Here is a 57,671-nt window from a genome sequence, read left to right as displayed (position 1 = left end):
AACATGAAGCAATCGGGGCGGTAATTACCGAATTTGGCTCAATTGATGAATTACTTGATGAGTTAGGTGTACAGCGGGAAATGCCACAAGCTACTTCAGAGAAAAAGATAGTCCTAGAAAATGAACAATCCCAAAATAGTTTAGATGAAGATTTCAATTTTGATGAAGAAGATTTTTCAAAAGCAGCTTGGCGTGCCAACCACGAAAATTCCGACCAACAAGATTGGGACACTTCAGATTATGCCAAAGAAGATTACGCCAAAAATTATGCCGAGCCAATCACCCTAGACGAAGCTGAAGATTACTGGCGCATGATTCGCCAGTTTGCCCTTTTCATTGCCAGCGGGGTCTTATTGTGTGTCGTAGCGCTCGCTTCACTGATTTTGTTAGCTAATAGAGGTGTAGAAGGTATAGGGTTAGCAAGTTTCTTCTTATTAGTGGCAGTAGCAGTCGGGATGTTTATCACTGCTGGGATGAAATTCACGCGTACCCATAAAGCTTTAGATGATCGACCAATTAAAGAAGAAGTCCGTGCCACCGGTAAAATGTACGCTCAACAATATCATCGTAGTTTTAGCTTGTCACTTGTAGTCGGAATTTTTCTTTGTATTGTTTCGTTTATGCCGATTTTCATTTTTCAATATGCCGAATATTTTGGCGTTGCCTTGTTTTTGATTATCGCCGGCTTAGGTGCTTTTCTAATTATTTATGGCAGTATCGTGCAAACTTATTACAAACGCTTTGATAATGGTTCGATTTTTATTTCCGATGAAGGAGAACCCGGACCAAATGCTCGCCAACATCTATATGGCAAAAATGCGCCCATTGTCGGAATGTTTTCAACCATTTACTGGCCGGTTGTCGTTGTGATTTATTTTATTTGGTCCTTTGTGTTTCATGGTTGGGGATATTCTTGGTTAATTTTTGTTATCGCTGGAATTTTTCAAGACAGCATTTTAAAATATTTCAAAAATAAACGGTAAGACCACTAAAAAGATGCCAAACTTTTAAACAATAAAAACTTTCTAGCAAATGGGTAATGTACTCTGGTTTGCTAGAAAGTTTTTTTGTTAAGATAATCCTCGTAAACAAAGAAATTGATAGAAAATTAGCCCGAATAAATTTGGTTAGATTGCATCATAAGCTTAACCTAAATTGAATTTAAATCTAAAATTCCTGTAAGATTTTCTCTAATACCTTCGCGGATATTATGAGTAACCATGATTAGGGTAATATCTTGATTACTCATAAGGTTACTTTCAATTTCTATGGCGTTATGCTTATCTAGACTTGAGGTTCCTTCATCGAGAAGAACTATTTTCTTACCTCTGATCAAACCGCGAGCTAATGCTAATCGTTGTTTTTGTCCTCCTGAAAGATTCCTCCCATCTTCACCGATATCCGTATTTAAGCCATCTGGTAATGACTTTACATATTCTTTTAAGCCTGCATCTTTTAGCGCAGTCCACAAATCCTCATCAAGAAAATGTTGACCCAATTCAATATTTTCTTGTATAGTCCCCTCAAACATATACGGTGTTTGATCTAAGTATATAATTTCATCTCTGATTTGTTTGTTATTTACGGTCTTCAATTCATTTCCATAAACAGTCACAGAACCAATATAATCTGAAAGTTTCCCATTTAAGATATTAAGTAGTGTTGTTTTTCCACTACCGCTAGCTCCTATTATGGCGTACTTACCGCCAGATTTAAAAATATAGGATAAATTTCGCCAAAGTAATGATTTTCCATAATTATAATTCAAATTTTCTATTTTTATTTCATCATTTTTTATTACAAAAGATTCTTTTGGATTATTATCTACAGTAAGTTGTTCAAATTTTTCAAATATAGGCTGTACCGTCTTCATCTCAACGATAATATTCGTAATATTCCCTAAACCATTAAAAATCTTATTACTTAACGATTCTGTAGCCGTTATTGACCCTATCGACACTACTCTTTGAAAAGCTAAAATACCCGTTAGGACAAGCACTCCTACTTGTCCTATTACATTTCCACTAGCTCCTAAAATCGCACTATACGTTAGTGATTTCATCTGCTTAATTTTTTTATCTGCTAAAGTATCTGATGCTTTTAAAACTTTTTGAGTTAAGACTGATAGTAAATTATAAGCAAATAATGTATCAAATCCCTTAATTACACTTGTAACTGAAATAACAAAATTTTCTTGTTCTTTTGATAATGCGCTCATAGCGATATTTACGTTTTTTTGTACCAACTTAGGTAAAAAAATCGTCACCACAGAAATGACAATAGAAAAAAGAATTATACTCCAATGAAAGAACATAAGTGCTATCGCTGCTAAGACCATCTCAATAATTAAAGTTAACAACGCGTATAGGTTAGTATAACCATTCTGCTCAATTGTTGAAATATCATTCGTCAACCATGAAACAAAGGTTCCGGCTTTATAATTATGATAATTTTGATACGTCATTTTTTCAAAAGATTTGGTAATGTCTTCACGTGTTTTTATTGACATCATTTGAATTACTTTTGCCTCATAGGGAATTCTTATTAATAATGATATGATATAAAAAGACAACAATGAAAATATAATTAACATCGATTGTAAAAAGTCTTCTAAATCCAATGATATTAGCGCGTTAAATGCCCGGGCATTCATAACTCCAGCTAATATTTGACTACACGCACCAAAAGTAATTATAAGAGTCAATATCAGATTTTGCTTCCAATATATTTTCAAATATTTACTCATCGTTTCCCTCCCAAGAAAGTTCTTCATTCAAAATTTTTTCAAAATAATACTGATTTCGTTCAAAAGATTGGAGATATTTCAATAAATAGAATGGCTTTTCGAAATGTATTTGCTGATTTAAAACCTTAACAAAACTATCTAAACGATACTTTGTCAAATCATTAAAATCAATTTGAAATCTTGGTAGGGTGTCCGTAATAACAGCTTTTTCATAGTGAGAAATTGCATAATTTTTAACAAATAAAATCATTTTTGTCTTCAAATAATATTTACATAACTCATGTGAAATCGTTCCTTTCACATTATTTACTTCAAAAAATCTTAGTTCCCATTCCATTACGAACCTTTCATGTTCATAAGGATCATTCGTTATATTCCAAAATACTATATGTAACAGTTCATGAATTTCTCCTATAATTCGTTCAAAGTCACTGCTGTATTGTGTATTAAATACTATCCATTGATCTCGAATAAATATCGTCTTATTTTGTTGCTTTCTATTCAAGCTTTGCTCCGTTATTATGCCGTTTTTATGAACTGAAGCCACACGATTATGTATATCTTCTCCAAAATTCTCTAATATAAATGAAAAGAATCTGTTTATGATTTTTTGCTCATTGTCTTCAGTAAGAGACAAGCTACTAATAACTAATTTTTCTTGTTTAAATTCTGCTATCTGGATAAAATCATTTCTACCTTTTCTTAATAAAAATTCTTTTTCAACCGCAGAGAGACTTGAAGTAACATCGTAGTTTGGATGAATGGAAAGTACATTTCTTTTATTAATTTTAGGAATCCAATGTTCAGTTTTGTTATTTACTTTGCGCTTATAATTCATATTATTTTGAATACTATCCGAAAAATCTTCATACATGATTTTTTCATATTTACCACCAACGAAATATCTATTTTGTAAAAAATCTCCAAATGCAATTTTAGTATCATTAATACTTAAAATTTTGTCAAAAATCAATTTTGATATGGAGAATGCACTGAATATAGAATTGAAAATTGAACCATTATTATCTACAATCCATCTTTTATTGCCAGAAGAAAATTCTTTCAAACTTCTTTGAATTTCCAAGGCTGACTCAATGTTGTCAATCATGTATATATTTTGATTTAATACTCCATATCCACCTTCAATTAAGATCCCGTTAAATTTTTGCTTGATTTTTGCTTCTATTAATCCTATCATCAATGAAATTTGATCTGCCCCATTAATAATATAATCATAGTCATTAAGCTCTACCAACAATTCCAATTCATATATAGACTGTACATATTGGGTAAATATCTTTAATTCCATGTGTCTTCCATATTTTTTTTCCAAACTTCTAACTTTATAATTTCCTATGTCATCATTAGAATAGTTTTGGGCCTCTAAGTTTCGCTTTTCAACTTGGTCACCATCAATTAATGTGAATTTTTTAATACCCAATTTTGAAAGTATTTCTAATACATAACTAGTAGCAGTACCCACTCCGATAATTAATATATTTGTCATTTCAATTTTTTCTTTATAATCTTGAAAGTTAACATTGGGAATAGAATTAATGAATGCTTCGGATCTGCCAATTGAGTGATCCTCCATCCAAATTGCATATTTATTTTTTTCTAAATATTCAATTATCTTCATTTTTTCTTCGTTACTTAATGAATTATAGCTAGCAATTTCCTCGTTAGTCCTTCCTTCTGAAATATACTCTAAAAAGTCAAATACCCCTTCGATATCATCTGTACATAGCTTTCTATTAAGCTCGTCATTTTTTCCGAAAAATTCAATATAATCTTCCTTTAGAATCCAATATAGTTCTGTTTTCAACCTAAATACATTCTTCATCTTATCACTCCTTATTTTAAAAAGAAAAAATAATATGTATAAATATTTGATATTTTCTTTTTTTAAGTATACAATATACACAGCAAATAGAAAAGGGGGGAATGTAATTATGTTAATAATTGAAGAAAAAGTATCTGTTGACGAACAGAACGGAGATACTTATGTAGCAGTCTCAGTATTTAAGTAATTCTTTTCTATTATAAGGAGGTGAGAGCTATGTCTATTATTGAAGAAAAAATTCTAGTTGAAGAGCAAAATGGCGATACTTACGTTGTAGTTTCTGTAGTTAAATAATTCTAAGTCATAAAGTTTATAGCAATAACCAGTTTTCAACTTATATCATACAGATATACATAACTAAATAATATTCATAACTTATTAGGATATATTTACGTTAGTTTTTGGTTGAACAAAAACTATAAACACACGAGCTTCACACGGTTAAATATTTATAGCAAGTGACTTTTTTGAGAACTATTTCCCAAATTAGAAATCACTTGATCAAAATATTTAAAATGGAGAACATAGACATTAGAAATTATAAGAAATGCATTCAAAAATAAGCTAGTAAAAAAACAGTTGCAAGGGTAGCTTCAATTTCTTCTTTTAACTAAAAGTCGAAAAAAGGAAACAGCCTAGCCTGCAACTGTTTTTATTTATAATTAGTGCTATGACAAAAACATTGCCATATTTTTTACATATAAACGGTATTTCTGAAGTATCTTCTTTTCAAATAAGTCAAAATTTCTTTAAACTGTCCCGTTTCTGTTACAACCTCTAATTGTGTTATCCATAACTTGACACTTATCTCACGATTTTTTACTACATGACGTTATTGTTTTGAATCACTTCTTGAATGGCGCAAAGATATTTTTCAGTGCTTTTTACGTGGGCAGCTTCATGCGCTTTGATTTCAGCCAAACGTTGATCGGTTTCTTCTAATTTCACCAATACTTGTTGTAATAACACTGTGATTTGCTCATTATTCATTTTTTAACCCCCAGATTCTAATCTTCCACCGGTAATTCCTCTTTTAGTGTGTCGGTAGTTTTGACCCGATAAAAAATGCCATATAAAATTGCACAAACAACCGGTAAAAAACCTGCCACTAAATAAATGCCTTGGAAAGATAACATGCTGCGTAATTCTCCTAAAATAAATGGTCCAATCCCAAGTCCTAAGTCAAGACCGATAAAATAAGTCGATAGCGCAATCCCAATGCGGTGGTCTTCACTGACTTTTAAACAAATGGCTTGGCCATTTGACATGAAAGTCCCATAGCCTAAACCAATTAAAGCCCCCGCTACTAGTAACATCCAGCTGGCATTGGTGATACTTAAAAGAAATAAACCGCCAGTTAAAAATAAATAACTTGGATACATTACGTAGTTTTCCCCACGTAAGTCAAAAATGCGTCCTGACATTGGCCGAGTGAAAGTAATAATAAGAGCGTAAACCACAAAGAATAGTGAACTAGCACTTACTAAATGAATTTCTTTGGCATAAGAAGATAAAAAAGCCAAGACACTTGAATAAGCTAACCCCATTAAAAAGCCAATAAATGAAATAAAGGCAACTTTCTTTTCCACAAAACTATCAAAAGTCCATTTGGATAATTGTGCGCGATGTTCTGGCGTTAAGACAATATTTTTGACCGGGAAGAAAAAACAAGCAATCGTTGTTAATAAAATTAAAACGATGGAGAAAATAATAATGAAATAGAAATTGGTGGTATTTAAAAGTACCATCCCGATTAACGGACCAATCGCAGCCGCTAAACTAGTTGATAACCCATAATAATTAATGCCCTCTCCGTATTTTGATTTGGGAATATAGGCGGTCACAATTGCATTAGTCGCGGTTGAAACCGTTCCATAAGCAAAACCGTTTAACAAGCGAATCAGATACATCATGCCAATAGTCGGCATGTAAAGATAGGCAATCATCGTGACCAAATAAAATAATGCACCGTAACGCAGTACCGCTTTACGGCCCCATAGTTCAAGAGTTTTCCCAATAATTAAACGGGCTAATAATGTTCCTAAGATATAAATACCTGTCGCTAATCCCGCTTGTCCTAACGTCGCATGGAGATTATCTTGGGCGATGACGGCCATAATTACCACTAACAAATAATAAACCAAATAAACAATAAAATTAATGAGGGTGATACTGATAAAGCCCTTATTGAATAATTTTTCTTCCTTGTGTTCCAACGAATTTCCTCCTAGAATTTTACAGTCTAGCTCTTCAAAAATAGAAAATGACTGTTTAAATGTTTCGGTGGCATAGTTTTAGTTGCCTACTTCCACCCTGCGTGAAAAAGATCTAATTCCTTTGGTTATTAAAAAACAATCTTCCTGTTTATATTGCTTTAAAACTAATTACGTAATGCGTTAAGCAAAAGATTCGGCTAAATTAGAAGTAAAGGCGACTTCTACTTGGTTGCCACTACGCAAATGTTCTAATTTTGCTTCTACTTCGCGGTAATTTGAAGGGTAGCGATCGACTAAAAGACTAATAAATAAATCCCGCACCGCCATAAACTCTTGCATAAAAGCAGTAAATTCTTGGCTTTCTTCTTTACTTACTTCCAGTTTCCAAAATAAAGCATCTTGATAGGCGTCATTTAAGAAAATTAACGCCTGATCTTTTTCAAATCGCGCTTGATATGCTGCATCCAAACGTTCAAAAATCATTTCTTGCCATTCTTTCATGAAAATTTCCTTCTTTCTTTTCCTTGTGGGACTTAGTATAGCCAGCAACAGCAAAGAAAAAATGCGATTTTGTGATAAAAAAAAGTTTAAAATAAAATATAAAAACAAAAAACATTAACATTTGTTATTGTTTTTCCTACTTTTATCAGTTTAAATAAAGCTAACTATGTTTTCTGAAAAAAAATGAAAAATTGCACAAAAGAGGGTAAGGAGCGTTTGCTTAGATGGATAATCGCGTGTTGGAGGAGTATTTGCAAGCTCATGATTTTCCGGTAGTGGTTAAGGAAAAGAAAAAATATTTAACTTATGAAGGATTACAAGATTCAAATGTCTACATTTTAAAAAGTGGCACAATTAAAACCAGCGTCATCTCCCGTGATGGCCGAGAGTTCAATCTGCGCTACATCAATAGTTTAGAAATTGTCTCATTATTAAAAGATGAATATTCCCAATTTATTGATGCTCCTTTTAACATTCGCGTTGAATCCTGCAAAGCAGAACTTTATCAAATTGATCGAGTCCAATTTTGGAAAGACATCAACCAAAATCTAGACTTGCAGCTTTTTGTCAAAGATTATTACCGAGTGCGGCTGCTTCACTCCATGAAACGCATGCAGCAAATGTTAATGAACGGCAAATTTGGTGCTGTTTGTACGCAAATATATGAACTATACGATACTTTTGGTGTCAAAACGTCAGATGGCTTACTGATCGATTTTGTCGTCACCAACGAAGAAATTGCTCACTTTTGTGGTATTGCTTCAGCTAGTAGCGTCAATCGCATGATGCAGCAGCTAAAAGATATGGGAGCAATCACTATTAAAAAACGCAAAATTCTTATTTTAGATCTTGAAATTATTAAAGATAATATTATTTTTTAGCCAAGCGCAAATTTTTTCAAGCAAATACTAAAAGATGTTGTGACAGAAGCGACTAGCATCACGAAATAAGACGGAATTTCTGAAAATTGTTTTTCAAATTTTAGGAAATTCCGTCTTATTTAAGAAGAAGCTGCTTTGAAGTGCGTCCCAAAAGTTAGATTTTCTGGTCTAACTTAGAGGGCGCACTTCACTTTTGTCACACAGTTTATTCAAAAAAAGAAGATGTAACAAGACTTTTGTCACATCCTCTGAGATATATTCGAACTTTCTTTCACTTCTCACTATAATCCAAAAAAATGAAAATAGAGGGAAGAATCAGTCGTCACTGACTCTTCCCTCTAATCTTAGTATGTTTATTTTGCCCTATTTTAATTCATGTTTTAAAACGGACAATTGCTATCTCTTAACGATCTTTTTCCAATTCTTTTGCGATTGCTGTTGTTGTCTCCTTTTTAGGTTCTGCGTTTTCAGCTACCCGCAAAGCTTCCAAGTGTTCCAATTTCACATGTAATTCTGCAATTCTATCCGTCAATTCTTGGTGCATATCTTCATGACGGCGCTGCATTTTATCCATCCGCGAACGGACCACCACACCATTTCCCGCTGCAATGGAAGCTCCTAAGGCACTTAACACATTCGTATAATTGCCCAAAATCAGTTGTACATTGTTATCTGGTGATAAAGTGTGAATTGCTGGTACTATCTTTGTAATAAAGGCAAAAATAACCAGATAAAAAAACAAAAATAAATAGATGAAGATTGAAATTTTACTCGCTAGTAGCGCCGGAATTTTTTGCAATATTTTTTCCATTAGACTCTCCTTTACCTACACTATTTTTAGTTTAGCAGAAAACTTTCCAATTGCTTTAGTTAATCCCTTCCTAAAAATGCGTTCTTCTTTCAAAAATAGTATACTAAAGGAGAACACCATGTTATCTTTTGTGTAATAATCAGCTAACACTATTAATTAGGAGGTATTTGGGATGCTTATGTTCGTATTAGGTCTTTTATTATTATTTTACCCTTTGGCACAAATTCCTAACATGATGAAACGTAAACAAAGTACAGGACGTTTTTTTTCTACCGACAATCGTATTCTTGTAGCCAAAAATGAAAATATGGGCAACAACTTGAACTCAAAAAATATTTATGGTTTTTTTATTAACCTTATTGTGTCGTTATTTTTAATCGGTTTTGGTCTTTATTTGACACTGCATTAATTTGTACTACTTATTTCAAAAGAAAAGAGGTCTTCCATGACAAAAATTAAATTAAAAAAAGTAATGCCTCCTAAAAGAGACAACGAGGCAAAAATTTATCAGTTGACCGACGAAACAATGCTAGGTCGTAAAGAAAAAGTCTTAGCCCAAATGCGGGCAGAAAAACTCGATAGCCTGATTATTTATTGCGATTTAGAGCACGGTGGAAACTTTGCTTACTTAACCGGTTTTGTGACACGTTTTGAAGAAAGCTTACTCATTTTGCACCAAGATGGTACCGCTTTTTTTGTGGCGGGCAATGAGAATTTAAAACTAAATCAACACAGCCGTATCTCAGCAACATTGCTGCATTATCCTCAATTTTCTTTACCTGACCAGCCAATGGCAGGTGAAAAAACACTGACAACTGTTTTACAGGAGGCAAAAATTTCTGATTCAAAAGCAAGCATTGGTATTGTTGGCTGGAAAATGTTTACCACTACCAATGAAAATAATCGCCAAATTTTTGATGTTCCTCACTTTATCGTCACAGCCGTCAAAAAAGCTGCTCCTAACAGTAAGATTGAAAACCGCAGTGACCTTTTCATTGATCCTCAAAAAGGCGTACGATCTATAAATAACGCTAACGAAATTGCCTATTATGAATTTGGCTCAAGTTTAGCTTCTGACTGCGTTTTAAATGCTCTGGATGCTGTTGCGATTGACAAAACTGAAATGGAAATCGGTACTCATTTGACCCGTTACGGACAAACACCAAATGTTATGCCCATCGCAGCTACCGGCGAGCGTTTTTCTCACGCCTTTATTTCGCCGACTGATAAAAAAGTACAATTGGGCGATAAGATGTCACTAACAACAGGCTTTAAAGGTGGATTAGCAAGTCGCAGTGGCTATGCTGTTCATAATGAGAACCAATTACCCCAAGATCAGACTGATTATTTAGAAAAAGTTGCCAAACCTTACTTTAATGCGGTGACAACTTGGCTCGAAAAAATCGAACTTGGCATGACCGGTGGGCAATTATATCAAATGATTGAAGCCGTTTTGCCTAAAGAAACTTACCATTGGCACTTAAACCCTGGACACTTAACTGCAGACGAAGAGTGGTTATCATCTCCTGTCAAAAAAAATTCACCGCATCCGCTAACCTCTGGTATGCTCTTGCAAATTGATATTATCCCATCTGTTTCGGGTTATGCCGGTGCTAGTTGTGAAAATGGGATTGCCTTAGCCGACAGCAAATTGCGCCAAGAATTAGCGGCAAATTATCCAACTGTCTGGCAACGCATAAAAGCTCGCCAAGAATACATTCGCCAAGAACTTAACATTGCCTTGCCTGATCACGTATTACCATTATCCAGTGGCGTGGCCTTTTATACGCCATTTTTCTTAGCCAAAGATCTGGCTTTTGTAAAAGAATAAGAAACATTCTTTATAACCAAAAATAACTCGCTCAAAACTATCCAACTAAGCTGGTTTTGCGCGGGTTATCTTTTTAAATTTATTTTTCTGTTATTTGGAGTGGATAGCTAATCTTCGCCTTAATTATACTAAAAACACGTAAGAAAGCTGAAATCATCGGCCCCAGAGCAAAAATTGCAAAAATAGTACCAATTCCTATTGATCCTCCTAATAAAAAACCTATTAAGACAATAGTAAAATCAATTAAGATTCGACTATACTTCAACGAGAATTGTAATTTATCACAAAGACAAAACATAATTCCTTCAACTGGGCCCGCTCCTAAATCTGCTCTTAAATAGATGGCTGTTCCTAGAGCCATTAAAGTGAAGCCTAAAAGTAAATAAATAAAATTTATTATTGCAGGACGACTGTTTTCAAATTGCACAAAATTAGCACAAAAAGAAATTGCTTCCCCAAATAAAAGAGTATTAATGAGACTGCCAACTCCTAATAACTCTTTTTTGTAAATAAAAGTACTCAGTAAAAACAAAAGACTTAATAGCTGACTCCAACGACCAAAAGGGATAGTCGTATGTTGTAATAAGCCTAAAATTAATGTGCTCACAGAATCAGAACCTAAGTTAGCCGTAACAATGAGTTGTACACCAAAACCTGCAATTACAGTTCCTAGGCATACAATTATGATTCGTTTCCAAATATTATTCATCCGCATCCACCAATACTTTTAATTTTAAAATGAATTCTGTAAAGTCATCGGTAGCTGCCAATTGTTTGACGTTAACTGGCTCAGAAACTATTTCAATAAACATTTCAAAGAATTCATTGAACTCTTTACTTTCTGCTTGCGCAATGGCAACCAGTGCTACCATTTCCACAGAATAATTGCACCAGCGTATATTTTCTTGTAATGTCATTACTGAAATCGCACTCTTTTGTGCGTTTTGTTCAATGGAATGTGGAACGGCAATCCCTGATGGAAAGCTTGTCGGCGACATTGCTTCTCTTTTTTCCATCGTTTTAGAAAATTCTGAGTCGACAAAACCTGACACAAACATTTTTTGAAACATTTTTTGTCGAATAGCTTCTGGTGTGCTATCACTAGGGTCAAACTGACCAATATAAAGTTCTTCTACCATGAAGCGATCAATATAACTGAACATTTTTTGACGCCAACAACTTTTTTTCTTCGCTGTGACTCGCTTTTGCACTTTCTCCAAATCTTTTCGAGTTAAGATGGGATGAACGTATACGGCCCCATTAACTTCTACTGCTTTTTCCCGATCTGAGGTTAAATAAACATCACAATTTTGTATATCATTTAATTGATTTTTTACATCTACAATGGTGATATCTTTTTCTAAAGCATTACGTAGATTTTTAATATTCGTTGTTTCAAAATCGTGATAATCATTTACATCAACTAATACTCTTAATTTAGGCCCGCTATCTTTTTTACTTTCTAAATAAGCACCAATATGCAAAGCGATAAAAGAAATTTCATCATCATTAAACCAAATCGCCAATTTTTCTTGTAATAACATCGAAATATAGACCGCAATATCGTAAGTTAAAGGGTAGGCTGTTTTAATATCTAATAAACTACTATTACGAGTAAAGCGTTCATATTGCGAGCGATCATATAAACTTTGCAAATGAATAGCGAGTTTATTAAAAAAAGCTTCATCTTGTAAATCAATAAGATAAGTTTCTTTTACGTCACTTAATACTTCTTGCAAAACTTTAATAAAACGCAATTCAACAAATTCTGATAATTTACTTTCTTTATGAGTTGTTAAGTATTCATTTTGTAGCCCTACAAATAGTAACGCTAATTGCTGAATTTCAGAATCTGAAAAATCAATTTGATAAAAATGGGCGAGAATATCTGTAATTTCTTTACTTATTTGGTATTCAGTAGAATGAATGTTTAACGGATAATCTTTAATAATTTTCAAGTTATTTCCTTGACAAATCCGTTCAATACTAATAGCAAAGTGTAAGACAATATTATTCATGGAATATTGATTTATTTTTATTTGGTTCAGTGCTAAAACATCTCGAATTCTTCGTTCTAAATCTGCTAAAGAGATTTCACCAATCATATCTTGAATGTGATACTTAAGCTTTTCTTGGTAGTCTCCTTCATCATAGAGTAATGAAATCATATATCGTCTTTTATCACGTTCAGAACCTGCTAAATAAATTCTATTATCACTGATGGTGACTTTTAAATTCTTTGTTTGCATTTCTTGTCGCAAGGCCTGAATATCATTTTTCAACGTGGATTCTGAAATATACAGTTTCTCAGCTAAATCATAAAGATCTATTCCGGCTGCTGTGCTTTTGAGTAGCAATAAAAATAATTGTGCCTTACGATCTTCTTTTGTATCATCCAAATCAGGTTTTAACAAACTCTTCTTATTTTCATCAATGCGATAACCTTGCGTACTAGAAAGAATTTGTTGCTCTTCTTCATTCAATTTAGCTACTTGATTGCGTATAGTCCGAGTAGTACAACCACAAAATTTTGCTAGTTCGCCTGCAGTCACCCAACGTTTTTGATTTTTTGTGAGATACGCAACAATATCTTTTTGTCTTTTGGTGGCCACTTTTTTCAACTCCTCTAGCATCTACTTTGCAGAAAATTTTGCTTTTTAATACTTTAAAAAGGTGGATACGCAAGTCTAAGACTCGTATCCCACCTATCAATTGCTTTAATTTATAGTTTTTCCCCATTAGATGAAATAACATCTTTATACCAGTAAAAACTATCTTTTTTGATCCGCTCGCCACTACCTTTTCCCTCGTTATCAAGGTCAACATAGATAAAACCATACCGCTTTTCCATTTGCGCAGATGAACAACTAATGATATCAATTGGACCCCACGCACAGTAAGCAATTACTGCTACACCGTCATACATAGCCCGTTTTATTTGATCAATATGGCTTGCTAAATATGAAATTCGGTAATCATCATGAATGTGGCCATCTTCTAGTTGGTCATACATGCCAAAGCCATTTTCTGCAATAATAATTTCTTTGCCATAACGATCCCAATATTGTGATAATGAATTATATAATCCCTTAGGATCCACTGCCCAGCCCCAAGGATTTGCTTTTAAGTTGGGATTTGGTGTCACAGATGCTGGATTCATATCATTTTTCTTTGCATCCACCATTTGAGAGTAATAATAAGAAATTGCAAGGTAGTCCATCGTATTTTCTTTTAATATTTCTTTATCTTCTGCAGTAATATCAATATGAATATTGTTTTCTGCAAAATAGTTCAAAGCATATTGTGGATATTCGCCTCGAAACTGTACATCTGTATAAAAATATTCCATGCGATTACGGCGTAAAGCCAAATTAACATCATCAGGATCACAAGAAAATGGATATGCCGTACAATCTGCGACCATTGTGCCAATTTGCATAGCTGGATTTACTTTTTTGCCGTATTCATAGATTTTGGCACTAGCAACAAATTGATTGTGGACCGCCTGATAACTTGCTTCTTCATAATTATCTACCGTATCATAAGGAATTGCAGTTGAATTGAAAGGTTCAAATTGGATCAAATTAATTTGATTGATTACAATCCAATATTTCACTTTATCTTTGTAGCGATCCAAAATTGTTTTGCCATATTTTACAAATAAGTCGATGACAGCACGATTATTCCACCCACCATATTTTAAAGTGATTTCCACGGGTGTTTCATAATGTAACATCGTAATAATTGGCTCCATACCTAATTCACGTATCTTATCAATCAACGCATCATAATAAGCCAGACCTGCTTCATTTGGCTCTGTTTCTTCACCGGTAGGAAAAATGCGTGTCCAATCAATCGATGTTCGAAACGTTTTAAAACCCATTTCTGCTAATAAAGCTAAATCTTCAGGATAGGTATGATAAAAATCGATTCCATGCCGTTTTGGATAATACCCTTTTTCATCTACCATATTTGCTTTAACTTGAGCCAATGACATTCCTTTATGTTGTTCGGCGGAAATTTCCTCATTTGTTTTATCTGGATAGTATAAATGTAAGTCAGCTAAGCTAACTCCTTTACCAGCTACCTTATAAGCACCTTCTGCTTGATTAGCCGCAATGGCTCCTCCCCATAAAAAATCTTTTGGAAATTTATATTCTGAAAACATTGAACATCCTCCTAATTCATTTTTTCTGCAAATTTTTTAAATAGGCGTACCATGTGTTCCCCAATTAAAATTTCACTTTGGGCTGTCATCAATGTATCTTGAGCATGACAAAATAATGTTGAGTAGCGAATTTGTTCGCCTGAAGCTTCCATCTGTAATGTATCTGTCTGTAGTCCGTGGGCAACCACAACTTCTTTACGCGCAGCTTTTACAAAATTTTCAGCTGCAGAAAAATCCATTTCTTCGAGTGCATTTAAGCCTTTAACTAAAAGCTCTCGTGCATTACCAGCATGAATTAGAATATTCATAGATAGTTCGTTCAAACTATCTGTTTCAACAAACTGTTGTGACATACAAATTCCTCCAATTATTGAACGATTGAAGCCTGCATCGTTTTTGCTGCTTCTTGTTCTTCAGCGATTTTTTCTTGTTTTACTAACGAATTGTCATAAGCTTTGAAAAATGGTAGGAATACAAACCAAGTAATTACAAAAATCAAAGCGCAGACGATAATGGCGCGGAAATCTTGTGTTGCTAAATAGGAAGTAAATGGATATGGCATGTACCAAAGTAAAAATGATTGGCTAGGAATATTGACTAATCCCATATTCATCACTACATATGAAATAGTTGGTACAATTAATGCATTAATCCACATTGGCACCATTAAATAAGGATTAAAAGCAATCGGTGCACCAAAAACCAGTGGTTCATTAATATTAAAGATAGAAGGTACAAACACTGCTTTACCAATTGCTTTTAACTGGGCAGACTTACTTAAAAGTAACATCATCACGGACAATGCTAAGGTAGTCCCAACACCACCCATCGATGAAAATGCATAACAAGTTTCTTGTGTTGCAATATTTACTGCTTGACCACCATTGGCAACTGCTTCTGCGTTAGCAGCTAATCCTGCCATATAGACCGGATAAATTGCTGGCATCATGACCCAACCAGAAATTCCGAAAGTATATAGGAAAACTGGAATAAATACTGATAGAACAAAGCCTGGATAAGACTGTACAATTTTAGCTAATGGACTAAAGGCCCAAATAACGACTTCAAAGAAATCAACATTCATTTGCACAGTAATAAACCAACCCACTAATAAAATGAATGTTATTGGCAATAAACTATTGAACCAGCCTACGACGAAATCAGGAATAGGTGTATCTTCATCGAATAAAGAATGTTTTGCCGCAAAATTCATAATACAAGAAACAAACAGCCCTGAAATAATCGCTAGAAACATTCCAGTAGCGCCAAATCTAGAAAGAATAAATGTTGCATTTCCTTCAGCTGTTACAGTGGGGAATAATAACATCATAAATAAAACCAAACCCGTTGCCCCAGAGATTAATTTTTGTCCACTGTTTCCCTTTTTCTCCATCAAATAATAAGGAATCAAAAATGAGACAACTAAGCCAAACATCCCAAAAGAAAAATTACTAATCATTGAAAAGTCGGGTAAACCACTAAAAATATTCTTTAATAATGAAACCACAGTCACCAATGAACCCACAAATACTAATGGTAATGCAGCCATAATCGAATCCTGAATAGCAGCAACCCAAGGATTTTTAACTACTTTATTCACTTTTGGAGCAAATTTATTCGTCATAAAGTCCATAATTTTATTCATCATTGTTTAACCCTCCATGCTTAGAATTAAATCCAATGCCTTATCTCCATTTAACGTGCCGTAAGTAGCTTGAGGAATCACAGCGACTTTAACGTCTTTTCCTTTGGTCTGTTCTTTTAATTCATCTAACATATAAGACAAATGCGGCCCAATTAAAAGATAATTAATTTCGTTAATGCGCTCGTCAAGTTGCGATTCACTTGCCGCTTTGACTGTCACTTCTTCCCCTCGCTTTTTAGCTGCCTTACGAATCGATGCAGCCATAAAACCACTTGAAGCCCCAGAGCCACAAATTAATAAAATATTTTTTGCCATTTTTATCATTCCCTTCTCTTTCTTACATGTTTAGTTTAGTTTTTTTAGTATCCGCTTTCAAACCGTTGTTTTTCCTAAGGTTAGGAAATTTACCAGATAAAAAAACTCTAACAAAATCATAAATTTTGTTAGAGTTTTAGTTGTTTTTTGATAAATATTTACAAACTATTATCCGTGATAGCTTTTCCCCGTAATCTTAGTTGCAGTCGCCTAGTATTTCGTGGGGATCAAAAGATATCACTATCTTTAAGACTACTTGAAAAAATTTTGCTGATTATGATTAAATTTTATCACGAAGTAACTCCAGTGTAACTTCCATTGTTCTTTCGTTATTTATTTTTTATAATAGAAATAGAATAATCAATATTAAGTCGTTTCAAAACATTATAAACTGTTATTTATTTCTATATAACAAAATTATATTTAGCTAAAATGAGAATGGAGGTGAGTTACGATGGAAAAAGTGAGTAGCGATATTATTGGTCAAAGTGATGGCACCACCGATATTTTGGTAGAAACACCCCATTATTTAGTTCCGATAATTGCTGTAGTGGTATTGTGTGTGGTAATAGGATTTGTAATATATAGACGGAAAAAGAAATAAGCTTCAGCTAAATTTTCTAGTGCCAAACTTGTGTAATATCAGCTTTTTAAACCAGCCTTTTGCTAGAAAAAAATATTATAATGTGAGCTAATTCTACAATCATGCCTGTTAACTCACTTAAAGTGTTAATAAATAGCGAACTAATCAGCTTGCCATACATAATCAATCCGTTACATTACAAATACTTTTTAAGTGTCATACGTTTTATTGTTATCGCTTTTCAATGTCAGTAAAAAACATCTTATCTTCTGAAGTGACCTCCAAAAGTTAGACTTTTTCGGAGTAGAAAATTCTACTCCGTTTTTTGCTATACTATTTCGCATAAATTGCCGCAAAACGCTGCAAAACAATTCCAATTGCCGCTTCCCAGTAATCCCAGTCATGATTGCCCGGACCTTCTTGGTATTCAAAGTTGTTGAAAGATTTTTTGGCTACTTGTAAAAAACGTTGGTTATCAACGTAAACAAAATCTTCAGTCCCACACATTTGTAAAAAAAACGTATCACAAGATTTTTCTACTAGCTCTTGTCTTTTCAGCAAGGTAAATAAATCATTTTGACTGTCTTTAAGTTTTTGTAAATCACCAAAAATAGCCGCAAGATGTTTTTGGCGTTCTGGTCTTTTGCGCCATATATTCACAACATCTAACGCTCCTGAAAGTGAAGCGGCGCCACTAAATTGTTCAGGATAGGTGAGTGCCCATTTAAATGCACCATATCCGCCCATAGAAAGTCCGGCAACAAACATTTTTTCTTTAACCGCCTCAATTTGAAACCAATGCTTCATTTTTTGAGGCAACTCTTGAGTCAAAAAGGTGAAATAATCACCGCCTGCGGCCATATCGGTATAATAACTTAAGCCCACTTGTGGCATCACAATAACAAAGGGATATTTTTGGGCTTGACGTGCCAAATTCGTCTGATTCAACCAAGCGTTGCAATCATCTGACCAGCCATGTAATAAATAAAGGACTGGCGCATCAGAAACTGCCACTGTGTCTGGCAAATAAATACTGACACTGGTACTTAAATCTAAAATTTGTGATTTAAAATTTAGCTGACAAATTGTCATCAAAAAGACTCCTTTATCCACGAACCAACGTGGTATTTACTAATAAAAAATCCAGTTCACAGCTGCTTAAAATTAATTAGTAGCAACCGCACACTGGAATTTATTTATTATCCTAATGAAGCACCGGGAACAAACGTGGTATAAATTGCTTCATCCTCCACCTTTTCGCCTTGTATTAGGCGAATAATCTTCTCAGCTGCCACCATACCCCAGCGATGTTTAGAGTATGCAATAGTCGCTAGTCGTGGTGTTAAAAATGAACTGATTTCAATATTATCAAAACCGACAATGCGAATATCTTGCCCAATTTTTTCTTTGCGTTTTGAAAAAAACTTATAAATCCCCACAGCCATTTCATCATTAAAAGAAAAAATATCAATGGGAAACGTTACCTGACCCTGATCTATTTTTTCGGCTATTTTTTCAGCTGCGGCATAGCCAGAAGGTTCGGTGAAATTACCGGTGATGATTTCATACGCAATACCAAAACGCGTTAATTCTTTGGTGCTGGCCTGTAAACGTTGCTCGTTATCGTAACCCATTGAGCCGGTTACTAAATAGACGTGCTGGGTTTTTGCTGCTAGCAGTCGCTCTACCGCTAAAGTAGCACCACCTTTATTATCAAGTAAAACGCGGGAGATGTTATCTTTTTTTATTTCTCGATCCAATACCACCATTTGATGACCCCGATCAGCTAACATTTCGATTTCTTTTGTCTTAAACGTCCAATCCAAAATAATCGCACCGTCTACCATGCGTTCAGGAATAAATAAATGCGATTTTTGACCACTACAAACAATCATCTCATAATCATAAGCTGCTAATCCACGTTTAATCCCGTCCAATAATTCACCATAAAAGCTACCAGCATAATCGGCTAAATAAACCCCAATAATATTGGTTTGTTGCCTTTTTAATGTACGGGCTGCCATATTGGGAACATAGTTTAACTCATCGGCAATGGCCATAATCCGCTGACGGGTTTGTTCTGTTACTTTGGTACTGCCGTTTAAAGCATAGGAAACTGTGGAAATTGATACCCCTGCGGCTTTTGCTATATCTTTAATACCAACCATGTGCCTTACGCTCCTATTCCAATTCATCACAATCTAGTTTGTTGCTATGTAAAATGCAACTTTTCTACCATAATTTTGATAATGTAACCAAAATTGGTCACATTATCAAAATCATTATTTATTAATACTACTGCCAATTAGCAATAAATTTCAATTTGATTGCCAGCTGCCAAGTAACCAACAAAATCTGTTTTACTTAAAACAAATCCACCATGACGATACGGGTTGGCTTCTAAGGGAGCTTCTATCACTTTACCATTGATTAACAATTTTTTCTTGCCGTCTTGCGCCTTGTGGAAAGTAATAACAACCGGTTTAGTCGCTAAGGCATAATTAACTTTCAACCCATCGAGCATAGCAGGCAAAACAGGATCCAGTACAATCGTTTGACTGTCTTCTCTTAAGCCTAAAACACTGGTGAGTAATTGATTTAAATAAATGCCCGGTCCGCTGGAATAAATACGCCAGCCACCTTTCACGTCAACGCTTCCATCTCTTAGTTTACCAAAATTTTCTTGTGCTTCATATCTTGTTTTGAAATCGCCATCAGAACTACTGAAATAAACATTGGATTGACGTAATTTGGCATTTTTTACCCGTGTTTTTAAATTGATGGGATTAATCGTCTGCAATGCTTGCCAAGTCTCTTCAGATTGGCCTAATTTAGCCATCGCTTCTGTAAAACGAATGTGCGCATGAACGTATTGTAAGCCGATTTCTCGTCCAAAGTTGGCTGCTTGTTCTGCCCGTTTGAAATTGGTACTGACACCACCAGCATAATGGGCAGGACGATTCATCAAACGCACGCCATCTGGAAATTGCAAGTTTTCTTTGATTACAGCCAGATGAGCTTGCGCTTGTTCTGGTGTTAATAATTCTGCAATCATACTACGTGTCATCGGTAATAAGCGATATTGAATCCCCGTCTTTTTATCGGTAGGATGAATCATTAATTCTGTTGACCCATCTTCTTCCATATAGACAAAACCTGGAATAACATCTGTGGCTAACATGTACTTATTAAAATCAGCTTTAATACCTGTGACAAGTTTTGCCAAGTGACTACTGTAATCTTTATCGACTGCCACTAAAACAGCGCTAAGTTTATTTAACACTTGGTAAGTTAATGCCACCGTCCAACTTGATGCCATGTGTTTTTTCAAACGACTATCATAAGGTTGTAAGGTATCGTCCCAGTCTCCATCCCCATAGCAAGAAAGATAAGTTCCCGCTAGAAAATGGTCCTCAATATATTGAACCTCTTTTTTCAAATGCTCAAACAAAGTAAAACTTTCTGTCGTTTTATGGAAGTCACTGCGTTTAGTATAGGGCACAACTTCTTTTAAAAGATGATAATCCCCTGTTTTTGCGAGGTAATCTGCGACAATTTTCATTGGCCATACAATCACATCACCATGACTTTCGTCAGCTTTTTGCGTTTCATAACGATCAAACATAAACCACTGCGGCCAGTTGCCATCGTCATCAAATTGATTTGCATAAACTTTTTTAATAATGTCTTTAACTACTTCAGGACGATTGATGGCAAAGAAAAATTCTGTTGGCCCTTGGGAAACATCCCGTGTACCCCATGCTGCCCCACCATACTGTTCTAAGCCATGAGGAGATAAATAATGAACTAACATATTGTGAACATACCAGCGACTTAGATAGTTCATACTGCTAACATCTACTGTTTCATGTTCCAATTTAAAGTGATGCAATAAGCCATCGATAAAATCACAATAAGCTTCATCTTCTGCAATGAAATCCGTTTGTGTTGCCTTAAAATCTGCTCCTGTTAAAGAACCTTGGATGCTACTTTCAAAACCTGCGACATCTTCTATAAGCAAAACATTTAAATCACTAGCTTCCACTCCAAAGAGACGCTCATCACTAACCGTAAAGCCTGTATCCATTGTCATATAATAAGTTAAATCTGGATACTCATTTGTTATAGGTGATGTGGCAGCTGGTTTAATGATCAGTTTATTTTCAACCTGTGTCATTTGATAAACCGGCGTTTCTGTTGCGCCCATCAGCAGATGATTGGTTAATGCAAAAGTATAATTTTTGCCAATTGCGCTATGGCAATTTAGGCGAATCTCACGACCATCTGCTATGGTATAAGTAGTAATTGTCAATAAGTCATCTGCTAACTGGTAATACCAAGTAGCTGAATTTAAGCCCATTTCAAAAGCGGATGGCATCGTTAATAAGCGCCATTGCCCGCTTTCTTTCACATACAAGCGTTGCCCGGAATGTTTTAAAACATTTAACGCGTTACGGCTATTACTCATCAATTTGTTCATTGAAGTATTCCCTAAAACCACTTGTGAGTTAAAAATGCCATACATGTAAACAGTTGTAGCAAGTAGTGGCTGATCCACAATTAAGTCGGTGCCACTTAATAAAATATGCCCAGTTGCCCGTTCCATTTGCTCTTCTTTTTCTTGTAAGACAACATGGTGATAATTAGCGGTAAAAAAGGACAGTAGCCCATTTTCATCTACTTCTACCTGTTCTTTTTCCGGAAATAGGGCATTTATTTCTGCAGTGGTAAACTTACGCCCCACTAAAGGTGCCCCTATTTTTTTCTGAGGCGTGTTTTGCTCAGAATTAGCGAGAATGGTTGGTTTAAGATAAGCTTCTGCTACCTGTGTATTACTAAAAATCGGCTCTGTTACTGCTTGGGGCTGATTTTCTTTAAACCCACCGTAAAAAATAACTTCTGTTGAACCTTGTAATGTTATTTTTTCTGATTGTAAAACCGGATAAACAAATTCATATTGGTAGACTTCATTAGCAAATTGATCATCTGCTAGAGCTTCAGGCACATTAGTTGTTTTGAAAGTTGTTCCAAAAAATTGATAGCCATCTGTTAAATAGCCTCGGTTTTTGGTTAAGCTACCGTGTTCTACAACTGGAAAAGAGCCGCTTTGCGGTTGATTTTGCCGTGAAGTAATAATATAACCGTTTGCGCCTTCGGTAATTTTATGATCCACGTATTGGGACATATAAGCTTCATTTGACTGAACTGCCCCTTTTGCTGCATTACCCAAATCTTGCGCGAAAACGACATCGACAATTTGTCCTGAACTTTTTAATGTCACTGTCCAAAACCAAATATCTTTTGGGCTTAAAGTAAAATCAACTTGATAAGAAATCTCCCCCACGTTGCCTTGCCACGTTACCCCATTTTCACTTTTTGAAAAAGTACTGGCACTGTTGGAGCCAATTAAAGGTGTTGCAGTGATTTCATTGGCAAAATTACGTAAATAGATTTGGTTGACACTACCGTCTAATGCATTACCGTTTAATTGATTAATCATGATTTCATTACTAGTTAGTTCATATAAATCCCCTGTGGGTAAAAACGTCGCTTTGACATCTGTTCCTTTTAAAATAATTTGTGTCATTGTCTTAACTCCCTACTTCACTAAATTAAATCTTACTGCGGTTAAATCGCGACTATTTGGTCCCACCATCGCTAAAAAGTCTCCAGTGTCACTGGTAGTCATTTGATTTTGATGGACATAACGCAACATCTCTTCTGTAATGGTAAACGAAACTTTACGACTTTCTTTACCTGCTAATGACACTTGTTCAAAAGCCTTTAATTCCTTAATTGGCCGTACGACTTGTCCAACTAAATCTTGGAGGTATAATTGCACTGTTTCTATTCCAGCAACATCACTTTCATTGGTCACAGTCACAGTCGCTTTAATTTGACTGCCCTTAGTTAATTCTGTTTGATCCAAGACAAAATCTCGATATGAAAATTGACTATAACTTAAGCCAAAACCAAAAGGATATTTGGCATAATTGGAAACATCCAAATATTTTGAAACATATTTTTCTTGCGGCGCACTTTCATAAGGACGCCCGGTATTATCACAGTTATAAAAAATCGGAACTTGGCCGACATTTTCTGGAAATGACATGGATAAACGTGCAGACGGGTTATAATCTCCCCATAAGATAGCAGCTAGCGCATTACCTGTTTCTGTTCCACCAAACCACGCTTCTACAATCGCCTTTGCTTCATCAATACCGTTTAAATCCAGCGGTCGACCGTTATATAATGTCACAATAATATTGTCATTAACTTTTTTAATTGCTTCAAACAACGCAATTTGTGCTGCTGGTAGGGTAATATCACTCCGACTTGCTGCTTCTCCGCTCATCCACTCTGCTTCTCCGAGCGCCAAGACAACTTTATCTGCTTTTGTTGCTAGTAAAATAGCTTCGTTAAGCGCTGCATCACTTGGAGTAAAATAATCAAAAGTTTCTTTTCCAATCAATAACTGTTGACTGTAAGCTTGCGCACCTGTAACTAAAGAGACCGCTTCTTCCATCTTTCCTTGCCATGACCATGCCCCTAAAACATCTTGACTGTTGGCGGCTGGACCGATAATGGCCACGGTTTCCGTCGTATTTAACGGCAAAATGTTCTCGTCATTTTTTAATAGCACCATCGATTTTTTAGCAATTTCTTGGGCAGATTGCCGGTGTTCTTGCGATAAAATTACTTTTTCATCTGCAACGCTGGCACCGCGATATGGATTTTCAAAAAGCCCTAAGTCATTTTTCAACTCTAAAATACGTAAAACAGCTTCATCCAGTAAGGCTTCATCGACACGGCCTTCAGCAATTAGCTCTGCTAGATAGTGGGTATAGCAAGTCGTCATCATTTCAATATCGACACCTGCTTCAATAGCTAGTTGCGCCGCTTCTTTTTCATCTGCGGCAACACCGTGGGGAATCAATTCTTTTACTGCTCCCCAGTCAGAAATCACAACCCCGTCAAAATCGTACTCCTCTCTTAATACATCGCGGAATAACCATTTATTCCCTGTAGCAGGAATTCCGTCAATCGTATTAAAAGACGTCATCACTAATTTTGCCCCTGCGTCTAGTGCTGCTTTGTAACCGGGTAAATAACTTTCTCTTAGTTGTCTTTCAGACATATTCACTGTATTGTAATCTCGCCCTGCTAAAGCTGCACCATAAGCGGCAAAATGCTTAACGCAAGCGGCAACCCGACTAAAATCATTTTTTAAATCGTCTCCTTGGTAGCCTTTAACAAAACTTTCGGCAAAACGAGCGTTCAAGTAAGGATCTTCTCCTGTCGACTCCATCACGCGTCCCCAACGTGGATCGCGCACCAAATCCACCATCGGAGAAAAGGTCACGTGTAAACCAGAAACTGCGGCTTCTTTGGCGGAAACTTGTGCCATCTCTTCAGCGGCAGCTAAGTCCCAACTGCTACCTAATGCTAATGGAATCGGAAAAATTGTCCGAAAACCGTGAATAATGTCGGCCATTAGTAAAGTTGGTATCCCCAAGCGATTTTTTGCCATATATTCTTTTTGAATTCGTATTGCTTCGCTCGCACCTGATAACCCTAAAATAGTACCGGCATTTTGAATATTTTCATCAGTTAAGCCCATTTCTGTCATCGGACCGGTTTTTTCTTCGGCGGCCTGTGAATAAAAATCAGCAGCTAACTGTAATAATTGATCGACTTTTTCAGCCAATGTCATTTCTTGTACCAATGCAGTTAATTGTGCTTGTTCCATTGCTGCATCCTCCTTTAGCGTATACGTGGGTAGTTATTTGTTTCCTGAAACGTTATAACCTTCTAAAATATATTTTTGTAAAAACATGAAGATGATTAAAATCGGCACCACCATAAACGTTGAACCGGCCATCTGTAAGGAATAGTTATTGGCATATTGACCTTTTAGTAGTTGCAACCCAACAGATAAGGTGTAGTATTTTTCGTCGTTTGCCATAATCAACGGCCATAAGAATGAATTCCAACCACCGATAAATGTCGCAATTCCTTGAACTGCCAAAACAGGTTTTGAAATTGGCAGAATAATGCGAGTGAAGATAAACCATTCACTAGCACCATCTAGACGGGCTGCTTCTAAAAGTTCATTAGAAATCGCAGAAGCAAATTGTCGGAATAAGAAAATCCCGTAGGCTCCCACTAACCCTGGCAAGATAATCCCAGCCATAGTATTGGTTAGTTTTAATGAGTTCATGATTAAATAAACGGGAATCATCGTTACTTGTCCGGGAATCATCATTGTTGCCAATACTAAGTAAAATAAAGGTTCCCGACCTTTAAAATTATATTTGGCAAAACCAAAACCAGCCATTGCATTAAAGAACATGCCTAAAAAAGAAAAGGCTACGACAATTAACGTGTTTTTTAAATAAACAATAAAATTAAAAGCGCCAAACAGCTCTTTGAAGTTATCAAAAGAAAACTGTTCAGGTAAAATTTTAGGAGGAAACTGCATGATTTCCGCGTCTGTTTTAAAAGAAGAAAGAATCATCCAGACAAAAGGAATCATCCAAATAATCGCACCAATCGCTAAGGCAATTCCGATTGCAATTTTGGCACGACGGTTACTTTGCATTTCTTTGGTCATCTTTTGCTACCTCACTTATAATTGATTTTCTGCGTTTTTGCGTTGCATTCTAAATTGCAACAAGGTGACAATAATAATGGCTGCAAATAAAATGAACGAGCCGGCTGCGGCATAACCAAATTTACTTAATTGGAAACCATTACGATAAATGAACAGTGCCACAGAAGTCGTGGAATCTAGTGGTCCACCATTGGTTAAAACAAACGGCTCTTCGAAGAATTGTAACCAACCAATTAACGTTGTCACTGTGACAAAGAAAGTTGAAAAACGTAAAGATGGAATGGTAATGTACCAAACTTGTTGTCGTTTTGAGGCACCATCGAGGGAAGCTGCTTCATATAGTTCTTTTGGAATCCCTTGAATAGCCGCTAGAAAAATCAACATATTGGCGCCTACTGCTCGCCAAACCCCTAAAATGATCAAGGAAACTTTGGCCATCACTGGATTGGTTAACCACGGAACAGCATCGATATGTAGCAGAGACAATAAATAATTCAAAAAACCAAAACTAGGATTATATAAATAAGCGAATACAACTGCGACAGCGACGACGTTTGTAATTGCAGGTGTATAAAAAATCATCCGAAAAGCAGAGAAAATTTTATTTTTACCAAAGTTAATCATTAAAGCTAAACCCATTGATAAGGCAATGACTACCGGTACACCAAAAACAACATAAAAAATAGTGTTTTTAATACTCTTTAGAAAAACGGGATCAAAAACAATATCTTGATAATTTTTAAAAGCAACAAATTTAATTTGTGACCAGTCGGCGAGCCCAACAAGACTCATATCAGTAAAACTAATAAAAAATGCAACAAAAATTGGAATAATAGAAAATAGCAAAAGTAAAATCAACGCCGGAGCGATAAAAATATATGGTGCTTTGCTAGTTTTGGCTTTTCGCAAGGAAAGCGCCCCCTTTTTAAATAATGTTTTAATGACGAGATTGCCAAAAGCAAGGAGTGGCTAAAGCCCAAGCTGGACTTTTGGACCACTCCTAAAATTTGTGGTTTGGTTAACGTTTTTATCGCCAAACCAACTACCACATTTATTTACTTAAAGTAGTTTCTGCTTCTTGGTTAAAGGCATCCATTTCTTTTTGTACATCAGCGCCACCAAGATAAATTTGTTCAAAGTGTTTCAAATAATTTTGCGCAATCTCTTCAAATTCAGGAATCAATGGCATTGGTTCAGAATTTTGTAATTGTTCGTTAAAGACGCTATAAATTGGATCAGATTTCAATGAATCATCTTCCCAAGCTTTTAGTGCAGTTGGTAAGGCATCCGTTAATTTCATCCACTCTAATTGATTTTCAGGTCGTGCCATAAATTCAATGAATTTCGCTGCGTCATCTTTTTTCTTCGAATATTCAAAAATAGTTAAGTTTGAGCCACCCATTGAAGAAATGTTATTTTCTTTTTTCGGTAAAGTAGCAATGGCCCATTTGCCATCAACATCTGCCACTGTATCTTTCACTGTTTTTGCCATCCAAGGACCACTGATAAACATTGGTACCATTGCATCGTCACCAGAGAATGTTTGAGATACATCTAAACCTAAATCTTCTTTTGGCGCATAGCCTTTTTGAATAAAGTTGTTAAGGTAAGAAACAGCGTCAACAAAAGGTTTTTGGTTAAATACAGGCTTGCCGTCTTCTAATAATGGTGAACCATTTTGACGAGCAAACATAAACCCTAATGTTTGTTCTTTACTATCGATGTTAATTCCGTATTTGTCATCACCACGAGCGGCTAATTTTTTCGCTGCATCTTCTAATTCTTCCCAAGTTTTTGGTGCTTCTTTATAGCCCACTTTTTCTAAAACATCTGTACGATAGAACAATACGCGCGTTTCTGCTGCCCACGGAATACCATAGTATTTATCATCAAATTTTGTTGTTTCAACCGAACCATGATAGAAGTTTTCTGATTTTAAATTGTCGTATTCTTCGATGTATTTACTCATATCTGCTAAAGCGCCGGCCTTTTGGAATTCAGGCATCCAAGTTGTCCCCATTTGCAACACATCAGGACCACTTTTTGAAGCAACAGCTGTTAATAATTTGTCATGAGCATTTGACCATGGAATTGATTGAATTTTAACTTCAATACCAGTTTCATCGGTAAACTTATCTGTCATTTTAGATAATTGTTTTACCTCTTCTCCCATCCCCCAAATATTTAACACTTTGTCATCTTTAGCAGAATTTCCGCCAGAACCTGACCCGCAACCAGCCAAAACACCCAATGTCATCGCTGCAGTTACACCTAATAAACAAAGCTTTTTCGAAATCTTCATCTTTCTTCCTCCGTATTTCATTTTGGTGAAACGTTTCTACGAACAGAGTATATAATGCCGTCAATCAATTTGCAACCGTTTTCTATCTTTTTCTATAAAAAAACTTTATTTCGTTAAATAAATTGGCTGTTTATAAGGATTTATCTAAAATTAAATGACATTTTTTTAATCAAATGATGCTTTGAAAATACTTTCATGTTAAAATTCTGGTGCCAATATTTCACTATTTAAGAAAAACGTTTCACCTATTACGAGTTAATCGCGAAAGGAGTATTATTATGAAACCAAAGTGGTGGCAACAAAGTGTTTTTTATCAAATTTATCCGCGCAGTTTTCAAGACAGCAACAACGACGGTATTGGTGATCTTAACGGTATTAGCGCACGTCTGCCTTATTTAGCTAAATTAGGTATCGACGCGATTTGGCTATCTCCTGTCTTTGCATCTCCGAATGTCGATAACGGTTATGACGTGAGCGATTATTGTGCAATTATGCCTGAATTTGGCACGATGACAGAAATGGAAAATTTGATTGCCGCAGCCAAAAAAGTTGGTATCAAAATTATCATCGATTTAGTTGTCAACCATACCTCTAACGAACATCCATGGTTTAAAAAAGCCTTGGCAGGAGATATGCATTACAAAGATTATTACATTTTTCGTTCCGATAAAAATGGATTACCCAATGACTTAAATTCATTTTTCGGTGGCTCCGCGTGGGAACATGTCCCTGAAACAAAAGAATATTATTTTCACTTATTTGCCAAAGAACAACCGGATTTAAATTGGGAAAATCCAGCAGTAAGAAAAGAAGTTTGGCAGATTATGAATTTTTGGCTGGAAAAAGGGGTAGGTGGTTTTCGCTTAGATGTGATTGAGCTAATCGGTAAAATACCTGATCAAAAAATTATTGGTGATGGGCCTAATTTACATCCCTATTTAAAAGAGATGTATCAAGAAGTTTTAGCAGGCCGTGATGTGGTCACAATTGGAGAAACTGGTGGTGTAACGCCCTTAACTGCACCTTTATATACCGATCCTAAGCGCAAAGAATTAGCGATGATTTTTCAATTTCAACACATGGCTTTGGATGAAGTACCAAAAACTTCAAAATGGAATTTGAAACCTTTAGCTGTGCCAGAATTGAAAACTGTTTTATCCCGCTGGCAAACAGAATTGCCAAAAGAAGCTTGGAACAGTCTATTTTGGAGCAACCACGACCAGCCACGTATTTTATCCCGCTGGGGAAATGCGGATGGCTATCCGACTGAAAGTAGTAAAATGTTAGCCATTTTATTGCACATGATGAAAGGAACCCCATTTATTTATCAAGGGGAGGAGTTGGGGATGACAAATCAAAAAATCACCCAAGTTAGCCAGCTCGATGATATTGAAAGCATCCATTATTATGAAGCAGAAAAAGCAAAAGGAATGCCAGTAGCGACTATTCTACAAGCGATCAATACCAAAGGACGCGATAACGCTCGCACTCCCATGCAGTGGAACAGCAATAAAAATGCCGGTTTCACTGATGAAAACGTAACACCTTGGTATCCCATTAACTCTAATTTTCAAGCAGTAAATGCAGACAATCGTTTAGCTGATGACAACTCGATTTTTTATACTTATCAAAAATTGATTCAGTTACGCAAAAAGTACCCGCTCATTGTTTGGGGAGATTATCAATTACTGGCTACTGCTGAAAGTATTTTTGCCTATACTCGCAGTTATAAGGGTGAAACTTGGCTTATTTGTGCGAATTTTTCTGACCAAAAGCAGACAATCTCACTGCCTTATCACGCTAAAAAAACAATTATTGCAAACTACGCCCACGAGTATCACAAATTGAACGGGTTAACCTTACGTCCTTATGAAACGTTTGTAGTAGCACTTGGTTAAACGCATAACTTACCTTTGTTCAAATTATTTCCTATTACTTAACAAAAAAAGAAGTCAGCAAGAAAATGCTGACTTCTTTTTATCCTGACAACTTCATCTATTAAAGACAATTATAATAGCTTTAACACTGACTTTTCTTTCTAAAGAAAGAAAAAATGAAATTTAATAAGACGTGTCGTCCACTCTTTAATAGTAAACTTGTGTTAGGATAATACTTCATTAAAAATATTTGTTACCAAAAGACGGTTAAAAAATTCAGTATTGGCTAAGTTAAGCCGTTCAAATACCAGCTAAAAAATGATGGCACTTCTTTTGTAAATTTTTTCTTTAGGCTTTTTTACCAAAAAAGAATGAAACAATCGCTACTAAAATTACTGCGCCAATAATTGACGGAATAATTGCCATCCCAGCTAATGAAGGTCCCCAATTTCCTAATAATGATTGTCCAATCGCTGAACCAACTAACCCTGCGATAACATTTGCGATAATTCCCATTGAACCGCCTTTATTTGTAATAGCACCTGCGATTGCCCCAATGACACCGCCTACGATTAATGACCAAATTAATCCCATTTTTACATCCTTCTTTCTTAAAAAAATTACACCACAATTTTGTTTGTATTCAATCTGGTGTACTAATAGGATACCGTCTTCAATCATATTTTAAAAATATAATGCCTCATTTCGCTCTTTTTTATGTAAATTTTTTTAGTTTTTCGGCGAAAAGTCTTCCCGAACGCATTCATCTCGCTAGCAATAAGATAGATCAAAAGAAAAGCATAATAAACATGGTCAGCTCTCAAGCAATAAGACGAAATCTTAATAAATTGTTCTTCAAATTTCTCCAGCTTTTAGCTTATTGCCGTAGAGCGCGCATTTAACGCTTATAAAAAGCAGATAATTTCTTTAACCAAAAAATAAAAACCATAGACAAGTTATTTTCATAAGCTTATCTATGGCCCAACTTCTAATAAAAGAAGCTGTTCATGGTTTATCATAATTAGTGAGCGGATTCCTAGAAACAAAAGTGCAGTGGCACTTTTTATATACCCAAGGCGATCCCTGGAGCTCCTTCCAGTTTTAAAAATACTTTTTAAGTGCAGCAGAAATTTTTTTAATCAGATTACTTTTTCCTGATCAGTAAAAATCAGTTTTTTTCCATACCAATTGGCTTTATATTTGAGCTTTAGTACAAAACGATTCCAATCCCTTACTGTAAAATTGACCGCTGTATTTTTATAATTAGCAGAACAGTCTTGGTTAATAGCGGCTGGGTGATTTGTGCTTAGCGACTCAAAAGCTTTTGGCATCGTTACCGTCACCAAATCAAATTGACGTAAAAGCGCAATCGAAAGTTGTTCCATAAAATCTTCTTTTTGCTTGATTTGATGAATATAGAGCTTTTGGAGGCGTAATTTTTGTTTTTGATAATTTTTCGCCTGCTCTAACTTAACATTGCGCCGTTGCGCACTTTTTCCCCGACAATAAAGCTTTCGTTGCGCCTTTTTTAATTGGACTAACAGCCGTTGTTGACAAAAATTAGGCCGATCAGAAAGAACCTTACTCGTGCCAAGTAGCCTAATGGGGTCATAAGTGATGGTAATATCAAAACCCGTTTTGGGTAATGCTGTTATTTCTTCTTCACATAATAATGAAACATAAAACTCTTGCCGATTTTTGGCAGAAATCGTCGCAGAACGAATTTTACCGCAAACGTGACGGTGTTGATGAATAGGAACTTTACTCTTTAACTTTGGTAGTTTTAATCCTTCATTGGTGAGATAAATGGTATGGCCTTGGTTATTAGTTGTATACGATTGCCAAGCGTTTTTTTTACTCTTCAACTTCGGATAACTGGCGTGACCACGATAATAGTTTTGAAAAGCCTTCGTTAAATTTCGTTGGGCATTTGCTAGTGCTAAGCTGTCTGTCTCTTTTAAAAAAGGATAGTCTCTTTTTAACTTAGCGGGCGTAGCCGTCGTTTTTTTCTCCCAAACGCCAGTCATTTTTTCTGGTAAAGTACTTTCATCACTTGGATTTTGCTGCCGCAATTTTAACAACGTATTGTAAGTAAATCGGACACAGCCAAAAGTTTTAATGAAAAATTGCTGTTGTGCTTCATCTGGATAAATACGAAATTTGTACGCTTTTAATATTTTAATTTGTACCTGCCTCCCCTTGCTGTTACAGCTGCAGTTGTGGCGGTTTGGAAGTGGCCTCCCTTTGCCTCTTTTCCAACCTTTTTACACTTTCTCATTTTTGGGTCATGGTTTTCGCATTTAAGTATTTTTTTATTACGAGGCAGTTTGTGTTTGCGCCAATTTTTGCTGTAATTTATTTTGATAAAAGGCAATTTCATCGGCGGTACAATAAACGTAATGTCCCGTTGCTATTTCGTGCATTCCCCGCTGTTTGCCGTCATCTGGTGGTACTTGGTATTTGATACGTTTGCGATTACGCTCATGATCTGGATCGGGTAGTGGAATCGCTGACAACAGGCTTTCGGTATAGGGGTGGACACCGTGATTATAAATGGCGTCGCTGGTTCCGACTTCAAGTAATTTACCTAAATGCATCACCCCAATGCGATCACTAATATGTTTTACCATCGATAAATCATGGGCGATAAATAAATATGTCAAATTTTGTTGTGCTTGTAGATCTTGCAATAAGTTTACTACTTGGGCTTGAATGGAAACATCCAAAGCTGAAATGGGTTCATCACAAATAATGAATTTCGGTTTGACAGCTAGCGCACGGGCGATACCGATTCGCTGTCTTTGACCGCCGGAAAATTCATGGGGATAACGCGTGCCATGACTCGGATTTAAACCAACTGTTTCAAGTAATTCATCCACCCGTTGATTCCGTTCCTTTTCATCTTTGGCTAAGCCATTAATATCAATGCCTTCTGCAATAATATCCCGCACTTTCATCCGAGGATTTAAAGACGCATAAGGATCTTGAAAAATCATCTGGACATCTCGTCGAAATTCTTTTAACGCTTTTTTCCCTTTAATTTTCATCACATCTTGGCCATCAAAATCAATTTCGCCGCCAGTTGGTGTATTTAAACCAATAATCGTCCGACCAGTAGTTGATTTACCACTACCTGATTCTCCCACTAAGCCAAAGGTTTCCCCTTCATAAATGGAAAAGCTAATATCATCTACTGCTTTAACTTCATCTTTGCGTCCGACGTTAAAGTACTGTTGTAAATGATTTACTTTTAATAACACTTTTTTCACAAGGTAACCCCCTTAAGCTTTTTTTCTTCAAAAATTTTCCAACGACGCGCAATTTCTGCTGGTGGTGTAACTTTTGGCGCTTGTGGTGCTAATAACCAGGTCGCTGCTTTATGGGTTTTAGATACTTCAAAATAAGGCGGTGCCTGTTCGGTATCAATTTTTAAAGCAAACTCATTGCGGGGATAAAACGCGTCGCCGGTTGGTGGTTTTAATAAATCTGGAGGAGAACCTGGAATGGCGTATAAACGTTCTTCTGTCCCTTCCAATGTTGGCATCGAACCGAGTAAGCCCCAAGTATAAGGATGTTGCGGATTATAAAAAATTTCTTCTGCTGTACCCACTTCCACAATCCGTCCCCCATACATAACTGCCACGCGATCGGCGACATTCGCAACCACACCTAAATCATGGGTGATAAAAATAATCGAAGTATTAATTTTTTTCTGAATGTCTTTCATTAGTTCCAAAATTTGTGCTTGAATCGTCACGTCTAGTGCGGTCGTTGGTTCATCTGCGATTAAAACTTCTGGATAACAAATTAAAGCAATCGCAATTACAATCCGTTGCCTTTGACCACCGGAAAATTGATGCGGGTAGTTTTTCAAGCGTTTTTTGGCATCGGGAATACCGACTAGATTTAAAAGCTCCAAAGCCGCAGCCAAAGCTTCTTTTTTTGAAACTTTGTTGTGAATGATTAAAGATTCTGCAACTTGTTTGCCAATTGGCATCGTTGGATCTAGTGAGGTCATCGGATCTTGGAAAATCATCGCAATTTCTTTGCCGCGAATCTTCTGCATTTCTTTTTCCGTCTTTTCCACGATATTGGCATTTTTAAAGATAATTTCTCCCTTATCAATATTGGCATTACTAGCCAACAACCCCATAATACTACGCGTCGTTACCGATTTACCGGAACCAGATTCCCCTACAATCGCCAGTGTTTCGCCTTTATAAAGGTCGAAACTGACATTGCGAATCGCTTGGACCGTGCCCGCATAAGTATCAAAGGAAATTTCTAAGTCTTTAACTTCTAATACTTTTTCTGGCATATTATCACTCTTTCATTTTCGGATCGAAGGCATCACGAAGACCGTCAGCTAATAAGTTGAAGGCAATCATAATGACTGACAACGTCACTGCTGGTACCCACAATAGATAAGGCAGATATTGGAATGTTTTATACCCATCACTTAACATCGTTCCTAGTGAGGCGTTTGGCGGTGTTAGCCCTAAGCCAATGAAGCTTAAGAAGGCTTCAAAGAAAATCGCCGTCGGAATACTAAACATCATTTGGACGATAATCACACTGGAGATGTTGGGTAAAATATGTTTAAAGGCAATCTTTAAATTACTTTCTCCTAACGTTTGCGCCGCTAAGACAAATTCTTGGTCTTTTAATTTTAACGTCTGAGCTCTCACGATACGGGCCATGGGAATCCAGTTAGTAATCGCCATTGCCGCAATAATCGAAGGAATCCCCGGTTCAAAAACAACCAACATTAAAATCATTACGACTAAATTGGGAATACCGGATAAAATTTCTAAGAAACGTTGCATCAACGTATCAACAGTGCCACCTTTTAGACCTGAAATTAGTCCATAAGTAACACCAAAAAGAATATCAAACATGGCTGCGATAAAAGCGATTAATAACGAAACCCGCGTCCCCATTAAAAGTCGACTTAACACGTCACGCCCCAGACCGTCAGTACCAAAATAGTAATTTAAATTCTCTGGTACATTGGCCGCAGCATATTTATCTACTAATTGACCACCGACCATTGCTTTACCGTTTAAACCATTGATGTTAATGCCGGGAATTCGCGGTGGCAAATTCATATACGCAACATTTTGTTTAGTGGGATTGTGAGGTGAAAAGAAAATCGAAACCACGGAAATCAAAATGATTACCAATAAAATAACCATACAGACCACCGCTGCTTTATTTTTGCGCAAACGGCGCCATGAATCTTGTAAGAAAGTCAAAGACGGCGCGGCAATCATTTCCCGCTCTTTAATTGTACTGCCGTGATATAACTCAAATTCTGAAGCGGGAATATCAGTAATAGCTTCATATTTAGGTTTAGCCTTCATTAGCCTTTGCTCCCTCCTGAAACCCGAATCCGTGGATCCACAATTCCATATAATAAATCAACTACTAAGATGACAATGATCAACATTGCCGAATACAACACCGTCACTGCCATAATTGTCGGATAGTCATTGGTTGTAATCGACTTAACAAATTGCTCACCAATTCCTGGAATAGCAAAAATATTTTCAACTACTAAAGAGCCCGTCATAAGTGCAACAGCTAAAGGTCCAAGTAAAGTCATTAAAGGAATTAAACTGTTACGTAGCCCGTGTTTAAAGGCAATCTCCCAACGACTTAACCCTTTGGCTCTGGCTAATTCCACATAATCACTATGCATCACTTCTACCATTTCCGTCCGGATAAAGCGTGCCGAATCCGCTAGCGGCGACATAGCCAGTGCGATTGTCGGTAAAATGGTATAAGCAAAACTTTCCCATTTGGCAATCGGTAAAATGTGCAACTTAATGGCAAAAACGTACTGCAATAAAACGGCAAAAACAAAGTTGGGAATGGAACGGCCCAAAATAGCAATTAACGTTGCCAATGTATCAACCCACGTGTTTTGTTTCATAGCTGAAATGGTTCCTAAAATAATACCGATAAATGTTCCTAGAAAAATAGCTTGCAATCCCAGTTGTAATGAAGGACCCACACGTCCTGCTAAAAGTGTAGCAACTGGTTGATTTTTAAATTGGAAGGAAATACCAAAATCTCCTTGTACTAAGTTTTTCAGATACGTCCCATATTGCACAATAACTGGTTTATCCAAGCCCATTTGTTTATTTAATAAAGCAATTTGTTCTGGACTTAAGCGTTCAGCATTGGTATAAGGTGTTCCTGGTAACATCTTTGATAAAAAGAAAGTAATCGTAGCAATCAGCCACAACGTTACCAACATGAAGAAAAGCCGTTTTAAAAAATATTTGAGAAAGTCATTCAAATTACTTCTCCTCCTATAAAATGGAATAATCATGAAAAAAACACGTTCTTTTTTGAAAGAAGTTGTCTTTCATGGATTTAGTTGAGTCAAACTCTGTCGCTTTTTAACCAGCCAATAAAATCCTTTTTGACTTTGCGAAATGAATTCGCTACAGTATAAGAAAAGCTTTTTAAGCCCACTATTACGAAGTGTTCTCGCTTTTTTGACCTAAAGAGTAAAAACCAGACACTTTTAACGATTTCGTTAAAGCAGTACAGCCAAAATGTACAGAATACACAAGGAGTTTGCTATGAAAAAATATCGTCCTTATCTCATTTCACTTGTTATCTTTGCTGGCGCCATTATTTTTGGCATTAGCCAAAATAATTTAAGCTTCATCACACTATCGGATACACTCTTCATGTTAGGATTGCCTTTTTTGATTGTGGGTAGCTTGTTATGGATTTTTTCCTCTGGCTTCTTCGATACTTTTCAAAGATCCATGCACGAAAGCTTAGGAAGAAAACAAAAGAAAAAAGCTAACTACACCCCCTTCTCTCAAGTTGGGGCTGGTGTTTATCCTTTCTGGTTAAAAATTGCCGGTGTTCTTTTTCTTTTAGCCCTCATCTTTTTTGCAATTAGTAATATTTAATAATTATTAATTAAAAAGACAAAGCGCGTTAGCTAAAAAAATTATTTGCAAAAGGCTGTGACAATCTACGTCACGGCCTTTTATTTGCAAATAAAAGAAGAAAGTAGCGGAAAAAAATAAACCAGATAATGGTAAAAATATGACGACTATTTTCCGATTATCCGGTTTATTTCTTGTAACTGAACTTTTTTCACGCCTCTTTTACGATAAAAATTATTCGGTTACATAAGTCCATTTGTAATCCCATGAAGCGCCGGCAGCGTGGTGTACGATACCTTTTACTTTTGGATTAATCATGTGACCTTCTGCTTTTTGGTAAACGCCGATAACGCCCGCAGTTGAACTGATGATTTTATCTGCTTCTTGCAAGTTTTCCCAACGTTTCATCGGATCGCCTGCATTGGTCGTGTTTGATTCTTTGACAACTTTGTCATAATCTTCATTTGACCATTGACCACGGTTATAAGAGTTCCCTGTAACAAACAAATCAGTAAAACTAGATGGGTCAGAGTAATCTGCGCCCCAGCCGCCTAATACCATGTCAAACTCGCCGTTATTTGAACGATCTAGTCGAACAGAAAATGGTACTGGTGTTGGTTTGATTTTGATACCAGGTAATGTTTCTTCCAAGGTACTTTGCAAATATTCCAAAACTTTTTTCGTCCCGTCATCATCAGAAGCGACAATATCAAACTCAAAGCTGTCTTTGCCCAATGCTTTTTTCGCTTTTTCCCAGTGATCTTGGGCTTTTTTCTTATCAAAACTTACCAAATCGCCAGCTTCTTTAGTGAAATCTTCGTTTGTTTCAGGGTTTTTAGACATATCTGATGGAATTAAACCTGTTGAAGCTACTGATCCGTCTCCTAAAACAGAATTCACAATGGCGTTACGATCAATCGCATAAGAAATTGCCAAACGTAAATCTTCATTCATAAATGGTGAGTCTTCTTTGCGTTGATTCAATTCAATATAAGAAGTACGCGCCTCTTTTACCGATTGGAACGCATCTTGATTGGCGTTTTGTTGTGCCAATTCACCAGATAAAATGACGTCGTCTGTTTGACCGTCGTTAAATAAATTCAATCCTGTTGAAGATTCTTTTACCACGCTAACTTTTACAGAGTCTAATTTCACCGTATCTTTATCCCAATACGTATCATTTTTTTGATATTCCCACTCCGTATCGGTCCCCGGTCCGTCAAATCCCGCTAACACAAAAGGCCCATTGTAAACAGATTGGTCTGATTTTGTCGCGTATTTGTCGCCATTTTTTTCTACAACTTTTTGTGGTTGTGGGAAGAATGATGGAAACGCGAATAAGTAATCCATATAAGGTGTAGGACGGGTTAAAGTAATTTCTAATTCATAATCATTTACTGCTTTAATCCCCAACTCAGACTTGTCTTTTTTACCGGCTGTAATATCTGCTGCATTCGTAACGGGCTCAAAAAGATACGCATACTCTGAAGCTGTTTTGGAATCGACTGTTCGCTGCCAGCCAAAGACATAATCAGACGCTTTCACCGGTTCACCATCAGACCACTTTGCATCTTCTCTTAATTTAATCGTATACTTTAAGCCGTCTTCACTAACTGTTGCCATTTCTGCCGCACCAGCTGGAATTGGCTTACTGTCTTTATCTAAACGATAAATTCCTTCATACACATTATTTAAAGCTGTAAAACTAATCGTATCTGTCGCAAGTGATAAATCCGCACTTGGCATTTCTTGTAAAACCGAAACACGAAATTCCTGTTTGTCTGCTTCTTTACCAGAAGAACTTGCGGCATTACTACCATCTGTTGTACCGCCTCCGCTGCCACATGCTGAAAGTACAATCCCGCAGACAGCCACAATACCCAATAATGATGTCTTTTTCATTTTCATTCCTTTTTCTCCTTGCCATCGATTGAATTTTCAGAACATTTAGCATTTTCTGAAGTTAACGAAAATTTTAATCAATAATTATTAAAAAAGCAAGACTTTATTCGTAAAAAAACAAATATATATAAATTTTCTGATAATTCTAAAAGTTAAAGATAAAAGGAATACCGCGAAAAGAAAGACTTCTATTCATTCAAAAAAAGACGTTTAAAATAGCATTTTTTTGTAAAAAAAAGAGGTAACGATTACAATCAAAATTGATAAAAATATAGTTTGGGGATTTTTTTAATAAATAAAAAAACTAATATTATTTCATAAAACCAATATATTTATTCGTTTTCAGCAGTGATTTTTACAATTTCAACAATAGTTCGGGTCGCTTTTTCCATAGCCTCCAGCGTAATAAATTCATATGGCCCATGAAAATTCTCACCACCTGTAAACAGATTCGGAGTGGCTATTCCTTTATAGGAAATTTTAGAACCATCTGTACCACCACGAAACGGGCTAATAACCGGCTTAATCCCTAACCTTTTCATTGCCAAAATAGCGTAATCTACCGCTCGTGGCTCTTTTTTAATAATTTCTTTCATATTGTAGTATTGATCAAATAAACGATACGTAATGCGCGGATAATCAAATGTTTCATTTAAGCGGTCGATAATGGTTTTTAGCATTTCTTTTCTTGCGCTGAACTTTTCTTGATCAAAATCGCGAATGATATAATCCAACTCAGCCTTTGAAATATCCCCACTAAATTTATTTAACAAATAAAAGCCTTCACTGTCTCTCGTCTGTTCTGGAACTTCTTTTTGGGGCAATTGACTGTCAATTTCTTCACCAATTTTAATTGCGTTTACTAATTGTCCATACGCGGTTCCAGGATGGACGCTCGTTCCTTCAATTTTAATTTCCATTTTTGCGGCATTAAATGTTTCATATTCAAAATGTCCTACTCGACCACTATCGACAGTATAGGCAAAAGCCACCGGAAAATCGGCTACTTCAAAATAGTCAGCTCCCCGCCCAATTTCTTCATCTGGTCCAAAAGCTACCCAAACATCTCCTCGCTTGGTTTCAGGTATTTCTTTTATTAGCCGTAACGCTGCCATAATTTCTGCAATACCCGCCTTATCATCGGCACCTAGAAGCGTTGTCCCATCTGTTGTAATTAAAGTTTGGCCGACATACTCTTTTAAGTTTGGAAACTGACTGGGAGATAACACTATCTTTTTCTCTTCATTTAAAACGATCCCTTGACCAGTATAATTTGACCAAACTTTAGGCTGAATATTTTCTGCATTGAAATCTGCTGTATCAACGTGCGCAATAAAGCCAATCGATGTTTTTGCTGGATTTCCTTTTAATACTCCAATAACAAAACTGTTCTTAACAAAATAATTAACCTGATCTAGCCCCAATTCTTCCAACTGTTTTTTTAACTGTAACGCCAGCTCTACTTGACCTGGCGTAGTGGGAATTTTCGTTGCTGTTTCATCTGAACGGGTATTGATTTTGACATAACTTAAAAAATCTTCCAGTAATTGACTCATTTTTATTCTCCTTTATTTCACTTTTGCTGTACGTAAATTGAAATAATCTCCGTAAGCGTGAAAGACAATTCCGTCTACTTTTTCATTAATTAAATAGTTTGATGCACTTTGATATAGCGGAACTTGAGCTGCATCTTCAGCTAGCAAGATTTTTTCAGCTGCTTGATAATCGTTAAAAAAAGCATCTGGATGATTCGCATCTGTCGTACGCGCTTTTTCGACAAGTGCTGTATAAGTTTTATTTTGGTAACCACCATAGTTGTATGAAGAACCAGTTTTATACAAGTTGAAATAAGAATCTAATTCACTAGAACCCGCAATCCAACCTGAAACTGATAATTCGTAATTGCCGTCTGTACGAGACTGATTTAAATTCACTTTAGGCTGTTTATTGATCACAATTTTTAAGCCAGGTAATGTTTCTTCCAGTTGGCTTTGCAAATACTCTCCTACTTTTTCACCATTATCGTCATCTGTCACCAATAATTTTAGTTTCAAGCCGTTGCCCACAACTGCTTTGGCTTTTTCCCACTCACTTTTGGCTACTTTTACATCATAAAGATTATAATCTCCGCTATATTTACGAAAGTCTTCCTTGGTATCAGGATTTGTGTATAGCCCACTTGGAATGAGACCATTTAAAGGAGTAGCACCATCGTTTAACACGTTTTTAGCTAATTGTGTTTTATTAATGGCTAAAGCAATCGCTTTTCTAACATGAACGTCTGCTAGGGCCGAATTCGCTTTTTGGTTAAAATCCAAAAATTGATTGGCGACATCGGGTTTTGTAACTAAGCGTGGATCGTTTTTAAATTGTTCAACATATTGACCACTTATCCGCTGTAAATCCAGCTCACCGCTATCTACTAATTGAATACCTGTGTTTTCTTCTTTAATGGTGGAGCCGTGAACAGTCTTTAATTTAACCTCATCTTTTCCATAATAGTTATCATTTTTCACTAAGGTCCATTCATCGCCAGTTTGCTTCCAGTCTTTTAATACAAAAGGCCCTGTATATAAAAGATCCTCACTGGTACGGGCATAAGCATCTTTTTTAGCGGTGACAAATTTTTCATTTTGCGGTGCCAACCAACCAATTGAGACTACAGATAAAAATGACGGTTGCGCTTGTTTTAAACGTACTTCAAATGTCTTTTCATCTAGCGCTGCTAGACCAATTTCATCGACAGATTTTTTACCTTCACGAATCGCCTGGCTGTTAACCACGTTATCAAGTAGATAAGCATTTGGGCCCATTGTTTCAGGATTTACCAAACGTTTCCAGGCAAATAAAAAATCAGCAGCCACTACTTTATCGCCATTACTCCATTTTGCATCGTCTCTTAAGGTAAATGTATAGGTCTTACCATCAGAACTAATCGCAACTTTTTGAGCCAGGCCTGGAATCGGCTGGCTATCATCATCAAATCGATATAATCCTTCAAACAAATGCTGCACGACAGTAAATGTGATTTTATCTGTCGTCTGCGTCGTGTCTAGTGTACTTAACGGTGCAGGTAAACTCACACTAATTTCTTGTTTTATCGCGTTTTTTCCTGTAACATCCCCACTTTCTTTTGCTGTCCCACCGGTCGTACATCCAGTGAGTGCTAGCGCTAAAATACCTACTGCCACTAAAATACCCTTTTTCCTTTTCATTTTTGCCACTCCTCTATCCTGATTTTTGTAATAACTAACGACCAACCAATCTGTTGAAACTTGCTGAACTTTCGCAGAAAATAAAAAAGTCCTCATCCCTTTGCTTGCCAGACTATGACAAACAAAGGGACGAAGACTTTTCGCGTTACCACCCTAATTCATACTATCCTTACGAATAATATCTCAACGGTACCTGTTGATACCCGGCAGAATAACGACTGCTTTTCCGTCCAAACGGCGTTAACCATTTGCAATGCTCAGAGCTCATCTTCACTAAATTGCGCAATATCCTTTCACACCGACCGGACTCTCTTTAATCGCTCTTTTTAGCTACTCTTCTCTTCAACGCATGAAATCTTTAGTTGTGTGTTAGCTTACCCAGAATTATGACATTTGTCAATCTTTTTTTGTAATATTTTTAATATTTAATTTATTTCAAAACGAATGCGCAAAACCAATCGGAAGCTATACTGCTTTTCATTCAGATACAAAATACATCCGATTTTTTGTAACAATATACATTTATAATAATATTAATTCATACACACACTATAACTATTCGTTATATTAAAAAGAGGATTACAAATGAAAAAGCTTAAAATACTTTATCAAATACTAACAAATAGCATCACGAAAAAACGACTCCTGTGCTTTTGTAACTTGAAGTAATCGTTCAACTCCATATCACCTAATAAGCTATCAAACAATCTCACATCCAAAGTCAGCCATTAAAAGTTATCTATACAAAATTATATTGATAAAAAACTGGTTTTGGATAATATTGCATTGATAAAGATTTTTCAACTATTAAAAAAAGACAAATGATCTCTATCAAATTTTATATCATTAAATTCAAAAATAGCGGACTCACAAAATGAGTACCGCTATTTTTAGACTTTAGCTTTCGTTAAAAATATATATTCAATTTTACTTTTTGTGATTAACTCCGCAATCCTTTGCCACGACTAATCAAATAATAACAAACTGAGTATAAGACTACGATAAATAAAACAAGCACTGTCATGGAAACTGCGACTGGGATATCGGTTGTCCCTAAAAAGCCGTAGCGGAAACCTGAAATCATGTAGACAATCGGATTTACTTTAGAGACAGCTTGCCAAAATGGCGGTAACATCGAAATGGCATAAAAAACGCCACCTAAATAAGTCAAAGGTTGCAAAACAAACGTTGGTACAATCGAAACATCATCATAGGATTGCGCAAAAACGCCATTAATCAGCCCAGCTAATGAAAATAAAATAGCGGTCATCAATAACGTCACAATTACAAGTAACCAGGAATGAACATTTAACGGAACAAAAAATAACGAAATAATCGTAACTAATGCGCCAACTAATGTACTGCGGCCAACCCCGCCAATTACAAAGCCCCAAATAATAATATGGGCCGGTACTGGAGCTACTAATAATTCCTCAATATTTTTTTGAAATTTTTGAGAGAAAAAAGATGAGGAAACATTGGCATAAGAACTCGTAATGGCTGACATCATAATAAGACCAGGTACAATAAATTCAATATAAGAAAAGCCCCCCATATCCCCGATGCGACCACCAATCATTTTCCCAAAAATAATGAAATAAAGTGAGGTGGTGATAACAGGCGGCACCAATGTCTGCACCCAAATCCGCAAATAGCGATGGGTTTCTTTGGCGGCTAGACTTTTTAATGCAGTTAAATAAAGACTAAACATGATTTTCCTCCAAACGAACTTTTTCTTCGGTGATTTTTAAGAACAATTCTTCCAGTCGGTTGGATTTATTACGCATGGAGACTACTTTAATTTTTTGTTCACTCAACTGATTAAAAATTTCATTAACCCCTTGATTGCGTTCAACTTCCACTGCAAGCGTTACTTCATCTTCCAACTCATAGTTGTAGCCTGTGAGTTTAAGTGGTGTTTTATATGGCGCTAAGTCCAAAATAAACGTTTCAAATTGCAATTTGGCTAAAAGACTCTTCATACTCGTATTTTCAATTAATTCGCCTGATTGAATAATACCAATATTGCGACACAACATCTCCGCTTCCTCTAAATAGTGGGTCGTCAAAATGATCGTAGTACCACTTTCATTTAAGGCCTTTAAAAAGCCCCACATCTCTCTTCTTAGTTCAATATCCACACCGGCTGTTGGTTCATCCAAAATCAAAAGTTTTGGTTCATGCATGAGGGCTCTGGCGATCATTAGCCGTCTTTTCATCCCACCAGAAAGCATCCGCGCCCGTTCATTGCGTTTTTCCCAGAGATTGGATTGCTTCAAATATTTTTCACTGCGTTTTAAAGCTTCTTTGCGGGAAACGCCATAATAGCCTGCTTGATTGACCACAATTTGTTGAACTGTTTCAAAAGGATTGAAATTGAATTCTTGGGGAACCAAGCCGATTTGTTGCTTGGCTTTATCTAAATCCGTATCTAAATCATAGCCAAAAACTTTTACCTTACCGGCAGTTTTATTCACTAAGGAAGTGATAATTCCAATCGTAGTGGATTTACCGGCACCATTAGGACCTAAAAGAGCGTAAAAATCGCCTTCTTCTACTTTTAAATCAATCCCGCGCAAAGCTTTCACGCCGGTGCTGTATACTTTTTTTAAATCTTCTATTTCCAGTGCGTAGGTCATTGGTCTTTCCTTTCGTTGTTTCAGCTTTTTTCGTTTTATCTTATCTGACTGTCGACAGCTTTGAAATGCCAAATAATTGCATTTGACTGTCCAGAAACTGACGGATAAAATCTTCTGTCAATTGATAGTGATGCCAAATCCCTTTTTTTGTTACCATCACCACCCCAGCCTTTTCCAAGATTTTCATGTGGTGGGAAAGTGTCGGTTGGGTAAAGTCAAAATGTTTTAACAGCTCACAAGCACATAAACTACCACCAGTCAGCAAATCAATAACTTTCAGGCGCTTCGGATCAGCTAACGCTTTTAAAATCACTGCCATTTCATCATAATTCATACTTTTTCTCCTATAGATAGATAAACGTCTATCTAACAAAGTAACCAATCAAAGCCAACTTGTCAATTGCCGCTGGCTAAAAAACGGATAATTTTCAAGCATGAAGATAAAATCTGGACAAATTGTCTGCAAATTTCTCAGGTCGTTTCATTATTGCAATAAAGAGTAAACTGACCAAACTAGACTAAAAAAAGACGCAACGAACGTGGATGAAGCTTTAGGATGAAGCGCAAATGATAAGAATTTGCCCTTTCATATCCCGCAGCCTTTAAGTATGAAGTCTACCCTAAAAAACTTATTTCTTATAAAAATTAGATAACTATTTTACATAAACACAAAAAAAAGAAGCTGTGACAAATGTCTTGTCACACCTCCCATTTTCAAATAAACAGTGTGACAGAAGCAACTTCTGTCACACCCTCTTTTATTTGCGTTAATCTTAATCGCCACCGGCTGCAATTTTAGCACGGTTATAAATAGCTTCTTTTGCTTTTAGATCCATAATATTGGCAATATCTTCGCCTTTAGAATGGTAACTATCCATAATCCCTAATGCTTGGAAAAGAGTTTGTTTATAAGCGATTTCCGCATTCCATTCCACTGTATCCAAGATAGATAATGCTTTGTGAATTGCCATCAAGCCATCGTCTCCTGTAGCATTAATTAAAACGCCATGGCTATCAAGTAACAACATGTGGGGTACAGGTAGATCATTTTCTCGAATATATGTGCTGGTAATTTCAGCTAATTCTTCTGAGCAATTAGGTGCAAAACGCATCACCGGCACTGGTCCTACTTTTTGCGTTGCTTCTGTCAAATTCGGCATTGGTAAGCCACTTGTAGCCCAAAACATCGCATTTGGCGCATGGGCATGTAACACTGCCTTAATTTCTTCATTGGTCTTATAAACAGCTTGGTGCATATTGATTTCACGGGTTAGACTACCTACCCCACAAACAATCTCTCTTGTTTCTAAGTCAACTACCAAAATTTGCGCTGCCGTTAAATTACCTAAATACGCTTCTGACATCATTGTCGGTGTCATAATAATATATTTTTTGCCATCTTTTTCAGCTAAGAAAGAAAAGTTTCCTCCCGCTACATTGGTTAGTTTACGTGTAAAGATTAAACGGACAATATCCGCCATATCTTGTCGTTCCCGTTCAAAAAGCATACGTCCATCAGACATCATTTATTCCCCCATTATTTTTTAAATAGTTTCCCGGAAGACAGTACTTCGCGTGTGGCCTCTCTGATTTCTTGGGAAGCTTGTAACTTTTGTTTTTGTCGTTCATTATATTCTTTAAATAAAATGGGACTGCCATAGTGATAAATAAAGCCCGCAAGTACAATGACGACAAGATTTATTAATAAGTTTTGCATAAAAAGATTCGTTGCAAAGAGTCCAATTGCCACCATTAACAAAACGTACCATTTGAATTTTTCATTAATCACTATGACTCACTCCTCATTTAAGCCGTTTTAGCGGCTAAATTTTCTGCTTTTTTCTCTTCATAACGTTGACTTGGTACTTTGGCTTGCTTCATGTAGCGATTTAATAGAACAAATAGTCCTAAGAAAATCACGATTCCTGCAATGGCATAAATATTTTTATTAAAGGCTTCAGCAAACAAGACACGGAATTCCGCTCCTTCAAATGAAGACCAAGTAATTAATTGACCTTCTTTAAAGCCTTCTACTGCCCCTGTTTTTGTTGCTAAGTTACTTAAAATTGGCGCTAACCAAGTTGCTGTATACAAGTAGATTGGTAATGTAATCACACCTAAAACCAACATGCGCGCTAAGTTACCACCAGTTAAAAGTAAACCGCCGACTGCAATCGAGTAATTAATAATCCCTGCTAAAGGTAAAACAGTGTTTCCTGGTAAGAACATCGCATAACCGATAAAGACTGGGACTAACAAAATTGCTGTTACCCAAATTTCAGAACGTCCCGCTAAAATTGGCCAATCTAAGCCAATATAAACTTCGCGATCTTTGAATTTATTTTTCATAAATTCTGACATAGCGTCTGCTAGTGGTGATAAAGCTTGCATAAACATCTTAGAAATCATTGGGAATAAAGCCATTGCCGTTGCAACTTGAATCGCTAAGTTTAGTGAACCTGATACACCATAAGATGCCGCAAAACCAAGTGCCAAACCAATGATAAAGCCCATTACTGAGTTTTCAGAGAAAACACCTAATTTGGCTTTTAAAGCATTTGCGTCTGCTTTACGATTAAAGAAAGGAATTTTATCCATCAACATGTTAAACGGTAATAAAACAATCGCAGAAGAAGTCATAAAGTGCGTAACCGTTACCAATGGAATGCCCGTTAAATCTTGAATATGTCGTTGGAACATATCCCCTAATTTTAATTCTAAAATTACTTGAACAATCGCTGTAATAAAACCAGCAACTAAACTACCTGATACAAAGTAAACCAAATACGCTGTTAATGCTTTCCCCCAAACATTCCACATATCAACGTTCAATGTTTTGGTTAAGTTTAAAACTAACATTAAGAAATTTACCCCAATTGTCACAGCGAAAAAGACAAAGGCATAAGACCAAGACCATGTAATACTAGCAGCACCCGTCCAGCCCATATCTAAAGCTGGTAAATGGATGCCTGTGTTTTCTGCCATAGCTTCTGAAGCCGGACTAACGGCATTTGACATAAAGCCAATCACCATCGACATACCGGTAAAAGCAATCCCTAAAGTAATCGCCGACATAAATGCTTTTTTCAGCTTCATCCCTGCTAGAAGACCTAATAATAAAATAATTAATGGTACAAAAATTGCAGAACCCAAATCTAAAACTGCTTGAACAACACGTTGAAAGATTTCCATCTTTTTTCCTCCTATTTCGCCAATGCAGTGATTTGATCATAAATTTCGTCAGCGCCCATGCCAGTTAAAAAGGGAATACCAGGGAATACTTTTACCCCTAATTCATCGGCTTTAGACAAGACTTCACTATCTGGTTGCGCAATATAAACATAAATCCCCGCATGTGGTAATTCATTGGTAATGGATTTGTAATCCACCGCTTCAACTTGGAAATTAATTCCGTCATCTTCAAATTTGTTAGCAATTTTACTGGCAATTGTTTGGCTAGTAGCGACCCCACTTCCGCAAGCTACGATAAGTTTTCTTTTCATGTTTTTTTCCTCCTAAGATGCAATACTTTTAATGAAAAACTGATACATCATTTCTGGGCAATCAATCGCCAAAAACTGCTGTACAAATTCCTCATCCATAAACAAATTCATAAATACTTGCAACAAACCAACCTGATTTTTTCCATCTTTAATTCCTAAAAAGAATAAATTCTCAACTTCCATTTCGCTATTGTCACCCATCTGCCGGCATTTTACAGGCGACTTCAAACGACATATAAATACAAACGCTTCTTTGACAAATTCTGGATCCGCATGAGGCAATGCGATATTTAAGTGCTGGGTGACCAACCCAGTTGGGAAATTCGCTTCCCGTTTTGTAATCCCATCAAAATAATCCTCATTCACCATACCTGCTTCTAAAAGCTTTGCCGCCACAATTTGAAACACGTCTGCTTCGGTTGTAGCCTCTACTGACAAATCAATTAACTTAGGACTAAACATCGATTTATAGTCCATTCCGACACCTCCTCGACCTGTGAAGAACAATGTTAAACTTTGTGTTTATGTGTTCTACTTTGTTCTACATTCACATCATAATCGAATTTAATCACACTGTCAACGCTTTCTTTAACAAAGTTGAACATTTTTTCTGTTATTCTATTACTTGAAAACAATTTCATATTCCTATACAATGAAGTCGAACATCGATTTGAAACAAACTTTAACAATGTCCAACAAAATATTCTGGAGGCCTGTTCATGCTTAAACAAGAACGACAACAAAAAATCTTAGAACTTATCCAACAACATACTTATTTAAGTATTTCTGACATCGCATCACGACTAGACGTCTCTGAAATGACCATTCGCCGAGACGTAACCGAATTATCCAAACAAAAAAAATTAAATAAACTTTATGGCGGCGCTCAAAAATTAGACGTCTTAAATAAAGAACTATCCACTGATGAAAAAATTACGACAAATGTCGAACAAAAAAAATATATTGGCAGACTAATCAATCACCTTATTCACGATAATGCCATCATCTTTGTTGGAGCAGGAACGACAATTCTTCACGCGTTACCCGAAATTACCCGTAAAAATCTTTTCGTCATTACCAATAGTCTAATTTCCTTTAATTATTTAAAAGATAATACAGACTACCGTATTTTACTTACTGGTGGTGAATTTATTAGTACCACTGAAGAATTTATCGGTGAAGTGGCCAAACGCTCATTTGAAACGTTAAATATCGACTATGCGTTTATTGCAACGAATGGTATTTTTGAAAATAATATTACAACCGCGCAATATGAAGAAGGCGATATTCAAAATGCGGCCGTTGCTAAGGCAAAAGTCGCTTGTGTCGTAGCGGACAGTTCCAAACTAGGCGTATCTGACGTCTATACTTTCCAACATATGGATCAAATGGACTATTTGATCACAGATGATCGTATTCCAGATGAATGGGTGCAACATTATAGTCAGTACACACAGATCCTTAAGGAGGAACCTGAATGATTATTACTATTACAATGAATCCATCACTAGATTATTCTTATATCATCCCCCATCTTGCTTTGGGAGAAACTAACCGTTTTGCTGCCCCCGTTCAATCCGTTGGCGGTAAAGGCATCAATGCTGGTCGTACGGCTGCTCTTTCTGGTAGCGAAGTCTTGTTAACCGGTTTTTTAGCCGGCGATCAAGGACAACTGGTTGCACAATATTTACAAAAAGAACAACTTTTCAACGTTGCCATGCAAGAAACAACCGGCCAAACCCGCCACGCTATTTCTATCATGCACGATCAAAATTTTCATACTGAAATTGTCGAAGAAGGTCCACTGATTTCAGACCAAGAAGCGCACACTTTAATCGACCAATTAAAAGAGTATGTGGCAAAAGAAGATGTCCAATTAATTTGCATATCCGGTTCTATCAATTCACAAAATGAATTTATTTACTTGGATATGCTAAAAAAAATTCGCACAGAAATCAGTGAAACATTACCGGTCTTTATGGATGTGTCTGGTAAGCAATTGCACAATCTTTTAACTTCAAATCACTACAAGCCTTCTTTTATTAAACCGAATATCCCTGAATTAGCTGAAATTTTGGGTACTTCACTAAACACCAAAGAAGAAGCGTTTGAACAATTACAAAATCCTTTATTTGATGGCATCGATTATGTCATGATTTCCTGTGGTTCACAGGGGGCTTTATGTAAAATGAAAGATGAGCTATACGATGTTGAAATTCCCAAAATTGCCGTTCGCAATACTACAGGTTCTGGTGATGCAAGTGTTGGCGGTTTTATGCACGCTATTGTTAGCGACTTTACACCCGAAAATGTCTTAAAATATTCCATGGCTTGTGGCATGTCCAATGCCCAACACGGAGAAGTCGGCATCATTAATCCTAAAAAAGTTGCGGAGTTCCAAAAACAAATTTGTGTCAAAAAAATTCAACCCCAAGAATGTATTGCCTAAATCAATGGTATAAAAGCAAAGTCTAAGCAATTGCGACTTTTGCTTTCACTATTTATAGCTTTTGCTATAAATAACTTTACATCTTTAATTTTCAGCAATATCAAATTGGACCAATCCTATAATACACTGATTTAGATAACGACACAATGTTATTTAAATCGATTAAAAATCAACCGAGATTTCCTTTATTTACGCAATAAAAAGCTCTGAAAAAGTTCCTTATTAAAGGAAAAATTTTCAGAGCTTCTTTTTTTATAACGTATAGACCATTTTAACTTCTACTAATATCCAACAGGAAAAATAACGGTATATATTTGTTTACTCCACTTGATTACCTGAAGCAAAATAAAAATAGTACAACGCGGTGCTTTCCCTCAGTTTCTTTACTACCGTATCAGCTAGTGATTACTTTTTAGCTTGTAGGGCTTCTTTTCTAAGTGCTACTGCTAACATTACTTCTTTCACATTTTCTTTATTACGTACCTTAAAAGACGTGCCAGGAACTAGCGCTAAAAAGTAGTCTTGTTGCGGATAAATGGTACAAAATGATCGCCCACTTTTTTGATATTTAATATTCCAGCCTCGCCAAATATTTTGATTCATGGCACAGTTGGAATAAGAAAATTTAGGTTTGATTTGATATGTTTCTTGCAAATCATGATCTAAAGCAGCAAAAAGTGCGAAAATTTCAGGACTCATAAAAGCTTCGATTGCAGCTTGTGTAGGCTGTTCTTCTGGTTTAAATACTTCATAGTTTAGCATCTGACTCCTCCTTTTTCGAATAACAAATAAATGCGCATGTATTATCGCTGCTTCATACCACCTAAGATTTCAACAAAATATAACCTTTTTTACTTTACGTTTGATGCGTAAAAGTTATCACACACTATCATATCCAGTAAGTGGCTGTATTCTACAGCTTAAAACAACAAGTGACACGAACTAATAAAAACGTATTTCACTGATTACTTTTTGACCACAAGCTATTGCTTTTTAGCTGTCAGAAGAAATGATAATGGTAGGCCTTGCTTATCATAAACATCGGTTAAACCAACATCATAATCATATTCATTTAACGCTAATACGTAAAAACCATTTATAGCTAAACTCGTAATGATTTCTGCCATCGTGTGGGAAAAACTGGTGAATGTTTTGGAATGATATGTGTTTGACATATAGCACATGCCATCATTTTCAATCCAAGGAGTGGTTCTAAAATACGAATAGCTTACCTGATTTAGTTTGTCCTGATCAAATTGTTCTTCTCCAGGTAAAGGCAACATATTCATAAATGGATGATAATCGTGAATGAGTAAGACACCATCTTTTTTCAAACAAGCGGCTACTTTTGCAAAAAGGGGAGCTAAATCTTCAAACCAAGTAATCGCACCAATTGTAAAAAAGATAAAATCAAATTGATTATAATAGTCACTCGGAATATCTAAAATATTGATTGCGACAAATTCACAATTAGTGATATTGGCCTTTAAAGCCGTGGTTCTTCCTTGCGCTAAAATATTTTCAGCAATATCAAAACCCACACCACTTTTAGCGCCAAGTTGTAACAATGCCAACAATTCCCGCCCATTATTGCAACAAAACTGCGCAATGCGTTTGTTTTTAAAATCCATTTTTTTCAGTTCATAGGCGACATTTTTATCAAAGAAAGGTAGCTCTTCTTTCAACAGACGTTTGAAATTATCTTCCCCCCAGTTTTCCTGACGCTGTTCAAAAGCCTCTTCCCAAGCTAACTTATTGCCTTTAATATAATCCATACTTAACTCCTTTTTGCATGCTCTTTCTCTTTTAGAGTATTTTTTTAACCTTTAAAATTAACGTTCCAAGATAAAATTAGTGGTGATTTTAGCGTATTCTGCAGGTGAGATCACTTGAATTTTACCAGGATACTGTGCTTCAATTTCTTTTAATCGCGGGGTAACAGTCGGTGCTACTGCTAGCATGCCGATATTTTCTTTGTTTAAAATTTCTGGCAACTCTGCTGGTCGGGCTGCCCGCCATTCATACATAGGGTGCATTTTACTAAGATTGGCAAGAAAATCTCTAGTCCCATAATCTTTTGCCTCTTTACCCCATTCGCTATTATTGGATGGGGTATAATTACTAACAAGAAAAATTGCTTTTTTCATGATTGTTTCCTCCTCTTTGATTGCTTTGTGGGTGACTTTAATTAATTCATCGACAGTGATTTGGAATAATTCAGACAGTCCAATTAAATATTCAATGGTAGGTTGGCTGACGCCTCGTTCCCACTTTGAAATTGTCTGGCGACTGATGTGAAGTTCATTAGCCAAATCATTTTGCGTGTAATGATGCAATGTGCGATAGTATTTAATATTTGCTCCAACAGCCGTCAATTCTTGTCCCTCCTTCCAATTCCACTGTAACCGCAATCATTTCTAAGAGTAAAGAACTTCTCCTGATTTTCGTGTAACTTATTCGTAGCAACCGCTTGGTAGCAAGGTTTTAATGGGGTGATTTCCCCGAAAAAATTTAGTTTAGATTTTACGCTTTAACACCATTTTTTACCTTCGTGCCTTTTTTAGGGCATAAGCACCTCAATAATTCTGGCAAAAAACCGGCCAAAATTTTAAAATATTACTTATTTTTTTATCTAATAAATTTAAACGTAAACTTTTTAACTTTATTAGATAGCTGTTACGAAATTTCTTCTATTACTAAATTATACTGGAAAAGAACTTTTTATCGTTAGTAATATCCTATTTCTGGTTTAGTATTTACCATCGCTTTGATTTAGCGTATAGCTAAAAAATTCATTGTGACCTCACTTAATTTGCGGCAAGAAAATTAAAAAAATCTTCCCAACAAGTATTTTTCTCAAATAAAAGAGCTGAATTTGAACTATCACCAGCTATTTACGTGTAACTGGTCCATTTATTGTATAGGTGGCATTTTTTTACCGAAAAAACCTTTAGCAAAACAATGCACTACAATTAGTGACAATCCCTGTAAGCTATTGCCGCATACATTAACATTACGTTACCAAAAGATCTCGCGTGAAATAAATTCCTCTACTTTTTTAGAAGAAAACCAATGACATTACCTATTACACTGATCGGAATAAAAAAGATAAAGAAAATAAAATACCAGAAAGCTTCATTAAAATTAACAGTAAATAACGCCCCAAGTAATAAAGCAGCACAAAAAACAGCAAATAACAGCGCAAACTGTTTTTTATTTTTGCTTTCTTTTATAAAAAAAGACAAGAACAAAAGCAGGAATGAAATACCACAAAGAATATAGCCAATCAATTGATTGTCATCTAATTTAAATCCCACTCCGTACCCTGTTGAAAAATAAAGTGCGGCTAAATAAATACTAATATAAAGCCCAAAGACAAATTGAATTTTTAAAAATCGCTTTTTCATAATTTTTCTCCTTGAAGAATAAACAGGTTTAATCAGATCTTCAGTATTCTGGGTAAATAAAACAAGTGCTCCTAGCTAGACAATTATTTAAAACTGTCTTATCCAGACAAGATTTAATCGTATCACACACTTTACTTTCCACTTTCCTACCTGTCTATCAATTTAAAATAAGAAAAAAACATTGAGAAAAGCTATTGCTACGACAATAACTTTTCGACCGTAATCTTCAAATCAGTAATATAATTTATCTAAAATAATTTCTTAGAAACTTTATCGACAATTAAAATAAATAACATATAATACGATTGTATTCGCTTTCTTGAAATAGTACTATTTATATATAACGAGGCCAAGCTATATAAAGACAACTTTTTGATAAATCTATATATAATTAGTTAGAAGACTTGCGTAAAAAATAAAATAACACTTAATACATTTACCTCGACAAGGAGGGATTTCATGATCAAAGATAATAAGCAGATTCAAGTTGCAATATGCCTTTTTAATTTAGCTTTTTTAGTCAAATCAAATCCGATAATTTCAATATGTTTGGCGCTATATTTTTTAATTAAACATGATAATTTCACTTCTAAAACCTTAAATATAATTTTTATCGTAGGAAATCTAACGAGTGCCATAATGTCAATGTACTATTTAGCATTTTATGGCTATCAAGGATTTGCAAATCTCTATTTACTATTATCGCAAATAATCGACAGAATAAATTTAATGAGAACTTTATATTAAAAATATTTGCATTGGATTATGTTAGGTTCACAAAATCAATTTTTTAAACTTATTCATCAGAAGAAACTTCGATAGCAATCACCATCACAAAGTAAAGACTGTAGACAGTATCCATCAAATGAACTTTGTCTACAGTCTGATCCACAGATTGTTGTGTTTTTTTATGAAAGATAGTCTTTAATGCGGCTTATCAGTATACTTTTTTATTTGATCTTTCATCCAATTGCCTTCAACAACTGTGCCCCATACTGCAAAACCAATTGAAATAAGCGTAATTAAAACTACTAGGATATCTTTCATGATTTTCCCTACTTTCTTTATCAACCTTAACTTACTTTCCTACCTGTCTATTAATTTAAAATAAGAAAAAAACATTGAGAAAAGCGATTGCTACGACAATAATCGGTAAATAGCGTGTTTGGGGCTCTAGCGCGTTTGAGCTTTGGCGCCGAAAAAGCTTCGTTGCCATTTTAAAACAACACCACCCCAGCAGCGTGCCAAAGGTATTGGTCAATAAATCATTAATATCAGTGGCGCGATATAATGTGAAAATTTGGCTGATTTCAATTGCTAAAGAAAGACCACTGCCTAATAATACTGTCTTACCCATTTTTTCAAAGTTACGGCTCATAAACGGAATTAAAAAACCGATTGGGATAAAAACAAAGATGTTCGCAATAAAACCAGCAGAAAAACCATCTGCTAGTGGTAGCCATTCCATTTGAGGATGAATTAATCCTTCGCCCAGACTGATTAGCCGGCGAAATTCACCAATGGTAGCAATACCAAAAATGGCGTCTAAACTAATTGCTAAATAATAAAACAGCAATAATGACGGAATTAAAATGGCAATTTTGCGCGACCAAGATAATTTTAAAACGCAAATTAAAACCGTAATTAGAATCGCCCCTAATACAGCAGCGGGATTAACAAAAAGTAGCTCGTAAAAAAAATCAAAAATTGTATAATTGTCCATCGATTGCTCCTTTTCTAAAAACACTAGTGTACTACTTTAGATAGTACACTAGTTAAGACGCAGCGTCCATTGCAAGTGCAATATTTTCATGTAATTTAAACAAAATGATAAAAATTTACGATTTATCTTTAGTTTACCTCTCTCTTTGGTAAGTTTTTAATTTCCTTACCTGATATTTTTCCTACCAAAATGTTTCACGTGTAACAATGCCAACTTTTTAGTAGTGCGTTGAACTTGTTTTAGTTTTTTTCCAGTGATTTTTTAATCTGGTGGGCGACTTTTTTTCGTAACTTTTTGCGATAATAGGCGCGCAGCTGGCGGGAAATTTTTTTCTGCCCTTTCTTAGTAGTGCCTTGGTAGCGATAAGATTGTTGGGAAAACTTATCTTGCTCTGCTTTTTTTAAAGTCAGTTGAGAATCTGAAACGAACTGGCTATCCACTAATAAGATGCCCAAAGCCCGTTGTTCTGCTTGATTAAGTTGCGAAAAAATTTGTTGCAACATTTCCGCCAATTCCACATCAGCGATAAAGTCAAAATTTGAAGCAATTTCAGCAGCTTGTTCACTTTCCAAGCTTTCAGGTCGAGCCTTTAAATACTTACGGCGACAATCTTGACACAACCATTGAAAGCGGCGAAACAGATAACTATTGTTGTAATCTTCTTTAAAAATTTCCAAATCTCTGTAATCATGCAAAAGCTCGATTAAGTTAAACCGCATTTCCTGTAGGCAATCATCGTATTCACTGTGATTAGGATAAATTTGCTCCCGTGTTAAAACGCGACGAAATAAAGAATCATATTCCATTATGGCTTCATTCATCAGCTGTTCTCTCATCTTTTTTCCTCTTTTTATTTTATTCCGGCCGGTAATCTTATTTTAGAAAACACCAGATTTTCTTCTGGCGGAAAAAAAACGAAAAAAAGTTGATTTAAAAAAATAACCTAGCAAAAAAATGCGTATTTCTATATAGAAATATCTATGAAAAGGAAGGGATAGTATGCCGGATATGCCTATTGATGAAAGTCGTTTAAAATTCCACTTAAGAAAGGAGATAAATCACGGGCGCCAGCAGATTACAGCCTTTTTACCCCACCCAAATTTTGTTTTAACCAAAGAATCGCGCCACCAATTAGCAGACCATTTGATTCCTCGCGCTGAACTTTCACTTTGCAAAATTTACTACGCTTTAATTCCCTATGAGAAACAAAAACAGCAGTATTCTCTCGTTTTTAGTAATGAAGGGTTGGAATTGGTTTATGGTACACCCGCGCAACTGATGATGAAAAAAATCATCCCCTTATATCGTTGCCAAGATAGTGGCGTTTTCTTTGAAACAGTCGCACGTTTATACAACTTTAAAAAAGCACCTTTTGCTACGCGCGATTTTTGTCTGATGCCATTAACCAGCAGTAAACTTGCGCCTAAAAATACGGTCTGGCTCAACCCAGTTATTTTGGCTGACTTTTATACTAAAAATCATCAAGCTTATGTCACCACTTTATTGGGCTTTGATTGTCTGGTTCCAATTAAACGCAACGCCTTAATTCATTGCATGAGTAAAGCATTCATTTTACATACGCAAAT

Annotated in this window: 54 protein-coding genes (2 of these 54 running past the window's edge); 11 read left to right on the top strand and 43 right to left on the bottom strand. The window is 35.9% G+C overall.

Annotation, left to right across the window (positions count from 1 at the left end; translation table 11 throughout):
• On the top strand, window positions 1–983 hold the 3' portion of the coding sequence (locus IGI65_RS03100) for a permease prefix domain 1-containing protein (protein ID WP_095006905.1). It extends 136 nt beyond the left edge of the window; the window shows 983 of its 1,119 coding nt (coding positions 137–1,119); the start codon falls outside the window, past its left edge; the stop codon is at window positions 981–983.
• 167 nt (window positions 984–1,150) lie between these two features.
• Here IGI65_RS03100 and IGI65_RS03095 read toward each other — a convergent pair whose 3' ends face one another.
• The 5 genes from IGI65_RS03095 to IGI65_RS03075 form a co-directional block, all read right to left on the bottom strand.
• The gene (locus IGI65_RS03095) at window positions 1,151–2,746 is read right to left on the bottom strand and encodes an ATP-binding cassette domain-containing protein (RefSeq protein WP_095006906.1); all 1,596 of its coding nucleotides are present in this window, start codon (window positions 2,744–2,746) and stop codon (window positions 1,151–1,153) included.
• Window positions 2,739–4,589 (bottom strand): ThiF family adenylyltransferase, encoded by a 1,851-nt coding sequence (locus tag IGI65_RS03090; RefSeq protein WP_438773197.1) that lies wholly within the window; start codon window positions 4,587–4,589, stop codon window positions 2,739–2,741. Before IGI65_RS03090 ends, IGI65_RS03095 begins: the two co-directional genes overlap by 8 nt.
• Before the next feature lie 822 nt (window positions 4,590–5,411).
• The gene (locus IGI65_RS03085; RefSeq protein WP_169818350.1) at window positions 5,412–5,579 is read right to left on the bottom strand and encodes a hypothetical protein; all 168 of its coding nucleotides are present in this window, start codon (window positions 5,577–5,579) and stop codon (window positions 5,412–5,414) included.
• A gap of 17 nt (window positions 5,580–5,596) precedes the next feature.
• On the bottom strand, window positions 5,597–6,805 hold the full coding sequence (locus tag IGI65_RS03080; RefSeq protein ID WP_071865280.1) for an MFS transporter: 1,209 nt from the start codon (window positions 6,803–6,805) through the stop codon (window positions 5,597–5,599).
• Between the two features lie 180 nt (window positions 6,806–6,985).
• Window positions 6,986–7,306, bottom strand: coding sequence for a hypothetical protein (locus tag IGI65_RS03075; protein WP_071865281.1), 321 nt, complete (start codon window positions 7,304–7,306; stop codon window positions 6,986–6,988).
• Between the two features lie 224 nt (window positions 7,307–7,530).
• Between IGI65_RS03075 and IGI65_RS03070 the strand changes: the two genes are divergently transcribed.
• Window positions 7,531–8,187, top strand: a complete 657-nt coding sequence (locus tag IGI65_RS03070; protein WP_071865282.1) for a Crp/Fnr family transcriptional regulator — start codon at window positions 7,531–7,533, stop codon at window positions 8,185–8,187.
• A gap of 403 nt (window positions 8,188–8,590) precedes the next feature.
• Here IGI65_RS03070 and IGI65_RS03065 read toward each other — a convergent pair whose 3' ends face one another.
• Window positions 8,591–8,998 carry a hypothetical protein gene (locus IGI65_RS03065; protein WP_438773196.1) on the bottom strand — a complete coding sequence of 136 codons (408 nt, stop codon included), beginning with the start codon at window positions 8,996–8,998 and terminating at the stop codon, window positions 8,591–8,593.
• Between the two features lie 172 nt (window positions 8,999–9,170).
• Here IGI65_RS03065 and IGI65_RS03060 point away from each other — a divergent pair, with 172 nt between their 5' ends.
• Window positions 9,171–9,407 carry a hypothetical protein gene (locus IGI65_RS03060; protein WP_438773195.1) on the top strand — a complete coding sequence of 79 codons (237 nt, stop codon included), beginning with the start codon at window positions 9,171–9,173 and terminating at the stop codon, window positions 9,405–9,407.
• Window positions 9,408–9,443: 36 nt separating this feature from the next.
• The gene (locus IGI65_RS03055) at window positions 9,444–10,829 is read left to right on the top strand and encodes a M24 family metallopeptidase (protein ID WP_438773194.1); all 1,386 of its coding nucleotides are present in this window, start codon (window positions 9,444–9,446) and stop codon (window positions 10,827–10,829) included.
• Window positions 10,830–10,908: 79 nt separating this feature from the next.
• On the opposite strand, the gene IGI65_RS03050 is transcribed toward IGI65_RS03055, so the two are convergent.
• The 6 genes from IGI65_RS03050 to IGI65_RS03025 all read right to left on the bottom strand — a co-directional run bounded on the left by IGI65_RS03050 (window position 10,909) and on the right by IGI65_RS03025 (window position 16,966).
• Complete coding sequence (locus tag IGI65_RS03050) at window positions 10,909–11,538, bottom strand: YczE/YyaS/YitT family protein (protein ID WP_438773193.1); 630 nt, start codon at window positions 11,536–11,538, stop codon at window positions 10,909–10,911.
• Window positions 11,531–13,441, bottom strand: coding sequence for a BglG family transcription antiterminator (locus IGI65_RS03045; protein WP_438773192.1), 1,911 nt, complete (start codon window positions 13,439–13,441; stop codon window positions 11,531–11,533). Before IGI65_RS03045 ends, IGI65_RS03050 begins: the two co-directional genes overlap by 8 nt.
• A gap of 110 nt (window positions 13,442–13,551) precedes the next feature.
• On the bottom strand, window positions 13,552–14,997 hold the full coding sequence (locus IGI65_RS03040) for a glycoside hydrolase family 1 protein (RefSeq protein ID WP_438773191.1): 1,446 nt from the start codon (window positions 14,995–14,997) through the stop codon (window positions 13,552–13,554).
• 11 nt (window positions 14,998–15,008) lie between these two features.
• Complete coding sequence (locus tag IGI65_RS03035) at window positions 15,009–15,350, bottom strand: PTS lactose/cellobiose transporter subunit IIA (RefSeq protein ID WP_438773190.1); 342 nt, start codon at window positions 15,348–15,350, stop codon at window positions 15,009–15,011.
• Window positions 15,351–15,364: 14 nt separating this feature from the next.
• Complete coding sequence (locus IGI65_RS03030) at window positions 15,365–16,642, bottom strand: PTS sugar transporter subunit IIC (RefSeq protein WP_438774405.1); 1,278 nt, start codon at window positions 16,640–16,642, stop codon at window positions 15,365–15,367.
• Between the two features lie 6 nt (window positions 16,643–16,648).
• The gene (locus tag IGI65_RS03025; protein WP_438773189.1) at window positions 16,649–16,966 is read right to left on the bottom strand and encodes a PTS sugar transporter subunit IIB; all 318 of its coding nucleotides are present in this window, start codon (window positions 16,964–16,966) and stop codon (window positions 16,649–16,651) included.
• A 445-nt stretch (window positions 16,967–17,411) separates the two neighbouring features.
• Here IGI65_RS03025 and IGI65_RS03020 point away from each other — a divergent pair, with 445 nt between their 5' ends.
• The gene (locus IGI65_RS03020; RefSeq protein ID WP_438773188.1) at window positions 17,412–17,561 is read left to right on the top strand and encodes a hypothetical protein; all 150 of its coding nucleotides are present in this window, start codon (window positions 17,412–17,414) and stop codon (window positions 17,559–17,561) included.
• 312 nt (window positions 17,562–17,873) lie between these two features.
• Here IGI65_RS03020 and IGI65_RS03015 read toward each other — a convergent pair whose 3' ends face one another.
• From IGI65_RS03015 to IGI65_RS02985, 7 genes are all read right to left on the bottom strand, one after another.
• Window positions 17,874–18,632, bottom strand: coding sequence for an alpha/beta hydrolase (locus IGI65_RS03015; protein ID WP_438773187.1), 759 nt, complete (start codon window positions 18,630–18,632; stop codon window positions 17,874–17,876).
• A 107-nt stretch (window positions 18,633–18,739) separates the two neighbouring features.
• The gene (locus IGI65_RS03010) at window positions 18,740–19,708 is read right to left on the bottom strand and encodes a LacI family DNA-binding transcriptional regulator (RefSeq protein ID WP_438773186.1); all 969 of its coding nucleotides are present in this window, start codon (window positions 19,706–19,708) and stop codon (window positions 18,740–18,742) included.
• A gap of 137 nt (window positions 19,709–19,845) precedes the next feature.
• A complete protein-coding gene (locus tag IGI65_RS03005; RefSeq protein ID WP_438773185.1) occupies window positions 19,846–23,127 on the bottom strand; it encodes a GH36-type glycosyl hydrolase domain-containing protein in 3,282 nt (1,093 codons plus the stop codon).
• A gap of 12 nt (window positions 23,128–23,139) precedes the next feature.
• On the bottom strand, window positions 23,140–25,290 hold the full coding sequence (bglX, locus tag IGI65_RS03000) for a beta-glucosidase BglX (RefSeq protein ID WP_438773184.1): 2,151 nt from the start codon (window positions 25,288–25,290) through the stop codon (window positions 23,140–23,142).
• A gap of 33 nt (window positions 25,291–25,323) precedes the next feature.
• A complete protein-coding gene (locus IGI65_RS02995; protein WP_071865298.1) occupies window positions 25,324–26,154 on the bottom strand; it encodes a carbohydrate ABC transporter permease in 831 nt (276 codons plus the stop codon).
• 15 nt (window positions 26,155–26,169) lie between these two features.
• A complete protein-coding gene (locus IGI65_RS02990) occupies window positions 26,170–27,063 on the bottom strand; it encodes a carbohydrate ABC transporter permease (protein WP_071865299.1) in 894 nt (297 codons plus the stop codon).
• A 142-nt stretch (window positions 27,064–27,205) separates the two neighbouring features.
• Window positions 27,206–28,456, bottom strand: coding sequence for a sugar ABC transporter substrate-binding protein (locus IGI65_RS02985; RefSeq protein ID WP_438773183.1), 1,251 nt, complete (start codon window positions 28,454–28,456; stop codon window positions 27,206–27,208).
• A gap of 278 nt (window positions 28,457–28,734) precedes the next feature.
• Here IGI65_RS02985 and IGI65_RS02980 point away from each other — a divergent pair, with 278 nt between their 5' ends.
• Window positions 28,735–30,354 (top strand): glycoside hydrolase family 13 protein, encoded by a 1,620-nt coding sequence (locus IGI65_RS02980; RefSeq protein ID WP_438773182.1) that lies wholly within the window; start codon window positions 28,735–28,737, stop codon window positions 30,352–30,354.
• Window positions 30,355–30,681: 327 nt separating this feature from the next.
• On the opposite strand, the gene IGI65_RS02975 is transcribed toward IGI65_RS02980, so the two are convergent.
• From IGI65_RS02975 to opp3b, 6 genes are all read right to left on the bottom strand, one after another.
• Window positions 30,682–30,927, bottom strand: a complete 246-nt coding sequence (locus tag IGI65_RS02975) for a GlsB/YeaQ/YmgE family stress response membrane protein (protein ID WP_071865302.1) — start codon at window positions 30,925–30,927, stop codon at window positions 30,682–30,684.
• A gap of 545 nt (window positions 30,928–31,472) precedes the next feature.
• Window positions 31,473–32,516, bottom strand: coding sequence for an RNA-guided endonuclease TnpB family protein (locus tag IGI65_RS02970; protein WP_438774404.1), 1,044 nt, complete (start codon window positions 32,514–32,516; stop codon window positions 31,473–31,475).
• 132 nt (window positions 32,517–32,648) lie between these two features.
• Window positions 32,649–33,602, bottom strand: a complete 954-nt coding sequence (locus IGI65_RS02965; protein ID WP_412258449.1) for an ABC transporter ATP-binding protein — start codon at window positions 33,600–33,602, stop codon at window positions 32,649–32,651.
• Complete coding sequence (locus IGI65_RS02960) at window positions 33,599–34,651, bottom strand: ABC transporter ATP-binding protein (protein WP_071865305.1); 1,053 nt, start codon at window positions 34,649–34,651, stop codon at window positions 33,599–33,601. Before IGI65_RS02960 ends, IGI65_RS02965 begins: the two co-directional genes overlap by 4 nt.
• A gap of 4 nt (window positions 34,652–34,655) precedes the next feature.
• Complete coding sequence (locus IGI65_RS02955; RefSeq protein WP_095006916.1) at window positions 34,656–35,696, bottom strand: ABC transporter permease; 1,041 nt, start codon at window positions 35,694–35,696, stop codon at window positions 34,656–34,658.
• A complete protein-coding gene (opp3b, locus tag IGI65_RS02950) occupies window positions 35,696–36,637 on the bottom strand; it encodes an oligopeptide ABC transporter permease (RefSeq protein WP_095006917.1) in 942 nt (313 codons plus the stop codon). The genes IGI65_RS02955 and opp3b overlap by 1 nt, the downstream gene beginning before the upstream one ends.
• 289 nt (window positions 36,638–36,926) lie before the next feature.
• On the opposite strand from opp3b, the gene IGI65_RS02945 reads away from it, so the two are divergent.
• Window positions 36,927–37,268 carry a DUF3899 domain-containing protein gene (locus IGI65_RS02945; protein WP_438773181.1) on the top strand — a complete coding sequence of 114 codons (342 nt, stop codon included), beginning with the start codon at window positions 36,927–36,929 and terminating at the stop codon, window positions 37,266–37,268.
• A gap of 213 nt (window positions 37,269–37,481) precedes the next feature.
• Here the strand turns inward: IGI65_RS02945 and IGI65_RS02940 are convergent, their stop codons facing one another.
• The 11 genes from IGI65_RS02940 to IGI65_RS02890 all read right to left on the bottom strand — a co-directional run bounded on the left by IGI65_RS02940 (window position 37,482) and on the right by IGI65_RS02890 (window position 48,983).
• Window positions 37,482–39,149: a peptide ABC transporter substrate-binding protein gene (locus IGI65_RS02940; RefSeq protein WP_438774403.1), complete on the bottom strand. Its 1,668-nt coding sequence runs from the start codon at window positions 39,147–39,149 to the stop codon at window positions 37,482–37,484.
• 332 nt (window positions 39,150–39,481) lie between these two features.
• Window positions 39,482–40,705, bottom strand: coding sequence for a peptidase T (gene pepT, locus IGI65_RS02935; RefSeq protein WP_438773180.1), 1,224 nt, complete (start codon window positions 40,703–40,705; stop codon window positions 39,482–39,484).
• A gap of 12 nt (window positions 40,706–40,717) precedes the next feature.
• Window positions 40,718–42,364 (bottom strand): peptide ABC transporter substrate-binding protein, encoded by a 1,647-nt coding sequence (locus IGI65_RS02930; protein WP_438773179.1) that lies wholly within the window; start codon window positions 42,362–42,364, stop codon window positions 40,718–40,720.
• Window positions 42,365–43,304: 940 nt separating this feature from the next.
• A complete protein-coding gene (locus tag IGI65_RS02925; RefSeq protein WP_095006919.1) occupies window positions 43,305–44,075 on the bottom strand; it encodes an ABC transporter permease in 771 nt (256 codons plus the stop codon).
• Window positions 44,068–45,003 carry an ABC transporter ATP-binding protein gene (locus IGI65_RS02920; RefSeq protein WP_071865312.1) on the bottom strand — a complete coding sequence of 312 codons (936 nt, stop codon included), beginning with the start codon at window positions 45,001–45,003 and terminating at the stop codon, window positions 44,068–44,070. Before IGI65_RS02920 ends, IGI65_RS02925 begins: the two co-directional genes overlap by 8 nt.
• A 40-nt stretch (window positions 45,004–45,043) precedes the next feature.
• The gene (locus IGI65_RS02915; protein WP_438773178.1) at window positions 45,044–45,337 is read right to left on the bottom strand and encodes an ArsR/SmtB family transcription factor; all 294 of its coding nucleotides are present in this window, start codon (window positions 45,335–45,337) and stop codon (window positions 45,044–45,046) included.
• A gap of 439 nt (window positions 45,338–45,776) precedes the next feature.
• Window positions 45,777–46,526: a class II aldolase/adducin family protein gene (locus IGI65_RS02910; protein ID WP_071865314.1), complete on the bottom strand. Its 750-nt coding sequence runs from the start codon at window positions 46,524–46,526 to the stop codon at window positions 45,777–45,779.
• A gap of 14 nt (window positions 46,527–46,540) precedes the next feature.
• The gene (locus IGI65_RS02905) at window positions 46,541–46,792 is read right to left on the bottom strand and encodes a hypothetical protein (protein WP_245813020.1); all 252 of its coding nucleotides are present in this window, start codon (window positions 46,790–46,792) and stop codon (window positions 46,541–46,543) included.
• A gap of 17 nt (window positions 46,793–46,809) precedes the next feature.
• Window positions 46,810–48,195, bottom strand: coding sequence for a PTS galactitol transporter subunit IIC (locus tag IGI65_RS02900; RefSeq protein ID WP_438773177.1), 1,386 nt, complete (start codon window positions 48,193–48,195; stop codon window positions 46,810–46,812).
• Between the two features lie 11 nt (window positions 48,196–48,206).
• A complete protein-coding gene (locus IGI65_RS02895; RefSeq protein WP_071865316.1) occupies window positions 48,207–48,506 on the bottom strand; it encodes a PTS sugar transporter subunit IIB in 300 nt (99 codons plus the stop codon).
• A gap of 12 nt (window positions 48,507–48,518) precedes the next feature.
• Entirely contained in the window at window positions 48,519–48,983 is a 465-nt protein-coding gene (locus IGI65_RS02890) for a PTS sugar transporter subunit IIA (RefSeq protein WP_438773176.1), read from the bottom strand.
• 242 nt (window positions 48,984–49,225) lie between these two features.
• Here IGI65_RS02890 and IGI65_RS02885 point away from each other — a divergent pair, with 242 nt between their 5' ends.
• Window positions 49,226–49,987, top strand: a complete 762-nt coding sequence (locus IGI65_RS02885; RefSeq protein WP_095006923.1) for a DeoR/GlpR family DNA-binding transcription regulator — start codon at window positions 49,226–49,228, stop codon at window positions 49,985–49,987.
• Entirely contained in the window at window positions 49,984–50,955 is a 972-nt protein-coding gene (locus IGI65_RS02880; RefSeq protein ID WP_438773175.1) for a 1-phosphofructokinase family hexose kinase, read from the top strand. Before IGI65_RS02885 ends, IGI65_RS02880 begins: the two co-directional genes overlap by 4 nt.
• 405 nt (window positions 50,956–51,360) lie before the next feature.
• Here the strand turns inward: IGI65_RS02880 and IGI65_RS02875 are convergent, their stop codons facing one another.
• The 4 genes from IGI65_RS02875 to IGI65_RS02860 form a co-directional block, all read right to left on the bottom strand.
• The gene (locus IGI65_RS02875; protein ID WP_095006924.1) at window positions 51,361–51,717 is read right to left on the bottom strand and encodes a DUF3788 family protein; all 357 of its coding nucleotides are present in this window, start codon (window positions 51,715–51,717) and stop codon (window positions 51,361–51,363) included.
• 221 nt (window positions 51,718–51,938) lie between these two features.
• Window positions 51,939–52,730 (bottom strand): class I SAM-dependent methyltransferase, encoded by a 792-nt coding sequence (locus IGI65_RS02870; protein ID WP_095006925.1) that lies wholly within the window; start codon window positions 52,728–52,730, stop codon window positions 51,939–51,941.
• A 57-nt stretch (window positions 52,731–52,787) separates the two neighbouring features.
• The gene (locus IGI65_RS02865; RefSeq protein ID WP_438773174.1) at window positions 52,788–53,330 is read right to left on the bottom strand and encodes a helix-turn-helix domain-containing protein; all 543 of its coding nucleotides are present in this window, start codon (window positions 53,328–53,330) and stop codon (window positions 52,788–52,790) included.
• 675 nt (window positions 53,331–54,005) lie between these two features.
• A complete protein-coding gene (locus IGI65_RS02860) occupies window positions 54,006–54,362 on the bottom strand; it encodes a hypothetical protein (protein WP_438773173.1) in 357 nt (118 codons plus the stop codon).
• Between the two features lie 459 nt (window positions 54,363–54,821).
• Between IGI65_RS02860 and IGI65_RS02855 the strand changes: the two genes are divergently transcribed.
• Window positions 54,822–55,109, top strand: a complete 288-nt coding sequence (locus tag IGI65_RS02855) for a hypothetical protein (RefSeq protein ID WP_071865524.1) — start codon at window positions 54,822–54,824, stop codon at window positions 55,107–55,109.
• Window positions 55,110–55,286: 177 nt separating this feature from the next.
• Here IGI65_RS02855 and IGI65_RS02850 read toward each other — a convergent pair whose 3' ends face one another.
• The 3 genes from IGI65_RS02850 to IGI65_RS02840 all read right to left on the bottom strand — a co-directional run bounded on the left by IGI65_RS02850 (window position 55,287) and on the right by IGI65_RS02840 (window position 56,921).
• Complete coding sequence (locus IGI65_RS02850) at window positions 55,287–55,409, bottom strand: hypothetical protein (RefSeq protein WP_282956609.1); 123 nt, start codon at window positions 55,407–55,409, stop codon at window positions 55,287–55,289.
• 55 nt (window positions 55,410–55,464) lie between these two features.
• Entirely contained in the window at window positions 55,465–56,085 is a 621-nt protein-coding gene (locus IGI65_RS02845; RefSeq protein WP_438773172.1) for a VanZ family protein, read from the bottom strand.
• 239 nt (window positions 56,086–56,324) lie between these two features.
• Window positions 56,325–56,921, bottom strand: a complete 597-nt coding sequence (locus IGI65_RS02840) for a sigma-70 family RNA polymerase sigma factor (RefSeq protein WP_438773171.1) — start codon at window positions 56,919–56,921, stop codon at window positions 56,325–56,327.
• 163 nt (window positions 56,922–57,084) lie between these two features.
• Between IGI65_RS02840 and IGI65_RS02835 the strand changes: the two genes are divergently transcribed.
• On the top strand, window positions 57,085–57,671 hold the 5' portion of the coding sequence (locus tag IGI65_RS02835; RefSeq protein ID WP_438773170.1) for a hypothetical protein. The gene runs 247 nt beyond the window's last position; 587 of the gene's 834 nt are visible here — the first part of the coding sequence; it begins with the start codon at window positions 57,085–57,087; its stop codon lies off the right edge, out of view.

Origin of the sequence: Enterococcus sp. DIV0755b (genome assembly GCF_051713765.1) — a bacterium.
In the GTDB taxonomy this organism is placed as follows: Bacteria; Bacillota; Bacilli; order Lactobacillales; family Enterococcaceae; genus Enterococcus_C; species Enterococcus_C canintestini.
Note: the sequence above shows the minus strand (reverse complement) of the source record. Positions and strands in the feature narration are given on the sequence as shown.

What these genes read in the sequence shown, in the direction of transcription:
- IGI65_RS03095 (WP_095006906.1), bottom strand. Translation starts at nt 2,746, where the DNA reads ATGAGTAAATATTTGAAAATATATTGGAAGCAAAATCTGATATTGACT.
- IGI65_RS03090 (WP_438773197.1), bottom strand. Translation starts at nt 4,589, where the DNA reads ATGAAGAATGTATTTAGGTTGAAAACAGAACTATATTGGATTCTAAAG.
- IGI65_RS03085 (WP_169818350.1), bottom strand. Translation starts at nt 5,579, where the DNA reads ATGAATAATGAGCAAATCACAGTGTTATTACAACAAGTATTGGTGAAA.
- IGI65_RS03075 (WP_071865281.1), bottom strand. Translation starts at nt 7,306, where the DNA reads ATGAAAGAATGGCAAGAAATGATTTTTGAACGTTTGGATGCAGCATAT.
- IGI65_RS03070 (WP_071865282.1), top strand. Translation starts at nt 7,531, where the DNA reads ATGGATAATCGCGTGTTGGAGGAGTATTTGCAAGCTCATGATTTTCCG.
- IGI65_RS03065 (WP_438773196.1), bottom strand. Translation starts at nt 8,998, where the DNA reads ATGGAAAAAATATTGCAAAAAATTCCGGCGCTACTAGCGAGTAAAATT.
- IGI65_RS03060 (WP_438773195.1), top strand. Translation starts at nt 9,171, where the DNA reads ATGCTTATGTTCGTATTAGGTCTTTTATTATTATTTTACCCTTTGGCA.
- IGI65_RS03055 (WP_438773194.1), top strand. Translation starts at nt 9,444, where the DNA reads ATGACAAAAATTAAATTAAAAAAAGTAATGCCTCCTAAAAGAGACAAC.
- IGI65_RS03050 (WP_438773193.1), bottom strand. Translation starts at nt 11,538, where the DNA reads ATGAATAATATTTGGAAACGAATCATAATTGTATGCCTAGGAACTGTA.
- IGI65_RS03040 (WP_438773191.1), bottom strand. Translation starts at nt 14,997, where the DNA reads ATGTTTTCAGAATATAAATTTCCAAAAGATTTTTTATGGGGAGGAGCC.
- IGI65_RS03035 (WP_438773190.1), bottom strand. Translation starts at nt 15,350, where the DNA reads ATGTCACAACAGTTTGTTGAAACAGATAGTTTGAACGAACTATCTATG.
- IGI65_RS03030 (WP_438774405.1), bottom strand. Translation starts at nt 16,642, where the DNA reads ATGAATAAAATTATGGACTTTATGACGAATAAATTTGCTCCAAAAGTG.
- IGI65_RS03025 (WP_438773189.1), bottom strand. Translation starts at nt 16,966, where the DNA reads ATGATAAAAATGGCAAAAAATATTTTATTAATTTGTGGCTCTGGGGCT.
- IGI65_RS03020 (WP_438773188.1), top strand. Translation starts at nt 17,412, where the DNA reads ATGGAAAAAGTGAGTAGCGATATTATTGGTCAAAGTGATGGCACCACC.
- IGI65_RS03015 (WP_438773187.1), bottom strand. Translation starts at nt 18,632, where the DNA reads ATGACAATTTGTCAGCTAAATTTTAAATCACAAATTTTAGATTTAAGT.
- IGI65_RS03010 (WP_438773186.1), bottom strand. Translation starts at nt 19,708, where the DNA reads ATGGTTGGTATTAAAGATATAGCAAAAGCCGCAGGGGTATCAATTTCC.
- IGI65_RS03005 (WP_438773185.1), bottom strand. Translation starts at nt 23,127, where the DNA reads ATGACACAAATTATTTTAAAAGGAACAGATGTCAAAGCGACGTTTTTA.
- bglX (WP_438773184.1), bottom strand. Translation starts at nt 25,290, where the DNA reads ATGGAACAAGCACAATTAACTGCATTGGTACAAGAAATGACATTGGCT.
- IGI65_RS02995 (WP_071865298.1), bottom strand. Translation starts at nt 26,154, where the DNA reads ATGACCAAAGAAATGCAAAGTAACCGTCGTGCCAAAATTGCAATCGGA.
- IGI65_RS02985 (WP_438773183.1), bottom strand. Translation starts at nt 28,456, where the DNA reads ATGAAGATTTCGAAAAAGCTTTGTTTATTAGGTGTAACTGCAGCGATG.
- IGI65_RS02980 (WP_438773182.1), top strand. Translation starts at nt 28,735, where the DNA reads ATGAAACCAAAGTGGTGGCAACAAAGTGTTTTTTATCAAATTTATCCG.
- IGI65_RS02975 (WP_071865302.1), bottom strand. Translation starts at nt 30,927, where the DNA reads ATGGGATTAATTTGGTCATTAATCGTAGGCGGTGTCATTGGGGCAATC.
- IGI65_RS02960 (WP_071865305.1), bottom strand. Translation starts at nt 34,651, where the DNA reads ATGCCAGAAAAAGTATTAGAAGTTAAAGACTTAGAAATTTCCTTTGAT.
- IGI65_RS02955 (WP_095006916.1), bottom strand. Translation starts at nt 35,696, where the DNA reads ATGAAGGCTAAACCTAAATATGAAGCTATTACTGATATTCCCGCTTCA.
- IGI65_RS02945 (WP_438773181.1), top strand. Translation starts at nt 36,927, where the DNA reads ATGAAAAAATATCGTCCTTATCTCATTTCACTTGTTATCTTTGCTGGC.
- IGI65_RS02940 (WP_438774403.1), bottom strand. Translation starts at nt 39,149, where the DNA reads ATGAAAAAGACATCATTATTGGGTATTGTGGCTGTCTGCGGGATTGTA.
- pepT (WP_438773180.1), bottom strand. Translation starts at nt 40,705, where the DNA reads ATGAGTCAATTACTGGAAGATTTTTTAAGTTATGTCAAAATCAATACC.
- IGI65_RS02930 (WP_438773179.1), bottom strand. Translation starts at nt 42,364, where the DNA reads ATGAAAAGGAAAAAGGGTATTTTAGTGGCAGTAGGTATTTTAGCGCTA.
- IGI65_RS02925 (WP_095006919.1), bottom strand. Translation starts at nt 44,075, where the DNA reads ATGTTTAGTCTTTATTTAACTGCATTAAAAAGTCTAGCCGCCAAAGAA.
- IGI65_RS02920 (WP_071865312.1), bottom strand. Translation starts at nt 45,003, where the DNA reads ATGACCTACGCACTGGAAATAGAAGATTTAAAAAAAGTATACAGCACC.
- IGI65_RS02915 (WP_438773178.1), bottom strand. Translation starts at nt 45,337, where the DNA reads ATGAATTATGATGAAATGGCAGTGATTTTAAAAGCGTTAGCTGATCCG.
- IGI65_RS02910 (WP_071865314.1), bottom strand. Translation starts at nt 46,526, where the DNA reads ATGTCTGATGGACGTATGCTTTTTGAACGGGAACGACAAGATATGGCG.
- IGI65_RS02900 (WP_438773177.1), bottom strand. Translation starts at nt 48,195, where the DNA reads ATGGAAATCTTTCAACGTGTTGTTCAAGCAGTTTTAGATTTGGGTTCT.
- IGI65_RS02895 (WP_071865316.1), bottom strand. Translation starts at nt 48,506, where the DNA reads ATGAAAAGAAAACTTATCGTAGCTTGCGGAAGTGGGGTCGCTACTAGC.
- IGI65_RS02890 (WP_438773176.1), bottom strand. Translation starts at nt 48,983, where the DNA reads ATGGACTATAAATCGATGTTTAGTCCTAAGTTAATTGATTTGTCAGTA.
- IGI65_RS02885 (WP_095006923.1), top strand. Translation starts at nt 49,226, where the DNA reads ATGCTTAAACAAGAACGACAACAAAAAATCTTAGAACTTATCCAACAA.
- IGI65_RS02880 (WP_438773175.1), top strand. Translation starts at nt 49,984, where the DNA reads ATGATTATTACTATTACAATGAATCCATCACTAGATTATTCTTATATC.
- IGI65_RS02875 (WP_095006924.1), bottom strand. Translation starts at nt 51,717, where the DNA reads ATGCTAAACTATGAAGTATTTAAACCAGAAGAACAGCCTACACAAGCT.
- IGI65_RS02870 (WP_095006925.1), bottom strand. Translation starts at nt 52,730, where the DNA reads ATGGATTATATTAAAGGCAATAAGTTAGCTTGGGAAGAGGCTTTTGAA.
- IGI65_RS02860 (WP_438773173.1), bottom strand. Translation starts at nt 54,362, where the DNA reads ATGAAAAAGCGATTTTTAAAAATTCAATTTGTCTTTGGGCTTTATATT.
- IGI65_RS02855 (WP_071865524.1), top strand. Translation starts at nt 54,822, where the DNA reads ATGATCAAAGATAATAAGCAGATTCAAGTTGCAATATGCCTTTTTAAT.
- IGI65_RS02850 (WP_282956609.1), bottom strand. Translation starts at nt 55,409, where the DNA reads ATGAAAGATATCCTAGTAGTTTTAATTACGCTTATTTCAATTGGTTTT.
- IGI65_RS02845 (WP_438773172.1), bottom strand. Translation starts at nt 56,085, where the DNA reads ATGGACAATTATACAATTTTTGATTTTTTTTACGAGCTACTTTTTGTT.
- IGI65_RS02840 (WP_438773171.1), bottom strand. Translation starts at nt 56,921, where the DNA reads ATGAGAGAACAGCTGATGAATGAAGCCATAATGGAATATGATTCTTTA.